Genomic DNA, 56,041 nt, shown 5'->3' with positions numbered 1-56,041 from the left:
CGCTGATGTTGACGAAAGTGTTTCGTGCTCTACTTCCCGCTGTGGTGTCGCCGGTGCTGGTCGTGTCGGCCGCCGCGCCGGCCGTTGCGGACGAGATATCGACCCCCGCCATCAAGGACTCGACCATTCTGCGCAGCACCGTCTCCGCGGCAGGGTGCCCGGATCTCAACGCCTACAAATGTACGCTTGGTCGCACGGATACCCTCCAGGCCAACACGGGCGGCCTTGCGTATGTGCGCGCTCTCATCGGGTTCCAGCTGGCCGTCCCGCCTTCGTCGGTCACCCGATGTACGGTGCAGTTGGCGGCATTCACCAAACCGCTTCACAACCCGGTCGAGGTGACCGTTGCGCGAGCGGCGTCAGCGCAGTGGGACGAGGACGCCGTCGATGGAGAAAACGCCCCGGAATCCGGAAAGCCGTTCACTGTGGCCACCGCTTGGCCGCATGCCAACCTGGGGCCGATCGACATCACTCCCGCGTGCAAACGGGCAGCCTCTGACGGGCAGTTCAGCATCTATGTCGGCGTCCAGACTGGCGAAATCGAAGTCTGGTCGAAAGACAGTGGCAACCCTGCGATTTTGCACGTCACCCAGGCTCAGCGCGCCGGTACCGCACCCGTAGCGGTCTAGCCACGAGAGATCCCGGCCGGGATCGGCTGCTCCGCGAGCCATGCTGCCCGCCCTGCCGCGGCCATCAACGCCCGACACAGACGAACAAGCCGCATAGCCCTGGAAGAACGGAAAAGCCGAACATTCAACCGAACCCGGCAAGCAGAATTGCGCCTACCACGACGTCTTCCACGACGACACCGCCTGCCCCCGTGTCCTCCCCGGCCGCGGAGCGGGCGATGTCGTCGGAGGGAAGGCCGCCCGGATCAGCCTCGTGGTCGCCGGCGATCGCGATTCGGGAGTCCGCCGGTTCGGCGCAGTGACCGCATCGACGAGCAGGGACAAGCCATGGATGAGCCGAGAGCCGATGCCCGGGGGAAACGCTTCTGCTGCCCGCTTCCCTCGCCACCCCCGGCGGACGGTGATCTGCTGGACGCCGGCGCGCTCGCCTGGATGGACCGGCTGGGCGTCTACGCCGATCGCCGACAACGCGACTACCTGGCCGCGATGAGCGTGGGGCATCTGGCCGCTCGGACACTCCCGGACGCCCCCATCGCCCAGCGGAAAGTCTACGCCGAATTCCTCCTGTGGATCTTCGCCGTTGACGACGCCGTGTTCGACGAGCCACTCGGGGAAGTACCTGTTGGGCGCCCTGCTCACCCGCCTGGGCCGGCAGCACCAGAACGAAGTGCCCAGCCTGGATGACTACACCGTCTCCCGGCTGGCCGAAGGGGGTCAAGCCTCCTCCGGAACGCTCCTCGCCTTCGGCGGATTCGCTCTCACCGACGCCGAGCAATACTCCCCGAACGTCCGTGCCCTCGAAGAGCTCGCCGACCTCCTCACCATGTGGGACAACGACATCTTCGGCCACACCAAAGAGGAGAAGCGCGCCGCGCGGTACGACCTGCCCCGGGAATTCAACCTGATCCGCCTCATCCGGCACGAGCATGCCTGCACCGTCCAGCAGGCGCTCGCCCGCGCGACCGCGATGCGGGACCGAGTCATGTGCCGGTTTCTCCGGCTGCACGAGCAGGAAATGCGGGACGCCGGCCCGGAATTGGCCCGCTATCTGACAACTGCACTTACGCCTCGGCTACCACACACCCACCGAGCACGAGAGCGTCTACTACCGCCTAACCTGCGACAGAACAACCAAGACACAACATCCGCGGAGTCTGAGAACAACCGACCGGCGAGACAATGAAGCCGGTCACGAGGCAACTGTTGGGGCGACAGTCAGCCTCGTCGAAGCACCGGCGGGCGTGCTCAACGGAGGCCGTTCGGCAGGGTACCTCCCACGCTGGTCTGGTCGATGGGCACGCTGAACTCATGGTCGAGATGAGTCCTTCCGCGGCACGCGAGTTCTGGAAAGCGTTGATGGACAACGCATCCGCCCTGATCGCTGACGCGTACGCCCTGTTAGCTGTTGACTCGTATGGGCGCGCCCGCTCGTTAAGCGTCCTGGCACAGGAAGAGCTCGGTAAAATCCTCTGGATCTACGAGGCATTCTCGACCAGCTGGAATCGGGGAGACGATACGCCTCGCGTTGTGGATGAGCTTGCTCAGCACGGACGAAGCCACATGAAGAAGTACCTCGAGGCAGCCATATTCGGCGACGAGCTCGCCGAATATGGGGGGACTACAGCCGTCTCCCCGATCTAGGTTCGGACCTCGAATCGTGGCAGCAGGCGCACAGGCAACGTCAACAAGAGGCCGAGCTTGCGGCTCGTGAGGCCAATGACGCCAAACAGCGGGGCTTCTACGTTGACCGAGCCGACGACGGAACTGTGCTCTCGCCAACGGCACTCCCCGCCGGGACAACGGCAGCCGATTTACGGACAGCGGCCCAGGTGATCGAGATGCAGCTCATCCGTGATCACACCCGAATGAAGCACGATGCCGCCACACCGTACGACAGCACCCATCCGCCCCGCTCCCCAGGCAACGGCCCGTGCCACCGCGTTGTGCACCCCACACGACTCCCGCGCGGGGCACCATCGTGCGACATCCCACGCAACCACGCAGGAAACCCAGACCCGCATCAGCCACTCGCTGCGAGATCCCAACAGGGTCCCGGGTCCTCCTGACTACTTACCCGTCGATGACAGTCCTACTACCAAGCCCTGGTCTGACGCACCGCACCGTCAGCCCACCAAGCGGCTGGGCCGCCCGCATCACCCGCGCGAGCGGCCCAGACAGCGGTCGTGGTCAGAGGATCGGCGTCACCGAGTAGACCATGCGCTTGCCTTCGTGCTCGGCCACGGTCCACATGGCACCGAGCGAGGGGCTCTGGGTGCCGTTCGGCCAGTGAGATAGGTCCTCCGGGCCGATGGTCAGCGTCTGGCTGTCCACCACGTTCAGCGTGCCGATCGGCGAGGTCACCTTCGCGGTGATGTGTAGCTTGCCAGCGTTGGTCTGGTTGCTCTGGCTCAGGTACCACCGGCCGTTGAAGCGGGTCGCGCCCTGGATCCGCCGCGGCGTGTCCGGGATCTTGTACGCCGCGTCCGCTTGCCAGCGGTAGGCGGTGTTCATGATCAGCTCGCCGTTGCTGTCGAAGGCACCCGCGATCGGCCAGGCGGCCACCCGGCCGTTGGTGGCCGTCGAAGCGTTGCAGTACTCGCCTGCGAGTAGGTGGTTGGCGCCGGCGCGGTCGAGCGAGGTGTATGAGAAGTTCGGCGACCCGTCGCTGGCGCTGCAGTCCGTGCCGTCGGCGGCGGTGCGGGTCCAGGAACCGACCTGCGGCATGATGTAGCGGTAGGCGTAGGCGTGGTACTTCTGGGTGTCTTCCTGGAAGCCGACCTTGACCGGGCCCTCCGTCGTGCCGTTCTTCGACGCGCCGAGGTCGTAGATGCGGCGCATGTCGAACATCCGGAAGCCGCGGTTGGTGTCGGCGACGAACAGGTAGTTGCCGTACCAGACGATCCCGCCGGCGTGCAGCGACGTCGAGTGGTCAGGGTGCGTGATGTCCTGCGACACCCGGACGGACTCGTAGTCAGGGCGGGCCCTGATGGTCTTGGGGTACACCAGGAGCACGTGGCGGTAGGCGCCGGTGTAGGGGTTCATGAAGCTGATGCGGACGCCCTTGATCGAGAGGGGATCGTTCTTGTCGTACCAGCTCACCAGCACCGGCTGGTTGCCGGAGCCCCACTCCTGGTCTGCCTGCATGTCGGCGACCGTGGTCACCCCTTGCGGGTACCACTGCGTGGTTTCGTTGTCGTCGTTCTGGAAGCAGAGGCTTCTGGTGATCAGCGGGGGGATGTCCGCGTCCGCCACTGCGGCGGGTTCGCAGGCCCCGTGGATCTGGACCGGATTGTCGTCCTTCCGGTTCAGGTCGTTCATGATGTCGCTGACGGTCGCCTTCACGAGCGGCAACGCGTCGGCCCGGTCGCGCAGGTCGGTGCCGTAGGCGTTCGGCCGCAGCTCGAAATTCGACAGCGACAGCGGGTCGGCGCCGGCCGTCGCGGGTGCGACGACGAGCGAGGACACCACCAACGACGGAACAGCCAGACAGGCCAACAACTTGTGGCGCACAGTCATCCGATCTCCCAATTCCTCAGTGGACAAACCCGTGACGTGGACCCGTCAGACGACCTCGAAGTCGGCCATCATGCCCATGTCCTCGTGCTCGGCGTTGTGGCAGTGGAAACATGTACCGGCCGCAGTCGGCAACGAAGTTGGCCCGCACCTTGATCAAGGAGGCTCTGGCCGCTGACCACCAGGTGTCCTGCCGAACGATCGGCCTCCCGCTCACCACGTGACAGGCAGGGATCGCACGCCGTAGACGACGTTGAACTCCCGGAAGTCCAGCAACTCGTAGGATTCGGCCAGGGCCAGAGCGGGGAAGCGGCGCAGCAGGGCCGGGAACGCGAGACGTAGCTCCATCCTCGCCAGCGGCGCGCCGAGGCAGTGGTGCACGCCGTGGCCCAGGGCGACGTGCTGGGTTGCCGACCGGGCGAGGTCGAGGCGGTCGGGGTCGTCGGCGGTGGCGTGGTCGCGGTTGGCCGCCACCAGTGAGGGCACCACCATGGAACCGGCCGGAATGGTGTGGCCTGCGAGTTCGACGTCGATCGTGGCCCGGCGTGGGGGCATCCAGTTCACCACCGACAGCCAGCGCAGCAACTCCTCCACCGCGGAGTCGATCAGGTCCGGGTCGTCGCGCAACGCGGCGAGCTGGTCGGGGTGGCGCAGCAGGGCCAGGGTGCCGAGGCCGAGCATGTTCGAGGTCGTCTCGTGGCCGGCGAGCAGCAGCAGCTCGGCGATGCCGATCAGTTCGTCGGTGTCAAGGTCGTGGCCGTGGTCGCGGACGAGCATGCCGAGCATGTCGTCACCGGGATCAGCCTGAGCGTCGGCGACCAGGTCGGCCATATAGGTCCGGCCTTCCCGCTGGACGGCCATCCTGACCTCCAGCGGCAGCGAGGTGTCCAGCATCCGCATGGCGCGTTCCTGGAACTCAGCGCGGTCGGCGTAGGGCACGCCGAGCAACTCGCAAATCACCAGCGACGGCACCGGCAACGCGAAGTGCGCCACCAGGTCCGCCGGTCGGCCGGCGGCTTCCAGGTCGTCGAGCGCCGCCTCGACGATCTCGGTGATCCTCGGCTCGAGCCGACGTATCCGGCGCACGGTGAACTCCGGGGTCAGCATCCGCCGCAGCCGCGTGTGCTCGGGTGGGTCGAAGCTGATCAGCTGCCCGGCGCGCAACTTTTCCGCCTCCTGCTTGTCGGCCATCTCGGCCCCCGGGATCTGGCTCGCCGCGGTGCCGAACCGGTCGAAGTCGGACAGCACCTCACGGACGTCCTGGCGACGACAGACCAAGTACGCGGGCTGACCGGCCGGGGTCGTGATCGGCACCACGCCCTCCTCGTCGCGTGCTCTGCGCAGTTCACCAGCCGGGTCGAGGCCATCGCGGCGCATCGGCAACGGCAGGTTCGGAGCTTGCGTCATCGGGTTTCCGTCCGTTTCTGTTTCGCCGGATGCCTACATTCGGTGTGCGTGACGATTTCTCACCACTACGACGAGACAGCACGACGATTTGTGATACCAGCCTGCGACCTCACGATCCGCGGCGGCAGGTTGTCGGTTTCGCCCACCACACTGCGGCACGACGACGGTCCCGTACGCGTGAATCGCTTAACGGATGAGCAACTCGTTGTCTCCTAGTGCCTGCTGGGTCGGTATTGCGGATGAACCGCATGAAAGCCACGGCTTTGACGAGGCGAAGGCGTGCACGTCAACAGCTGAGGCGCGTGGCCATCTTCGCTGCTTGCCGCCACTGTTCGACGACGTGTGACGACAAGCTTGACTGCCTGCCCAGTACAGAGCGTGGATGGACACCTATGGCATCCGCGCAGGTACGCCTGCGCTGAGAAGGAAGGACCAGGAATGAGACGCTCTCCGGCTGGTCGTACCCCGCGTGGCTCCCGCCCGCATCCGCGTCCGCGCGGACGAAGTGACCCGCTCACGGTGACTACACCCGAAGTGCCGCCGCAACTGAGTCCTCCGGCCGCGCGTGCACTGCTGCGGTTGCTACGCAACGCCCGTCGCAGCACGAGCACGCACTCTCAGGAGGTGTGATGCGCTACGCCTTCTACGGCCGGGTTTCGACCGAAGACCAGCAAGACCCCGAGGCGTCGCGCAATTGGCAGCTCGAACGGGCCCGGGCGGTGATCGGGCCGGGCGGACAGATCGTCACCGAGTTCTTCGACATCGGCCAGTCACGTTCGCTGCCGTGGAAGCGCCGTCCCCGGGCCTCGGCGCTTCTCGATCTGCTCAAGCAGCCAGCCCGGGGCTTCGAGGCGGTGGTCGTGGGCGAACCTCAGCGCGCCTTCTACGGCAACCAGTACGGCCTGACCTTCCCTGTGTTCGTCCACTACGGAGTCGAACTCTGGGTCCCGGAAGTCGGCGGCGCGATCGACCCCGAATCCGAAGCGCACGACCTGGTCATGTCGGTCTTCGGTGGCATGTCCAAGGGCGAACGCAACCGCATCAAGGTCCGCGTGCGCTCTGCCATGGCCGCCCAAGCCAAACTCGAAGGCCGCTACCTCGGCGGCCGCCCACCGTATGGCTACCGGCTCGCTGACGCCAGGCCCCACCCCAACCCGGGCAAAGCCGCCGAAGGTCGCCGTCTGCATCGCCTGGAACCCGACCCCGCCGCCGCACCCGTCGTGCGGCGCATCTTCACGTCCTACCTCGTCGGACAAGGCCTGTACTCCCTGGCAGAAGATCTGACCCGCGACGGTATCCCCTGCCCCTCGGCACACGACCCCGAACGCAACACACACCGCTGCGGCACCGCCTGGTCCAAAGGTGCCATCCGCACCATCCTGAAGAACCCGCGCTACACCGGCCACCAAGTCTGGAACCGGCAGCGCAAAGACGAACGCCTGCTCGACGTCGACAACGTCGCCCTCGGCCACGCCACGAAGCTGGTGTGGAACAACAAGGACGCCTGGATCTCCTCGACCGACCCCGTCCACGAACCCCTCGTCGACGCCGACACCTTCGCGCGAGCGCAAACCCTGTTGGCCGCCAACGGGAAGGGACGCAACACCCGCGACCGGCAGCGCGTCAAGCGCACCTACGGTCTGCGTGGGCTCCTGCTCTGCGGTCTCTGCCAACGCCGGATGCAAGGCCAATACACCCGCCACCAGCCCTACTACCGCTGCCGTTTCCCCACCGAATACGGACTCGCCAACAAAGTCATCCACCCCCGCAACGTCTACCTCGCCGAACGCGACATCCTCCCCACACTCGACAACTGGCTCGTCACACTGTTCGCACCGCACCGCCTGCGCGACACACTCACCGCACTCGCCGAGTCACAACCCGACCCCACCACCGACCCCGATCGCCTCGCGACCGAACACACCATCCGCGAATGCGACGCCAAACTGACCCACTACCGCAAAGCACTCGAAGCCGGAACCGACCCCACCCTGGTCACCCAGTGGATCACCGAGATCCAAGCCCACCGCGCCCAAGCCGTCGCCGCCACCAGGACCACACACCAGCCACAACGCCTGGCCACTAGCGACATCGACACACTGATCCATGAACTAGGTGATCTCAGAACCGTCATCGACCAGGCCAACCCCGACGACAAAGCCGACGTCTACCGCAAACTAGGCTTGGCCCTGACCTACCGACCCGGAAAACACGAAGTGCGCGCCGAGATAGCACTCGACGCGCACATGTGGGGTTATGGGTTGTGTCCGAGGGGGGACTTGAACCCCTAGAGTAGGGAAAATCCCTGCGACCGAAAAATCGCACGACCACCAACAGGCAAGCTCAGCACGAGCACGTCTCTTCCAAGGCAATCGATCAACTGATCAACTCGTCTATGAAGTTGTCTTGGGTCTGTAACAAGTTCGGTGTTTTCGGCGTTTGCGGTTAGTACTTCTGGGCGCTCGGCCAGCGATCACTGAATGTGTTCGCGAACGCGTTCAGGGCGGGTTTCCACCGCATCGTCCACCGTGTCTGCCCCTTGCCGGTCGGGTCCAGCGATCGGGTGACGAGGTAGAGACACTTTAACGCAGCTTGTTCCGTGGGGAAGTGACCTCGTGCCCGCACAGCCTTACGATACCGCGCATTGAGCGATTCAATGGCATTCGTCGAGCACAACACACGCCGAATTTCGGGATCGTAATCCAAGAAGGGAGTGAACTCCTCCCACGCATTGCGCCACAGACGGATCATCGCCGAATACTGGCCACCCCACTTCTCTTCCAACTCGTCCAACGCCACCTCCGCAGCCGTGACGGTCGCAGCCGCGTAGATCGGCTTAAGATCTTTCTTCAGCGCGTCCCAATCACGCTTCGACGCGATCCGGAAAGAATTGCGAATCAAATGAATCACACAGGTCTGCACCCGGGCCTGCGGCCACACATCAGCCACCACATCCGGCAACCCCTTCAACCCGTCGCAGACCACGAAGAACACGTCCTTCATGCCACGGTTCTTCAAATCCTGCAACACCTGCAACCAGAACTTCGCTCCCTCACCACCGGTCCCGGCCCACAGGCCGAGCACATCCTTACGACCCTCGAGTGTCACCCCGATCGCCGCGTAGAACGCGCGGTTGGCGACCTGCCCATCCCGCACTTTCACAACAATCGCGTCAATGAACACCGCCGCGTACACCTCATCAAGCGGACGCGACTGCCATTCCTGCATCTCCGACACCACAGCATCGGTAATCCGCGACACCGTCTCCTTCGACACCGACGCGCCATAAATCTCGGCGAAATGCGCGGAAATCTCGCCCGTTGTCAGCCCTTTCGCATACAACGACAACACGATCTCATCGACACTCCCGAGCCGACGCTGCCGCTTTTTCACGATCACCGGCTCGAAGCTGCCCTCACGGTCTCGCGGCACCCGAACCTGCACTTCGCCCACCGCATCGGAGACCACCGTCTTGGCCCGCGAGCCGTTCCGCACGTTCCTGCCCTCACGACCGGGCTCGTCGGCGTGCTTGGCATGCCCGAGGTGCTCGGTCATCTCCGCCTCCAGCGCGGTCTCCAGCACCGTCTTCGTCAGCTGCTTCAGCAGCCCGTCCGGCCCGGTCAGGGCCAGCCCCTGCTCCTGCGCCTGCCTGATCACCTCCGCGGCCAGCCGCTCCTGCGCGCTCGTCTCCGGCGCGCCGGCCTTCTCCTTCGATGCCCCTGTCGTCACAGCATCAACACTCATCACACTCCGTGCCCATCCCGCCGGACCTCAGCCCCGGCGTGTCGGGCCGAACCCACCGATCTTGAAACAGTCCCGTTGTCTTGACCATGGCACTTTACCGGACCGTTCGGGATGGCTCAGGCGCGACACGTCACCGGCGTGTACAGACGTCACGCGGGTGTTAGGCGTCAGAAGAAGTCCTCGCCCAGCTGCACCATGACCAAGTTCCTCCACCGGAGTGAGGTTGAGGTGTGTCAAGGATCTTGGTTGTTGATTAGGCAGCGGTTGCTGCGGTCTGGTGGTCGGCCAGTGCTCCGGCTGGGGTGCGGTAGCCGAGGCTGCTGTGGAGTCGTTGCCGGTTGTAGAACACCTCGATGTAGTCGGCGACGGCGAACCTGGCATGTGCCCCGGGTGCGGAACGGTTCGCGGTGATACATCTCGTTCTTCAGGGCGGCGAAGAATGATTCGGCAGCCGCGTTGTCCCAAAACGGGTCCGCCCGAGGCTGGTTCGGATCTGATTTTCCTTGCAGTAGAGGGAAAACTCGGCCGAGGTGTATTGGCATCCGCGGTCGCTGTGGAAGATCGCACCCGGCCGGGTGCGGCCGTGGGTGATCGCCATGGCCAGGGCGTCGGTCACCAGCGAGGTGCGCATGTGGACTGCCGGCTGCCAGCCGATGACCATTCGGGTCGCCAGATCGATCACCGTGGCCAGATACAGCCAGCCCTGCCCGGTCCTGAGATAGGTGATGTCAGCGACCAGCCGTGTGCCGGGCGTGTCACCGGTGAAGTCCCTGCCGATGAGGTCCGGGCTGGCCACCGGCTGCTCGCCGGGCACAGTGGTGGTCTTGTAGGCCCGGGGCTGGCAGGCTTTCAACCCGGCCTCGCGCATCAGCACGGCAACCAGGCCGACGCTGCAGGCATGTCCGCGCCGGTTGAGCTCCGCGGCGACCCTCCGGCAGCCGTAAGCACCCCTAGCTGCCGCCTCAGCGGCCGTGTCGACCGCTTCTCGCAGCCACTGTGAACGGGTGCCCGGTCTCGGTGTTTCCCAAGGCTGTTGATCTTCCCACGTCACCCTTCGTCGACTTGGTCCTGCTTGGTCGGGGCGGTGCGGTTCTGGTGGTCGGCCCTGCTGGCGCGGCTCCGGCTGAGGTGCGCCGACCACTCGTCACCTTTGTACAGCCGCGCAAGTTCGATCAGCGAATCCAATAGGTGTTCTCGCTGCGAAGGGTCGAGTTCGGACCAGAACCACCCGGCAAGGCGAGCCAACCATTGCTCAGGGGGATGTGACTGCGCTGGGGGCGGAAGCGCCGCGATGGCGCGCGAGAACCCCGCCAGGGCGGTGGCCGTCGCATCGGCGGGGAGATCCGTCAGAGGTACGCGCCGGAGCCACCATGCAGCCAAGGTTGCCGGGTCCGTCATGACGTCGCGCATGGCGTCCAGTCGCGCCTGGGAGCGGTGAAGGCGAGCGTGCTCGGTGGACATGTCGGTGTGTTCGCGGGCGGCGCGTACGCGATCCTGCTTGCTGCTCGTAAGGTGTGCTCGGGTGATCCGCCAGCAGGCTCCGGGTAGATGGTCAGTGTTCTGGGGATGGCTGAGAGTCGCGAGAACTGCGTCTTCAGCTCTAGCGGGATCGAGGAGGCAACAGCCCGGCGTCAGCTCGCTCGCGCGCTCACGCACAACCTGGCGGATAGCCGGCAAGAGCGAGCCCCGTTCGCCGGTCGTCTGTCCATTGGTGGAGTCGTCGGTGAGATGCCAGCCGATGGTGAGCGCGGCAGTGAACGCCAGGCCAGTATGTTCGCTGGGCAGCAGTGTACTGAACCGCAGGCGCCGCTCCTGCGTCCTGCGGATGCGCGTCAAGAACATCGGTTTGACTAGCCCTGTGTGGCTCCGGTTGTCTCAGATCGCACCGCTTCTGCTCGTCCGTTTTCGGTCGCACGTTGGTCGGTCGTCAGCATGAGGGCGCTGGTAGCTCGCTTAACGATTCGGTAATGAGCTGAGTCCCGCGCGGGCGCCGACCTGTCGCGCGAAGGCAAAAAGGGTTCGAGCGACTTTGTATGCAACAGATGCGTGGTGACAGCCTCGACGAGCAGGTCCTCGGCGTGGTCGTCGAGCCGCCCATCGTCGATGGCGGCTCCCCATTCGCATAGTGCCCTTGCCGCGTGATCCCGGCTCTGGGCCAGCGTCCAGGCCCCGACCCACCCATCGCGTAACCGATGCATGATCTCAGAGTCGGTGCGGGCTTGCCGCAGCAGCTCGGCGGCAAATGCGATGCCTTCGCCGGCAGCCAGCAACATGACGAAACCGCGCGCGGCAGCTGCGGGCCACCGGCTCGCCCAGGACTGCACCGCGCTCAGGACTAATGCTGCGGAGTCACGGTCGCGGGATGCCAGCACCCGAAGTGCCTCGCCGGCCTTGTCTGCGATGGCGCTGTTGGCGGGATTATCCAAGATCCATTTTAATCGAACAAGCGCGCGCTGCAGCGGCATGCCCTCGTTTTGGCAGAATTCGGCGACAATGCCTTGATGGACGGCGGACGTAGATTGGGCCCATTCGCGGAGTAATGTGAGGACATCGGACCTGAAGCCGTCGGATGCCAATCCCGCCACGAGTGTTGCAGAGACGAGTGCACGTTGACGCTCATTGCCTGTTAGCCATTTTGTAATGGAATTACGAACCGCATTATTGTCCGCTTCGGAGGCAAGGGCGACAATAATGGAGCCGAGGCGTTCGGTATTTCGCGCAGAAGGTCCAGGAATACTGACGATCGCGCCGAACCAATTGAGGAGGTTGGGTCGTTGAAAAGGATACTCGCGCCAGAAATAGCGCAGAACCGCAAGATCGGCTCCGGGGCGGGACGTTGTCAGGTGGACCTGATCCGCTTCAACGCTGGCATCGAGCAACGAGAGACGACGGGTAAATCCCGGGTCAGCGAGCGCTTTGAACGCATTGCGCGGCGCAGCAAACTCGGCCAGGAGTGCGTCATATGCGGAGTACACGAACCCTGTCGCGGACCCTTCCATCGCTGCTGTCGCCACTAGCAAGAGCTTGATGTCTGCAACTCTCGCGAGATCGTCAATACCTCTAGGAATCTGGTCGAAGTGCTTCCGCAGGAATGACGGCCATGCGGCAATCTGGGCTACCGCCTTATGTAACGCTTCTGGCTCCTCAACGGTGGCCACGACGCGAGCCAAAGCGGCCGCGTCCGCCGGCTTGGTGAGCGTAGCTATAGCCTCACGGACCTGGTCCTGCGTAATGCGATTGCGCATGGCCTCATCCGCAGTGCGCCATTCTACATGTCGGCGCAGGACTTCGTGTGCATCTGGTTGGCCCAGCTCTCGCATGATCGAGGACGCCGCACCGGAAGGATCGGACCATATGGTGTGGGTCGCCAGCACTACAAGACGCGCCTTTGCCTCGTTCAAATTGTCGTTGAGACCGACAAGTGCATCCACGAATTTAGGCGTGACTACATCATCTTCATCGCTGAGATCAAGCAGGTAGTCTCCACCTGAGGTCGCGCGGATGAGTCGGGTATCGGGGGTGGACCAGTCCACATCGAACTCACGTATCATTCGAGAATCGTTCGACGGGACGTTCCGGGGGCGGACTTCATTCAGTAGATGCACTGCTGCGGTGCGGCGTCCGGTATGCGGTGCCCCCACGATGACCAGCAGTGGACTGCTTTCGAGAGTCCGCCGCGCCTTATCGAGGTGATCGACGGGGACAAAAGCCTCCCGCGCCGCCTCGACGAAATCACGTGCGACAGGCCGCGAACTCAGCAACGGGCCTTCGTAGAAGTGTTGATCAACCCCTTGATAAAAAGATCCCGATCCAGAATTGAACCCGAGGTTCGTTGCGTCCTGTTGAGGATAAGTCATAACTTTACTTGTTGCCTCGGTTGATTGTCTGAAAGGTAGCCTGATAGAAATCGCCTTTGCCTAGGTTAAGGCCGACTTGAACAGGGTTCGGGGCGACCTGCGCGTCGCTGTGCTGCCGTAGCTGCTGCGTCAACGCGACAAGTTCGGGTACGCTGCTCGGATCATCGCGTAGGAGTCGACGTAGATGCTCCGCCCATTTTCGTGCGAGCGCCTCTGCAAGCGGGTCCCGTGCCGCTTCGTCAGCAGAACGCAACTGTTCACGATCTCGCTCGACGCCGTCTGAGATCTCGTCGACCTCTCTGCGATGCTTGCGACGCCACAGGTTCGCGAACCACCCCACCGCTTGTTTCCCGGTTTCCGTTGCCAAGGTCCGAACGAGTGCCTGAGCAGCGTCATCGACAATCAAGTCCACATTTGCTGGAAGATTCACCCGGCTCCTCCCCACCATCTGGGCGCTGACCCCGATCCCGAAGATAACCACAGAGTCGCGAATACCTGGACGTGTTCGGGTCAACTTTCGCCAAGATCACCGCAATAGCGCAATATGCTCGACAGATCGTGATCCGCCCCTGGCTGATGACACCGCATTGGAGCAGTGACAGCGCGGCTCGAAGCGGAGTACCACCACGAAGTCACGTCCATTGCCGGATGACGCGAGAACTGCGCTGCTGATGGCAACGGTGTTTATCGGTGCACGATGTCCGACCCAGGAGCACTGGCCGAAAACCCGAGGACCGTGAACGTCCGCGAAGACTTACTGCGGCGCGGGAGCGGCCAAGCAGCGCGTCGCCGACGCGGAGGCGCGCATTCACCGACATCAGGCCGCTATCGAGGCGGAGGGATGACGCGAGGGAGAGACCCGACCGCGCTGGTTCAGGTGATCAACGAGGCACAGGCCCAGCGGGCGGCGGCACGAGCGGCGTTGAAGACCCGGCCCGATACCCCTTCGGTCACGCGGGCCGACGTGCACACGATGATCGATTCACTCGGCGACATAGCGATCGCTGTCACGGCGAACAAGCCGACACCGCTGGCGCGGCCCTCTACTCGAAGTTTTCGGTATGAGCCATGCGAGCGGGCCGTCTGCGTGACCGCCACGCCCCGTGTGACTAACAGGATGGCCGTCGTCGGCGGCATGACCAACGGGCCGCCCAGCCCCACCAGGACCATCAGCAAGCCAGTGCCCACAGCGGCATTGTGGTGGGGACCAGAGCCAGGGCCACCAGGCCGCCCGCCATGGCCGCAAGGCCGGTCGCGATCAGCGGCGGCCTGCCGAAACGGGCCGCCAGCCGGGCGGTGAACGGGGTGAGCAGGAGGCCGATCACCATCATCGGCAGGAACACGGTCCCGATCCCCAGCGCCGTGAGGCCGCGCACGGACTGCAGGTAGAGACTGAAGACGATAGGCAGGCCGTAGAACCAGACCATGAACGCGAACCCGATCAGCGCTCACGACCACCGGGCGGGAGCGGAACAGGTCCATGCGCACCATCGGGCGGCGCACCCTCGACTCCACCACCACGAAGGCCACTGCAGCGAGGACGGCCACCGCCAGCGCGACGACGACCCGGGGACCGGTGAAGCCCAACGCGCCCGCCTCGATCGCCCCGTAGGTCAGACCGCCCATCGCCCAGATCGCCAACGCCCGCGCGGGGGGGGCGGCCTCCGGGAAGGCCTCGGAGAGCAGCGTCATCGACGAGGGCATCATCACCGCGGCGGCCCCCTGCAGCAGTCGGGCGCCGACGAGGGCGGGCATGGTCGGGGCGAGCCCGCACGCCAGCGACGCGACGACGAACAACAGCACTGCGGCACCGAAGGCGCGGCGCGCACCGATGCGGTCGGTGAGCGAGCCGCAGAGAGCAGCAGCGCGGCGAATACGAGGGTGCAGCCGACCATGACCCACTGCAGGGCGGTCACCGACCGCCGAGGTCGCTCTGGATGAACGGCAGGACCACATTGACGATCACCGCGTCCAGGGTGATGACGAAGAACCCGAGCAGGGCTGCGACGAGGGTGAGGACCGGGGCGCGACCGTCGCCGGCCTCGTTCCGCACACTCGTCGCCGTCGATGTGGACATGACACTGGACTCCTCAGTAGATGGTCGTGGACCTCGGGGGCCCGGTCGCGTCGCCGCTTCGGGCCTGACCACAGAGAACACCGCGGTACGCGACCGCGGGAGTGCCAACCCGTGGGGGTACCAGCTCAGCCCCTCACCCGGCCCGTCGGGAACGATGGTCCCGTCGTGGCCGACACTTCCGGGCACCGGGCCGCAGACCCCGCGTCCGACGACCGCGGGCCCTAGAGACGTCAGGAGGCCGCTACCGCGACACGGGCCGTGGCCACGACATCGGCTCCACCCGACAGGCGAGCCAGACGGTCCAGCGGCATCCGGACCTGCTCCAACGGGCCTGGCGGCTCCTACACGACCGGATCAGTGTTGGGTCGCGGACTCGACCTCCGTCTGGACACCGGCGGGGTTCTGCTGCGTCGCGCTGCTCACCGATGTCTACTCGCGTCCTCGAGCGCCCGTCTCCGCTCCCCCATACCTCCGCGCGCGCACGCTCGAGTTTCTTCGAGCTGCCAAGACGATCTCTGGGAGGATTCGGCGGGTCGAGCTGCGGGGCGGGAGGAGGCGGGCCTTCTCGCTGCCGGCGAGTAGCGAGACGCCCGGTCCCTCGAGCTGAGGCAGTGGCGGCGCGAAGGGACGGGTGAGGCGGGCCGCACCCGACCCCGTCCGTCAGCGGGCCGTCATCCGTAGCGCACCGTCCATCCGGATGGTCTCGCCGTTGAGGTAATCGTGCTCGGCGACCATCGCGACGAGCCGCGCGTACTCGCTCGGCTCGGCGAGCCGCTGCGGGAAGGTCACGGAGGCGGCGAGGCCTGCGCGGACGTCGTCGGAGAAGCCCGCCATCATCGGCGTGTCCACGATGCCCGGTGCCACGGTGACGACGCGGATGCCGTACTGGGCGAGGTCGCGGGCCGCCGTGATCGTCATGCCGGCGACCCCGGCCTTGGACGCCGCGTAGGCGATCTGGCCGACTTGCGCCTCGAACGCCGCGATCGACGTTGTGTTCACGATGACGCCGCGCTGACCGTGCTCGTCCGGCTCGGTCGCGGCGATCCGCTCCGCGACCACGCGCATCACGTTGAACGTGCCGAGCAGGTTGACCTCAAGCACGGCACGGAACAAGCCGAGGTCGTGTGGCCCCTTCCGGGACAGGATCCGCGCCGAGGGCGCGATACCGGCGCAGTTGACAGCCAGGCGCAGCGGCTCGGGGCCGCCCGCGGCGCGGGCCACGGCCTCGGACACCGACGTCTCGTCGGTGACGTCCGCGGCGACGAGGGTGACGCCGTCGGGTACGGCCTGGGCGGCGGCGACGGCCTTCTCGAGGTCGAGGCCGTACACGGTGGTGCCCTGTCGGGCGAGGTGCTCGGCTGTGGCGGCGCCGAGGCCGGAGGCGGCTCCGGTGACGACGGCGGCGATGCGGGTGAGCTGCATGGGTCTCCTCGGGTCGGTGGGGCGCGCCGGTGAAGCAGGCCGCGGCCGGCTGCGAGGCGCTGGAACTGGTCGGTGCCCTCGATGATCTGGGTCGATGGTGCGACCGGCTGTCAGCGGCCGACTGCGGCCGGCGGGCCCACGACTCCCCGGAGCCGGGCGAGCTCGTGTCGCCAGGCCGTGTCGGTGTTGAATCCCGCGCCGAGGTCGGGCAGTTCGGCCATGTCGGCCGCAGGGAGGTCGACCAACGTGCCCCCGACCGACACGATCCGCATGGACAAGCGGGCCAGGCCATCGACGCTGACAGCCTGCAGGACGGCCTGTTCCACGCCGGCAGCCGCGCTGGTCAGGCCGTGGGCGCGGAGCACGACGACGGGTCGGTCGCACATGGAGCGGACCATCTCCTCGGCGAGGGCGCGTGTGCGCACCAGAACGCCGCGGGGGTGCACCGGAACCCCGCCGGCGGCCAGCCGGGTGCCGGGGATGTCGAACGCACCGACGATCGGACGGATGGCGATACCGGCGAGATCGGCGGCGACGGTGTCGGGCGGATGGGCGTGCAGCACGGCGTCGACGTCGGGACGCAGGCGCAGGACCTCGGTGTGCAGCGGGAGCTCGTTGGGCGGCGCGTAGCCGTCGAGCTCGCCCGGGGCGCCCTCGGCTCCGTCGAGGTCGACGAGCCGGATGTCGTCCGGGACGGTGTAGCCGAGCCCGCGCTCTCGCGGTCCGCGGCACCGCACGAGCAGCCGGCGTTCGTCGATGCGCATGCTGACGTGACCGAGGATGCCGTCCGCCAGGCCGCGTCCCGCCATCACCCGGCATGCCTGGGCCAGCAGCTCACGCACCGGACCCAGCTCGGACGACCCCGGTGCAGCCGTGCTCATCGCGCCCCCGCCCCGGCCGACCGGGGGGCCGGGCGCGAGGCCTCGACCAGCGCTTGCACCTCGCCCAGGGAGCACGGCTGCGCACCGGCCCTGCTCAGCACCCGGCGGCCGGTGACCAGCGCCTTCGGCCAGTTCACCGTGAGCGCGCCGACGAACGCGCCGCCCTCGGCGTAGAGCACCGCGAACTTCTCGGGATCGGCGCCCTCGACGCGGACGTGGGTGTCCCCACCGGTGCGGCCGACGAGCTGAATCTTCCAGTCGTACTGGTCGCTCCACACGTACTCGACGGGTGCGTGGGTGCGGAGCTCGTCGGGATGGGTGATGTTGTGCGCCACGCAGACCGCCTGCTCGACGGCGTTGGTCCAGTGCTCGAGCCGCACGTATCGGTCGTGCACCGGATGCCACCAGCGCGCGACATCCCCGACCGCCCACACCTGGGGATCGGCCACGGACCTGTTGTGGCTGTCGCAGAGCACCCCGCCGTCGACGGGGATGCCGCTTCCCCGCAACCACGCGTCGTTCGGGACGGCCCCGATCCCCACCACGACCGTCGCCGCGGGCAGCACCGTCCCGTCCTCCAGCCGCACCGCGAGCCCCGAGGACGTCTCGTCGATCCCGGCGACGCCCACCCCGAAGCGGGTGCGCACGCCCCGTCCGGCGTGCAGCTCCCCGAACACCGCAGCCACCTCGGCGTCGAGCACCCGCGACAGGGGAACGGGCACCGGATCGACTAGGGTGACCTCCTCGACACCCATGCCCGACGCGGTCGCCGCCACCTCCGATCCGATGAAGCCCGCACCGATGACCACCAGCGGCCCGCCCGCCCGCAACGCGGCGCCGAGTGCGTGCGCATCGGCCAGGGAGCGCACCGCGTGCAGACCGTGCAGCGGTCCCCATGGCGACGGGCGCGCCGAGGCTCCCGTGGCGACGACGAGATCGTCATAGGGCAGGCTCGTGCCGTTCGCGAGCCGGATGCTTCCGCTCTCCCGGTTCAGACCGACGGCCGCCGAGCCCAGGACGAGGTCGATGCCCGCCTCGGCGGCGGCCCCCTCGGTCAGCAGGGCGATGCTCTCGAGCGTGGCGGTGCCGGCGAGGAAGGCCTTCGACAGCGGCGGCTTGTCGTAGGGCAGATGCGCTTCCTCACCGACCAGCATGATCTCGCCCTCGTGACCCGCCGCCCGCAGCGCCTGGGCCGTCCGGACTCCTCCGACGGACGCGCCGACGATGACCGTGCGCGCCATCAGTCGTCCTCGACGACCAGGGCCGAGACCGGGCAGCTGCGCGCTGCCTCCTCGACCCTGGTCCGGTCGCCGTCCGCGATCGTCGTCTTGAGCAGGACCACGATCCCGTCGTCGTCGATGTCGAACACGTCCTCCGCACCGACCACGCAGTTCGCGTAGCCCTGGCACGCCCCGAGATCGGCCTTCACGACCGCCATGTCGTCTCTCTCCTTCGGACTCTGATCAGACCGGCGGAATCAGGCCTTGGCCCCGATGCCGCCGTCGGGGTGCACGACCCCTCCGGTGATGCCGCGGGAGCGGTCCGACGCCAGGAACACGTAGCTCCACGCGTGGTCCTGGCCGGACAGCGCGACCTGCAACGGCACCCGCGCGGCCAGCTCCTGCGCGCGGTTGGGAGCGTCGTTGAGCCGACGCTCGTCCAGGCCCAGGCTGCCGATGCCGCGCAGGTCCGTGTTCAGCGTGCCGCCGGGCGCCACGCCGTTCACCCGGATCTCGGGCGCCAGCTCGTGCGCCATCGCGGTGACCAGCCCGCGCACCGCGAACTTGGTCGACACGTAGAGCACTCCGCCACGGCCCGGGTAGTACGCCGAGGTCGACTCCGTGAGCAGGATCGAGCCGCGGCTCTCCCGCAGCGCGGGCAGAGCGGCCTTGACCGAGTGCAGGTGGGACTTGACGTTCACTCGGAAGATCTCGTCGAACGCATCGTCGATCCGGTCCGCGTCCAGCTCACCGACCCCGCGGTAGAAGTCGAACACCCCCACGCAGTTGACCAGCACGTCCAGCCCGCCGAAGGCCTCCAGGGTCGTCGCGACCGCCTGTTCGTTGGCTTCCCGTGTGGTCGCGTCCCCCATGACGACAGGCAACCCCGGGATCTCCGTGGACAGCGTGCCGCACTTGGCCTCGTCCCGCTCCAGGACGGCGACCTGGGCACCCTCGGCCCGGAAGGCGTCCACCACTGCCCGGCCGATGCCAGAACCCGCCCCGACGACCAGCGCGCGCTTGCCCTCGAGCCAGCCGCTCACGCTTCCTCCCCTTCGAACAGCGGCCCGAAGGGGTGCCCGATCATCGCCGAGAAGGTGGCCGCGTTCTGCCAGGTCAACGACTCCACCTCCAACGGACACAACGCCACCCACTGCCCGGACTTGGGCGCCTCGACCAGCAGTCGGGCCCCGTTGCGGGTCTCCACCCGCGACACCCGGATCTCGGAGAACTCGTTGCCCACGCTGATCGCCTCACCGATCTGGTGTGCCTTCAGCTCCCGCAGCTCCTCGGCCGCCTGGCGCGCGGCGTCGGCGTCCTCGGTCTCGCCCTCCCACTGGAGCCTGGTCACAGGAACACCGCCAGGTTCTGTGTCCGCAACACCGAGTCGTCCACCAGGATCGTGCGCCGCGCGAGCTGCCAGCCCTCGCCCACACGGCGCAGCAGGTCCTCCCGGCCCGCGGAGATCACCGACGCCTCCCGCACGTCGCCACGGCTGCGGTAGAGCAGCAGAGCGGTGTCCACGACGATCTCGTCCTCCTTCGCGGTGGCGAAGGTCCGCACGTTCGTGACGTGATGGCGTAGCCGCGAGGGCGGATCCTCCGTCCACGCGTGCTCGGTGAGGAACCGCGCCACCCGCCGGGCGAGCGAGTATTTGTTCTCGTCGAAGTGCGCCATGTGCGGAGCAGAGTCGTACCCGGCCATCGATGCCGTGGTCACCCGCACGGGCATGATGTAGTGGACGTCCTCGGTGATCAGGTCCAGCCAGTCGGAGTAGTTCTGGGCGTCGAGGATGTAGGCCTCCTCCACCACCCAGCGGTGGGCCTGCAGGTGCCGCGGATCGTCGAAGGGCAGGCAGGCACCCACACGCTCGGTACGCGGGGCGTGCCCGCCCAACCGGGACTGCATCGAGTAGGGCCCCCCGTTGCCGGTCGGCTTCGAGTCCCCCCTCTCCTGCGCCGGCTGGGTCTCGACGCTCACGAGCGTCCCTCCTCGGCGTCGGCCGGGACCCCGGACACCTCGACCTGCAACACCTTCTCCGCCGGCCGTTCCAGATGATCCGCCCACCGGCTCAGCAGATGCCGCTGGTTGTACTCGCCATAACCGACGTGCGCCTGACCCGGACCCGCGTACTGCTCACGCGTCAACGGCGCCACGACCTCGGTGCCGTCCTCCAACAACCCCATTCGACTGTTGAGCAGGAGCCGCCGTGCCATGGCCCCCGCCGCGGTGTTGGTCAGCGAGACCCAGTTCTCCACGTCGTCCTGCTCGAACATCCCCGTCGAACCGAAACACATCAGATACGCCTTGTAGGACAACGCCTTGAACGCCTCCGGCGCCTCCGCGTCCACCGCGAACCAGGACAACACCTCGGTCTCGTCTGGCCCCACCGGCTGCCAGGTACGCAACGAGATGAACGGCAGCACCTCCTCGGAGTCCTCGACCCGAGGCCAGTTGTGAACGAAACTCATGTTCGGGAAGATCGAAGCGGCCGAGATCATGAACCCGTCCCGACCGATCACGTCGAGCTGGTCGGCAGACCACTGCTCCTTCATCTTCTCGATCATCACGTCGGGGTAGCCGACGTAGCGGAGCTTCTCCTCGAGCGTGCCCGGGGGCAGCTTGTAGGTGGTGCCACCGCCGTTGCCCGCCCAGTAGGTGTTCCCGTCCTTGCGCTTCTCCGCCTTGGGCTCACGGAATAACCCGATCTCCACCACGGAGGTGTGCGTCTGCGGGGTGTGGTACATGTCGCCGGCGAAGTTCTCGGCACCGATCTTCCAGTTCGCCTTCACTCGCCAGCGCTGCGGACCCCGCAGCTCGATCCCACTGCCCGACTGACGGGTGTAGTAGTCGAGGAAGAAGGTGAAGTCCCCCAGGTACTCCCGCAGCGGCACCGCGTCCGGATCCAGGCTGATGAAGATCAACCCGTTGTAGAGGTCCAACGACGGCGCGGGCAGCAACGTCTGCCCCTTGCGCCGGAACCCCGCCTCACCACCGTAGGCGTCCTTGTGGAACGGCAGACCCACGATCCGTCCGTCGTTGCGGTAGGACCAGCCGTGGTACGGGCACCGGAAGTGCGAGGCGTTGCCCATCTCGGCCCGGCAGACCTGCATGCCGCGATGAAGGCACATGTTGAACATCGCGCGGACCTCACCGTCCTCACCGCGGGCAAGGATGAACGAGTCCTCCAGTACCCGCCGGACCACGTAGTCACCCGCCTGCGGGATCTCCGACTCGTGCCCCACGAACAACCACGCCCGACTGAACAGCCGCTCCTTCTCCAGCCGGAAGATCTCCTCGTCGTTGTAGATGTGCGCCGGGATCATGCCCCGCCGCACCTCCCCGAGAACGAGGTCGAGGTCACTCATCGACGACTCCTTGCCTGTTTCTGTCCATCAGAGTCGATGTCCTATTAACAGAATCTGCGATGCCCGGGCCGTATGTCAAGGGGGCCGGACACGACGACGCCCCCGCCCGAGGGACCCGGACGGGGGCGTAGGCACCGAACCTCAGCCGTGCAGGACGGTCGCCGCCTCCTCGACCGTGGCCAGCAGTACGGCTGCGATGCGGGCCTGGTCCCGCTTGGACATCCGTGACATGGGCAGTGACACGTTGAAGGCCAGCCGAGCGGGAGCCCGGCTCGGCGCGAAGGCGACGGCGACGGAGGAGACCCCCTCCTCGCTCTCCTCCGAGCTCACTGCGTAGCCGCGCCTGCGGATCTGCACGAGTTCCAGGTCCAGCTCCGTCCGACTCGACAAGCTGTGCTCGGTGAGACCCTCCAGCTCTTCCACGGGGAACAGCGCGTGGACCTCGTCCTGGGACATGTGAGCAAGCATCGCCTTCCCCGTGGACGTCGACGGCGCGGGCATCGACATGCCGAGCCGGGACGCCACGCGCACCCCCTGGGGGCTCTCGATCGCGTCGATGAACCGGACCACCGGGCCATCGAGCAGGCCGAGGTGCACCGTCTCGCGCAGCTCCGCGTTGAGCCGCTCCAGGAACGGATGCAGCTCGGCCCGGAAATCGAAGCGTTGCAGGATCGAGTACGCCACCCCCGTCAGCGCGGTCCCGGGTCGGTAGACCTTCGTGCGCGCGTCCTGCCGGACGAAGCCCCGATAGAGCAACATCGCCAGCATCCGGTGCGCGGTCGACGAGGCGACCCCGAGGTACTCACTGACGTCGGTCAGCCGCACCTCCGACTGCTCGCCGAAGAGCAGCAGGATCTTCAGCGCGTTGTCGACCGACTCGATCGGGTACTGCGGCGGCCGCCGACCGGCGCCCGTTGCCGACTCCGGCACGGTTCTCTTCACAGCAGAGATTTTACCGTATCAGACCATGACGTTGACGGCTTTGAGCTCGGTGTAGGACAGAAGCTCCTCTATGCTCTCCTCGCGCCCGATCCCGGAGGACTTGGTGCCGCCGAAGGGCATGCCCCAGAAGTGCCGCGACGAGCCGTTGACCCACACGTAGCCCGCGTCGACCCGGTCGGCGAGGGTGACCGCGGTGGACACGTCCCGGGTCCAGATGCTGGCGGTGAGCCCGAACTCCACGCCGTTGGCGACGCGGACGGCGTCGTCGAGGTGGTCGAAGGTCAGGACGGACATCACCGGCCCGAACACCTCCTCCTGCTCGATCCGCATCCCCGGCTCCACGCCCGTGAGCACGGTCGGCTCGAGGAAGTACCCCTTGTCCAGGCCCTCCGGGCGGCCACCACCGTACGCGACCGTCGCGCCCTCACCGACCGCGATCTCGACGTAGCCCCGGGCCTTGTCGTACTGCGCGCGGGAGGCCAGTGGTCCCATCCGAGTCGCCGGGTCTGTGGGAGAACCGACCGGGATCGCCGCGACCTGGTCCAGGACCTTCCCCAGCACCTCGTCAGCGACCGAGGAGTGCAGGAGCACCCGCGAGGTCGAGCCGCAGGACTGTCCCTGGGACCAGGCGAAGTTCATCCCGTTGACGGTGCCGGTGGCGGCGGCGTCGAGATCGGCGTCGGGGCAGACGATCAGGGCGTTCTTCCCGCCCAGCTCCAGACTGATCTCCTTGACCCCCACCTCCGCGGCGTCCCGCTGGATGATCCGGCCCACCCGGTCACTGCCGATGAACCCGATCCGCCGCACCAGCGGGTGCGTGACGAGCGCGCTCGCCGCCGCGGGGCCGTTCCCGGTCACCACGGACAGCAGACCGGGCGGGAGCACCTCCGCAGCCAGCTCACCGAGGCGGAGCGCGGACAACGGCGTGATGTCCGACGGTTTGAGCACGACGCCGTTGCCCGCCATCAGCGGTGCGGCGATCTTCGAGGCGGCGAAGAAGATTGGATGGTTGAACGGCACGATCCGTGCGACGACACCGAACGGCGCTCGCTTGGTGTAGTGCAGGTTCTCCGGGCTCGCCGGGACGGTCGCGCCGCCGAGGTGAGAGGCGAAGTCAGCGAACAGGTCCAGGACCTCGGCGCCCCAGGCCACGTCGTTGTACATCGCGGTCACCGGGTTGCCGGAGTCGAGCGCGTCGAGCATCGCGAACTCGTCGGCATGCGCCCGCACGACCTCCGCCAGCGCACGCAACCGGCGCCCCCGCTCCCGGACGTCCACATGCCCCCACGCCACGGCAGCGTCCGCCGCGGCACGCACCGCCGCGTCGACATCCGACGAGGACGCATCCGGCGCCACGGCCAGCGTCAACTCCGTCGCCGGACACTCCACCTCATACCCACGCCCGCCCTCTGCCGAGCGCAGAACCCCACCGATCGGCAGCCTCCACTCCCGGTCCGCGACCGCGGTGCCCGCCAGCCCAGTAGTCGTCGACACGCATCTCTCCAGTTCGAGGAAGTGGAGCCGCCGGAACGGCGGCTCCGGGACGGTCACGCGAAGAAGAGCTCCACGTCCTTCGGGTCACCCTCGACGACGACGAGGCTGGGCCCCGTGGCGTCGACCGCCTCGCGCAGGCGCGCTCGCAGCTGCGCGGGCGTACCGACCCGGCTCGCCGGGAGCCCCAAAGAGCCTGCGAGCGCGACGAAGTCGATCGGTGGCGAGTCGAAGATCCAGCCGTACTCGGACTCGCGCAGGTGGGAGTCCCCGCCGATCTTCCGTGAGCTCGCGCCGATGTCCTGCCATCCGCCGTTGTCGAGTACGACGAACACGACCCGGGAGCCCAGCTTGGCCGCGGAGTAGATCGCCGTGGCCGAGAACATGAAGCCACCGTCCCCGACGAAGACGATCACGGGCCGGTCCGGCAGGGCCAGGCTCACCCCCACCGCGGCCGGAACGGCCCACCCCTGCGCACTGGCCCGCGCCGAGATGCCGAAGTAGAGCTCGGGCTCCTCGAAGTCCCAGAGTCGCTCGGCGAAGATCGCCGCGGTGCCCGCCTGGTTGACCACCGCGCAGCCTCCTCCGACCGCGGCGAGCTCGGAGACGATGCGGCCGGCCCGCAGCGGCGAGTCCTCGAAGCCGTCGTCGACGAGTCCCTGCCGCTCGGCTCGAGCGAGCCGGCGCCGCTCGACGTAGGTGGTGTTCTCCCGTCGGCCGGAAGCCGCGGCGCAGGCCCGGACGGCATCGGTGAGTGCCGCCATGACCTGAGCCGGTGCGCCGGTCAGGGCGACGTCCGGGGTGAAGAACCGCGTGACCGCGGCCGGGTCCACGGAGTGCACGATCCGGGCCGCACCGGTGCCGACCAGCAGGTTCGGCCCGGGCCCGCGTTGCTCGGTGAGCTCGCACCCCACGTAGAGCAGGACGTCCGCCTCCGCCACGACCTCCCGGTGGTCGGACACCTTGCCCACGTACTGCGCGTGTGCGGTCGGGAACGGCATCCGCGAAGGGTACTGCTCGATGAGCACGGTGGCTCCCCACGCCTCGGCCAGGCCCACCGCCTCGTCGACGGCGCCGTAGCGGGCCACCTCCGACCCCAGCACGAGCACCGGGTCCCGGCTCTCGACCATGGCCGCGGCCGCCCGTCGAACGGCGTCCGCGTCCGCCGGGCCGGGCTCGGGAACGGCCAGGGGCCGCACGCTGTCGAGCACCGACTCGTCGACCATCTCCCCGTAGAGATCCAGCGGGAAGGCGATGTGCACGGGTCCCATCGGGGGCGTCGCCGCGATCGCGAACGCCCGTGAGAGCACCTCGGGGATGCGCTCCGCGGAGGGCACCTCGAAGCTCCACTTGGTGAACTGTTCGGTCATGTCGGTGACGTACCGGGGGACCGCCGCGTACGGGTCGCGACCGCTGACGCTGCGCGCCTCCGTGGTCGACGCCAGCACCAGCGGCACGTTGTCCGCCCAGGCCGTCGTCACGCCCATCATCGCCAGCGCGGTACCCGACGTGTGGTACACGCTCAGGAACGCGGGCCTGCCGGCGGCGAGGCCGTACCCGTTCGCCATCAGCGCGAGGTTCGTCTCGTTGAGCGCGCTGACGTAGCGCAAGGCGTCACGGTGTCGGTCCACTGCCTCCACAAGCGGCTGGATGCCGAAGCCCGCGACGTTGAAGACGTGTCCGGCCCCGAGCTTCACCAGCGTCCGGGCGATCGCCTCGGCGCCCGAGATCTTCGCCTGGGTCACTTCCCGTCCACCTTCCGGGTGTCGTCTGCCGGGGGTCCGAACGACACCACCAGGTGGCCGGGCTCGGACAGGTCCCCGTGCTCGACCGGCTGGGGACGGCGGACACGCACGTCGTAGAGACCGGGCACGGGCACCGACCGGGGCTCGATCCGAGCCCGCAGCTCGCGCCGGGACACGAACTCCGTCGGCACCCGGAGACCGTTCAGCTCGACGACCGAGTGCGGGGCGAACCAGTCACCGGTCACTTCGAGGACCGCCGCGCTCCCCGCGGGCAGGGCCGGGGGCGTCAGCACGTCGATCCGGGGGCGAGAGCGTGCGAAGGTGAACTCCTGCGGTGGCTCGGGGATGGGATTCTGATACCACGCGTGGTACTCGACGTCGACCAGCCGACCGTGCTGGACGACGTGCGCGATGGACCGCGTGTGCCGGATGTCCCGCAACGGGTCACCGTCGAGCACGACGAGGTCGGCCCGCTGGCCCGGGACGACCGAGCCCACGTCGTCGCTCTGGCCCAGGAACTCGGCGGCGACCGAGGTGGCCCCGCGCAGGGCGTCCAGCGGCGACAGGCCGATGTCCACCATCAGCTGCAGCTCGCGGTGGATGCTCAGGCCCGGGATGACGTGGCCGAGACCGGAGGCCGCCAGCAGCTTGCCGCCGCGGCGGTGGAACTCCGCCAGGATGCCCCAGAGCCTCATCAGCCCGCGCTGCGCGGCGCCCAGCTCCTCCGGGCCGGCCTGCTCCCACTCCCCGATCCGCCGGTAGCCGAGGATCTCCGCACGCACGGCCTCGGGGATGTAGCCCACGGCGGGGTTCTGCAGGAAGGCGCTGTCCTCGACCTCGTACTCCAGCACCCGCGGGCCGCCACCGCGTCCGCCCGTGTGGATCATGTCCGGCTCCAGGAAGGTGCCGCACTCGATCAGCACGTCGAGAGCCTTGTCGACCAGATCGTCATCCGCCTGGTCGAACCAGGCGAAATACGGCGGTCGGGTCGTCTTGATGGTCTGCAGGGCGAGCTGGTCGGCGCGGTCCAAAATGCTCCGCGGCACAGTCGACTCGATCATGCCGGTCGCATGGGCGAGCCCGCGCAGCCCGCGGCGAGCCGCGTCCACCCCACTCACGCTGATGTGCCCCATGGAGGGGATGCCGGCCTCACGCGCGACGGTCGCCAGCTCCTCGATCGCGTCGAGGGTCAGGAAGTTGTACGCCTTCAGGCAGTCGACCCCCTCCTCCTCGACGAGCCGGGCCGCGGCCTTCGCGGCCTGGCCGGGACCGGTGATCAGCGGATGCCAGTCCGCGAACAGCCCCCGCCCCTGCTCCTCGGTGGCGGCTCCGTGGAACATCGCCCCCGCGATCAGGAGCCGCGGGCCGAGGATGCGCCCGTCCGCGAGCCCCTCCTTCTGCGCCTGCATCCAGTGCAGCGGGAACATCGAGCCGGGGTCGAGCGCCGTCGTCGTCCCGTTCACCAGGAGTATCTCGCCCATCCAGCCCTCCCAGTGGATGTGCGTGTCGATGAGCCCAGGAATGACGTACTTGCCCGTGCAGTCGACCACCCGGACGCCGCGCTCCACCTCCCCTGCGGCCACGACGGACTCGATGCGACCCGACGCGATGTGCACGACCCGGTCGTCCAGCCAACGCCCCTCGGCCAGGTCCAGCACCGAGGCGTGGGTCAACGCCAGTCGTTCCCCGGGTGGTGAGAGATAACCCATCGTGCAACTCCATTGGTCTGGCTCGAAGGGGAGCCGGTCATTCGGCGCGGGTCATTCAGCGCAGGTCATTCAGCGTTCACTCGTTGCGAGACGTCCCAGCGCAGGGCCGACGACTCGATCATGGTGAAGACGAGGCTCACCACGACGCCCAGCACAGCCGCCAGGACCACGAACGCCCACATCTGCGCCGTCGCGCCGCCCATCTGGCGGAGCAGGATCTCCTGGCCCAGGCCATCGGCGCCCGCGATGAGCTCCGCGCCGATGCTGAGCAGGAAACCCTTCACCGCCGCGAGACGCACGCCGGTCAGCACGTACGGCAGTGCCGCGGGCAGCAGGACCCACCTGATCCGCTGGGACCGGCTCATGCGCAGGCTGCGGGCGGACTCCAGGGTGATGGCGTCGATGGAGCGCAGACCGGCCGTCGTCTGCAGCAGGATCACCCAGATGCACGTGAACACGATCAGGCTGACCTTGAACACGTCTCCGGTGCCCAACAGCAGCACCGCCATCGGGATGAACGCGATGGCCGGGGTCGACCGCAGGAAGTCGAACAGGCCGCGGGTGCTGCGTGCCGCGAACCGGGAAAGCCCGACGAGCAGCCCCAGGGCGACACCGCCGATCACGGCGATGCCGAACCCCACGAGCCACGAGGTGAAGGTGGCGCCGATCGCGCCGTAGGTCGCCGGGTCAGTGAGAACCTCGCCCAGGGCGCCGGCGACCTCCGTCGTCGTCGGCAGGATGCCCGCCCCGCCGATGTCCCACGAACCCGCCAGCTGGAGCAGCACGAGCAGCACGAGCACGATCAGGAGCGAGCCGACGCGGGGCGAGATCCGGACGCCGCCCCGCTCGGCCCGTCCGGTCGACGCGGTGGTCCTCGCGTCGGCGACGGCCACGCCCGTCGCCGAGGCACCGGTGTCGGTCGAGGTGTCCAGCTCGTCGGCTCGGGGGTTACGAAGTCGGGACATAGACCCATTCCTCCGCAGTGGGAACACGGTCGATCTGCTGGTGTGCGTGCGCGAACTCGGCGTACGCGGTGAACTTGTCCGGGGACATGCTCTCGGTGAAGTTGCCGAAGTTCTTGACACCCGCGAGGAGCGTCGGGTCCGTCTGGGTGTGCTCACGGACGACGTCTCGCATCAGCTCCGGGTCGGTGTTGGCCATCTTGGCCGCCGCCTGCATGGCCCGGCTGAACGCCGCCACGTCGGCGGCCCGGCTCGACAGTACGTCCTTCTTGCCGAAGTAGACGACGCTCGGCAGGCCGTCGATGATCTGACTCGGCGAGAACAGCTCCTTGAGCCCCATCGAGCGGGCCACCGAGAGGTAGGGCTCGAACCCCTGCCCGACGTCGAGCTGTCCGCTGTCCACCGCGCTCGGGATGTTCTGAACGGGGATCTGCACGAAGTTGATGGTGGCCGGGTCCCCGCCGTCCTGCTCGACGGTCGCCCGGATGTAGAGCTCGAGCGAGCCGCCGATGCTGTTCAGGCCGACCGTGCGGCCCGCCAGGTCGCGCGGACGGGTGATGGCGGGGTCCTTGTAGATCATCGCCTGCGTGGACTTGGCGAGGTCGCCGGTCGCAGTCGCTCCCACTCCCGCGATCGCCGAGACGGGGATCCCTCGCGTGACACTCGGGAGGAGGTCGCCGGAGCTGCCGGTCCCGATGTCGTAGTCGCCGCTGACGACCTTCGGCAGCTGCACCTGGGTGCCGCCGGTGAACGGCTCGAGCTCCACGTTGACCCCTTCGCGCTGGAAGAGACCCTGCTTCTCCGCCAGATAGGGCAGGAGGAAGTCCGAGACCTGCAGCGTGACGACCTTCAGTGGCTCACCGGGTTCGCCCGTCCCGGACCCGGAGGACCCACCGCCACACGCCGCCAGTAGCACGAGCGCCACTCCGAGACCGAGGGCTCTGCCGAGAGCGGACAAGCCTGACTTGCGATTCATAGTCCTGGTTCCTGTTCTCTACGTTGAGTGGTGTAACGGGGTCAGGGCTTACCGGTGAACGCTCGCCGCCCGCTCGTCGCGGGCCGCCGCTCCCACCGCCGACGGGGCGGCCGCGGCCCTGATCTCCTCGAAGACGGTGCTGCGCAGCTGCGCGAACAGCGGGTCCGCCCGAGTCGCCAGCTGATCGCGGTCGTCGCCGAGCCCGACGGGGATGCTCCGCGAGATCGACGCGGGCCTGCCGGACAGGATCAGCACCCGGTCCGACAGGTAGACGGACTCGTCGATATCGTGGGTGATGAGCAGGACCGAGACGCCTTCGGTCCGCTGGATCCGGCGGCTCAGGTCCTCCAGCTCGAACCTGGTCTGCGCGTCGACCGAGGCAAACGGCTCGTCCATGAGCAACAGCCGCGGGCGGCTGACGATCGCGCGCGCGATGGCCACCCGCTGCTGCATCCCGCCCGAGAGCTGCCACGGGTAGAGGTCGGCCGAGCCCGCGAGGCCAACCTCCTCGAGTGCCCGTTGCGCCTGCTCGGCCCGGCCCCTGCGCCCTTGGCCCGCGACCCGCAGCGGGAGCGCGACGTTGTCCCGGACCCGCAGCCAGGGGAACAGCGACCGCGAGTAGTCCTGGAAGACGATCGACACCCCCTCCGGCGGCCCGGAGGTCGGCAGGCCCCCGACGTGGACCGCGCCCCGGGTGGGGCGCTGCAGTCCGCCCAGGCAGCGCAGCAGGGTGGTCTTCCCGGTCCCCGACGGCCCGACGATGCAGACGAACTCCTGCTCGCCGACCTCGAGGTCGACGCCGCCGAGAACCTCGCGACGAGCGTCTCCCGACCCGAAGCTCATGCCGAGTGCCGAGGCCGCGAGCAGCGGGCCACCCGCAGCCTCGTGACGAAGGTCAGACGTCATCGGCTCGTTCTCCTCGCTCGTGGTGCCATTTCATGAACACGTTCCGCTCCAGGGCGCTGAACAGCTTGGCGGCGCCGAAGCCCACGCACCCGGCGGCCAACGCCCCCGCGTAGGCCGCGGTCATGTCGAAGCCGATCTTGCTCAGCGCCAGGTAGCGCCCCAGGCCGTGCGACGCCGTGAACAGCTCGATCGCCACCATCGCGGTCACGCTGATCGAGACCGCGAGGTTGATGCCGGCGAACACGTGCGGCGCGGCGGCGGGCAGCCTGACCATGACGAGCTTCTGTCGCCAGCTCATCCGCAGCGCGGTCGCCGTGTCGCGGAAGCCGGTGTCGACCGCCGCGACGCCCGCCACCGTGCCGAGCAGGATCGGCCAGAACGCCGCCCAGGCGATCAGCAAGATCTCGCTGAACGACCCGATGCCGAACAGGGCGATGAAGACCGGGATCAGCGCGACCACCGGGGTCGACCGGAAGATGTCGAGCACCGGCAGCAGCATCGTGCGGGCGGTCCTGGTCAGCCCCACCACGTAACCGACGGCGACTCCCAGCAGCACCGCCAGCCCGAGGCCCAGCAGAAGCCTGCCTAGGCTGGGCAGCAGGTTGGTCAGCACCGCGGAGGTGAGGAAGTCCTCGCGCAGGGAGCCGAGGATGTCCGTGAGCGGGGGGAGGAAGACGTCCGTGCTGCCCCGCGAGAGCAGGAACCAGACCAGCAGCAGGGCCACGGGCAGCCACAGCTCCACGCCGCGCCGGCCGCACCAGCGGCCGAACGCCGAGAGCCCCGTCTGCAGCGAGGAGCGCCGTTCGGGCGCTCGCCGGGGAGCGTCGATCGTCATGAGGTCATGCTCCGCTTGAAGAAGGGCACGAGCTCCTCCACGTTGTCGCACACCGCCCCGTGCGCGGGAGCGATCATGGTGGGCTTGAGCCGCGTGAGCAGCTCGTCGATGTCCGGGAATGTCCCCTCGACGTCACCGAAGCGCGTCCAGAACAGCGCCGCGTTGTTGAAGAACTGCGCCGTCTCGAGGTCTGGGGTCTCCTGTTCGGACGCCAGCCGGTCGCACTCGCCGTCCTCGTGCGGGTGCAGGAAGGCGAAGGCGTCGGAGACGAACAGGATCCCTGTCGCGCTGTCGTGCATCCACATGCTGCTGGGCAGGTCGCGCCAGACGGCGGGGACGAACGTCAGCACGCGGTCCCCCAGGTCCAGTGCCTCCCCCGCCGCGAAGTGACGGAAACTGCCGCTCGCCATCTGCTCGGGGTAGTAGAGGTGGAAGTCCCGGGTGTCACCGATGACGACTGCGTTCGGGTACTTCTCCAGCCACCGTCCCAGGAGCCCCGCGTGCGGGATCTCGGGGTGCGTCGGGAAGATGTAGTCCACTGGGGTGTCCCCCAAGAACTCGTCCAGCTGCCGTTCCATCTCCTCGGCCATCACCGGGTAGCCCGTGTCCACCAGGTACGCGCCGCCGTCGAACTTCACGACGTAGACCCCGAAGTGACCGTGGAGGAGCTTGCTCTTGTACGGCACCGGGAGGCAGCCACCTCCCCACAACACGTCGTCGCTGAGCCTGCGCGGCAGGGCGCCGCTCGCCGTCGCGACCTCGGTGACGTCGATGCTCATGCGCTCTCCTTCAGGCCCTCACGGTCGACGACGCGGGTGGGGTACGCCGGCGTCCCGACCACCAGCAGGGGAACGGGGGTCCGACTGAATTCCCGCAGCACGTCGTCGGTGTGTCTGCGCACCGTCTCGACGTTCTCGACGCCGTCGATGACCGCTCCGTGGCTGGGGCAAAGGCGTTCGATCGGGTACGCGTCGAACAACTCGTCGAGCTGGCGACGGATGGGGTCGGTGTCGGCACCGAGGAGCCAGTCGAACCTGTTCCGCAGGCCCGCCTCGACGGTCGCCCGGTCCAGCCGGTCGGACTGTCCGGGACGGACGATCGGCGTCTCGTCCGGGTCGGACAGGCTGACACAGCCCCAGGAGTCGCTGCAGAACAGGCTCCGGGTGTCAAAGTCGTAGACCCAGTTCGTCTGAAGGAGCCTCAGCGGGGCCCCGACACACCGCATCCGGCGACCGCCGGCCTCGAAGTCCTGGTTCTGCGCCATGGCCATCGGCTCGAAATCGGAGATCGACCTGACGTGCGCGTCGACGTGGGCGTCCTCGAAGGCGTCCATGAAGCTCATCACCGTGTCGCTGCCCAGCACGAAGTTCGACAGCAGCGACGTGAACAGCTGGTTGAGCGTGAACCTCCTGGACAGCCACGGGAAGTTGACCAGGGTGTCGAAGTTGTACCTGGTCATGACGACGTCGATGAGGGAGCTCGCCCCCAGGACGTGGTCGAGGCCCTCCGCCAGGGAGTCCCGCAGTGCGGTCACCGAGGTGTCGATGACCACCGACGCCCCGTCACGCCGGAGCACGTGGGTCTGCATCGGCAGCCAGCGGCCCGGCGCCACGGGCGCCCAGCACTGGCGCCCGTCTGCGGGCACGACCCCGCCGACCATGAACAGTTCCTCGACGACCTCGTGAACCGACCTCGGCAATGCGACGTTGCCTTGCACTTTCTCCCACCTCGTGTGCTCGAGCGCCGACCTCACGGTCGTCGCTGGGCGGTGTCTCCAACGTACTGTTGTCGATCCGACTTCTTGTGTCAAGCATGACTTTCTGTAGAACAGAGGCTATTCGCCGTCCTCGGCCCGGCCCGCCGACGAGGCCCCGCCGACGGCGGCCATCACGAGGTCAGCGCGTCAGCGCGACGTACTTGGCCTCGAGATACTCGTACAGCGCACCCGGTCCGCCTTCACGGCCGAGACCGGAGGACTTCACCCCGCCGAAGGGTGCCGCCGAGTCGTTGATGAGACTGCGGTTGACACCGACCATCCCGCACTCGAGCCGGTCGGCGACCTCGAGGGCCTCCCGGACGTCCTCGCTGAAGACGTAGCCGGCCAGACCGCGCGCGGAATCGTTGGCCAGCGCGACCGCCGCGTCGGTGGAGTCGACCCGGTAGATCGCCGCGACGGGAGCGAAGATCTCCTCCTCCGCGAGGGCCGTGCCGGGACGGATGTCGGTGATGATCGTCGGCTGGAGGAAGTGCCCCTCCCCCGCCACGACGTCGCCGCCGGTGAGCACCGTGGCGCCGCTCTCGCGGGCCTCGCGGATCATGCCCAGCGACCGCTCCCGCTGTCGTGCCGAGATCATCGGTCCGACGTCGGTGCCGGGCGCGAAGCCATCCCCGACGACGAGCTGCTCGGTGAGCGCGACGAAGCGGTCAAAGAAGCGGTCGGCGACCGCCTCGTGGACGAGGATCCGGTTCGCCGTGGTGCAGACCTGGCCCGCGTTGCGGAACTTGCACAGGACCGCCTGGCGGGCGGCGTGCTCGACGTCGGCGCGTTCGAGCACGAGGAACGGTCCGTCCCCGCCGAGCTCCATGGACGCGCTGATCACGTGCGGGGCGGCCTGTGTGAGCAGCTGGGCGCCCACCGCCGTCGACCCGGTGAAGCTGATCTTGCGCAGCCGCGGGTCCGCCATCACCGAGGCCGAGATCGCCTGGTCGTGGGTGGTGGGCAGGACGTTGAGCACGCCGGGGGGCAGACCGGCGTCGGCGAACGCCTCGACGAGCAGCAACGCCGTCAGCGGGGTCTCCGCGGCGGGCTTGAGCACCACCGTGCAACCCGCCGCCAGCGCGGCGGCGAGCTTGCGGGCCGGCATCAGCAGCGGGAAGTTCCACGGCGTGATCAGCAGGCTCGGACCGATCGGCTCGTAGCGGGTGACGATGTCGTAGCCGCCGTGCGAGCCGGGCCCCACGTGCCCGTGCAGGTCGGAAATGCGTTCGATCGCGAAGTCGACGCTCTCGATCGAGCCCGCGACCTCCGCCCGTGACTCGGACAGCGGTTTCCCGCTCTCCAGCGTCATCACCGTCGCCACGTCCTCGGCACGCTCCTCGAGCAGGTCGCGACCGCGGCGGAGCAGGGCCGCGCGCGCCCGGGGCACCACCGCCCGCCACGCGGCCTGCGCCTTGGCCGCCGCCACCAGCGCGGTCGTGGCGTCGGGGACGGTGGCGTCGGCGACCCGGGCGAGCACTGTGCCGGTCGCCGGGTTCTCCACCTCGAACGAGCGGGAGTCGGCCGCGTCCACCCAGGCCCCGTCGACGTGGAGCCGCGACGGCGTCGGGCGAGGGACGCGGTCCAGGGTTCGGGAGTCGTTCGCGATTCCCAGGGTCGTCATTGTCTTCGTCCTCTCAGAGCGGCCGGCTGATGGAGTCGATCTCCGCGGGGGGACGCCGAGGCCGGTCGCCGCCCTCACCCGGGTCCGCGGCGGACGACACCGACGCCATCTGCCTCACCGCACCCGAGGCGAGCAGTCCGTCGACCTCGGGGGCGCCGAACCCGTTCTCCTCGAGCACCTCCCGGGTGTGCTCACCGAGCCGCGGGGCCGGCCGCGGTGGCACGTGGGGCCAGCCGAGGTCGATGGGCGAGCGGGCGAGGCGCACCGGACCAAGCCCGGGCTGCTCGAGGACGTGGAAGAACTGCGTCTCGCTCAGGTGCGGGTCGGCGAACAGGTCGTCGATGGAGTTGACCGGTCCGTGCGGGATGTCCGCCGCGAGGAGGAGCCGCTCGCAGTCCTCGGTGCTCCGGATGCGCAGCTCGTCCTCGACGAGCCGGTAGAGCTCGTCGATCGCCTTCGTCCGGCCCTCGATAGTCGAGAACCTCGGGTCGTCGGCGAGGTGGTCCTTGCCGATCGCGGCGAAGAACCTGCGCCAGTGCCGGTCGGTGTAGATCAACACGGCGAGGTAGCCGTCCGACGTGCGGTGCGGGCGCCGGTACCGGGAGTCGGTGCGGGCGTACCCCGTGGGCCCGTTCGGCGGGTAGGCCACCCACCCACCCTGGCGGTCGAGCAGCATGAACGACGCCATGGTCTCGAACATCGGCACCTCGATCGCGCTGCCGACACCCGAGACGGCGCGCGCGTGCAGCGCGGCGGAGATCGCCGCCGCGCCGTACAGCCCGACGATCTTGTCCGCCGCTGCCGACCGCCAATACCCCGGCGGGGAGCCGTCGGACGCCTGAGCGGCGGCCACCCCGGTGGCGGCCTGGATGACGTCGTCGTAGGCGGGCAGCTCCGCGTACGGGCCTCCGTCGCCATAACCCCGGAAGGCACAGTGGACCAGCTCGGGGTTGATCGCCCGCAGCGACCGGGCGTCGATCCCCAGGCGCTGCGCGGCCGCGGGCCGCACGTTGTGCATCAGGACGTCCGACCGTCGCACCAGCCGGTACAGGGCCTCGAGCCCGGTGTCGGTCTTCAGATCGAGCACGATGGACCGCTTCCCGCGGTTGGCCGTGACGAAGATGGGCCCGAGCCCGTTCCCCTCGACCTGGTTGATCGCGCGGACGGTGTCGCCCTCGGGCGGCTCCACCTTCACGACGTCGGCGCCCCAGTCGGACAGCACCTGGGCGCTGTAGGGGGCCATGAAGACCGAGCTGAGCTCCAGTACCCGCACGCCCCTCAGTGGCAACCGGACGTCGTGCCCCGTACCGTCCCGCGTTCTCAACAACAGTCCCACCTCCTGTGCAGCTCTGCGATATCCTCCTCATGTTAGAATACCCCTCTGCTAGATGGAAGCCAGTGAGGATGAGGGCAGTGGGCCGCGCGGCGGAATCCGGAGCCCGTCATGAGGAGGTGCACCGCGGCATGAGCCTTGCGGAGCTGCAGGTCACACGGACCGACGACATCGAAACCTGGGTCGTTCACGACCCGCCTACCCGCAACGCGATCACCTCCCCGTCGATGATCGACAGCATCGTGCGGGAGGTCGGGCGGATCAACGGCGACCAGACCGTCCGCTGCGTGATCGTGACCGGCGCGGGCGGAGCGTTCTCCTCCGGTGGCAACGTGCACGACATGGTCGCCCGGCGGGGCATGTTCAGCGGCGGGCCGTACGAGCAGTTCCAGGGCTATGCGAACGGCATCCACCGCGTCGCGCGCGCGGTCTCCACGTGCGAGGTCCCGCTCGTCGCCGCGGTCAACGGGCCCGCCGTCGGGGCCGGATGCGACCTCGCCCTCCTGTGCGACCTGAGGATCGCCTCGACGAACGCCTTCTTCGCCGAGAACTTCGTCCAGCTGGGTCTCATCTCCGGAGACGGCGGCGCCTGGTTGCTGACCCGCCTCGTCGGACCCGCGCGCGCGGCCGAGATGACGCTGACCGGTGACCGCGTCGACGCGGCGACGGCGCTCGAGTGGGGCCTGGTCAACGCGGTCTCCGAACCCGCGGACCTGCTGCGCGAGGCGAACGCGCTGGCGCGCCGGGTGGCCAAGAACCCAAGCTCCTCGGCCCGCTTGGCGAAGGCGCTGCTGCGCAGGTCGGCCGACCTTTCGTTCGACTCAGTCCTGGAGCTCAGCGGAACCATGCAGGCCCTGGCCCACCACACCGAGGCGCACCGGAACGCGACGAGGGCGTTCGCGGATCGCAGCGTGAACAAAGCAAGCGACGTGTCGTGAGGCCCGGCCACCTCGACGAGCCCCACCCGAGGATCGGACGACGACGCGATGGCGAAGTCTCACCTGGTCCTCGGCCTGGGCGCCGTGGTCAGCAACGGCTACGGCCTCTCGAACCGCGCAGGCGCACGGGAGCCGGTCGAGGTCGCCCTGCAGTCCGGCGTCACGCTGATCGACACGGCGGCGGTCTACGCGGGCGGTGAGTCCGAACGCGCCTGCGGTACGCCTAGGCATGCGCAAGGTCATTTGGACGTGCAGCAGCGTCTTCGGTCCGCGCTCCGCGCGCCGGTCCGGGATCGTCGACAACTCGTCGGTTCCTGATCCGCAGGGCGTCGACGGCGGGGCCAAGTTGACGGGCGACAAGCTCGCCCTCGGCCACGCGGACATCGGGCTGAACAAAACCGGCATCCGTCCGCCCCGTGTCTACGGCTTCGGCGAGCACGTCATGCTGACGCGAGGAGGTGGCAGCTCCTGACTGAACAACCTCCCTGTACCGGCCCACCATCGGCGAAGGCCCCACGGTGCTCCCGTTCGGCCGCCTTTCCCTCGAATTCCTCTAGGACGTCAGGCGTCTGCTTCCCGACGCCGCCATCACGCGGGACCTGGACGACCTGGATCCGCCACAAGGGGCGAGGGTCGTCGACGTGGCGCCCGGCTCGCCGCCGTTGAAGAAGCGCAGCGAGACACCTCCCCGGGGCCGGAGAATTCCGCTGGACGCGGTCACATCGGGAGGTCGATCAGGTGAGCCAGGTTCGCCCGGTGTATGCCGCCAGTGCCGAAGGCGATCTGGTCGGCCTTCGCACGCTTGAGGTACAGGTGTGCCGGGTGTTCCCAGGTCATGCCGATCCCGGCGTGCAGCTGCACCGCTTCCTCGGCTGCGGTCACCGTGAGGTCGCCGCAATAGGCCTGCGCGACCGTGGCCGCGATCTCGATGTCCGGATCGCCGGCGGCCAGCGCGGCGGCCGCGTTGCGGGCGGCGGCGTCGGCGGAGTCGACGTCGATGGCGAGGTCCGCGAGGCGGTGTTTGAGCGCCTGGAACCCGCCGACCACGCGGCAATACCAACCGCGGCGATCGGCGATGTCTCTAGAGCCTAGGACTGAAGGGACCTGTCGTCATCCGTGTTGCGCTCGGGACTTTCGTGCGTCGCATTGCTTGCGTCTGCGAGTGCCAGCCCCCGAGTCTCGGGTGCGAGCACGAGGCATGACACGAATCCTGCCAGGCTGAATGCCGCTGCGATCAGCATGACCGGACCGGTACCGATGGAATTCAACGCGATTGGTGTCAGCAGGAGCATAATGACAGCGACCGCCCTGCTGGCCGAAACGGTGATTCCGAGTGCGGTTCCCCGCAGTTCAGTCGCGAACAGCTCCGACGGGTAGAGGGCCTGCAGAAAGCTTGGACCGCCGGTAAACAAGGCGTACGCGCAGAACGCGACGATGACGAGCGCGATCGAGCCATGGGGCATTACCCCTAGGATTACGAGCGGGACAGTCATGAGCCCGAATGACCCAACGATCAGCGGGCGCCGCCCAATCTTCTCCACGAACAGCAGCGCTGGAATAATGCCGATTCCGCTCACAAGAGAGATGACCAACGCGCCCAGAATGGCCACACCCCCGCCGGACATATTGAACGCCTCCAAGATGAGAGGCGAATAGACATAGATTATATTCAAGGGGACGATTGAAAATGTCCAGAAAAGGACGCAGAAAATAAGACGGCGGCGGTACCGAGGTGTCCAGAGTGTCGCAAGGTTGCGGCCAGTGTTAGCCTTACCCTCATTAAGGGCTCGCAACATCTCGTCGGTGACATTCACGCGGTACACTCGAGCCAATACGCCGCGCGCTTTCTCGAGTTGCCCCTTGTTAACCAGCCATCGTGGCGACTCCGGCAGCCCGATCCTGCCTAGCGCAAAGAGGAAAGCGAAGACCGCAGTACTCCCCAACATTAAGCGCCAAGCGTCGGCACCTTGCGTGGTCACCAACGCGTAGCCAATCGCATAGGCCGCACTTGCGCCAACGAACCACATGAAGCCGAGAAGCGTCAGGATACGGCCTCGTGACTTTCGGGGCAACCATTCCACCAACAGGGCAGGCGACAAAGAGTAGTCTGCTCCGATCGTGATCCCGGAGACGATGAGGAGTACAGCAAGTAGAGTGGTACTCGTTGAGAATGCAGCCCCAATGGATGCGACAATAATCACCAAGAAATGCAGCATGAAGAGAAGTTGTCGACCGATGCGGTCGCTCAGGCGCCCGACGATCACTGCACCAAAAAGTAGCCCTGTCGCAATAGTGCTCCCGAGCACGCCAAGAGTCGACGGTGAGACGTCGAACGACTCTTCAACCCCCGGGAGAGCTATAGCAAGCGCGCTCATTATATAGCCATCGAGGAATATGCCGCCAAATGTTGCCAAAGTTAGCCGTAGGTGAAACCTCGAAAACTTCGCATTGTCAATCAGTGTACTGGTCACGAAAGCCTCCTGCCCTCATGAATGCTGCTCTTGTTGCAGTTCTCCAACAGCAAAGACGCGCTTTACGCGATCTGCGCCTCTAGCCGACCACGGATGACTTCCTCAGCACCGTCGACCATGCGCCGTACGAGCTCATCGACAGTGGGGACGTCGTTGATCAAGCCTTGGGCCAGTCCGACGGTCCACACACCGGCCTCAGGATCACCGTTTTCGAATACTGTGCGGCCGCGGGCCCCGCTGACCAGGTCTCGCACATCCTCGAACGTGCCGCCAGAGGTCAAGATCTCGATGGCTTCACGACTGACCTCGTTGGCAGCGACGCGGGCAGTGTTTCGCAGCGGGCGGAAGAGCAGGGCGGTGTCGTGTTCAGTAGATGCGACGATGTGTTTCTTGATCTCGGAGTGGATCGGTGACTCCTGAGTGCACATGAAGCGGGTGCCCATGTTCACCCCGTCGGCGCCCAGCGCCAGCGCCGCGACCAGGCCGGCGGCATCGGCGATCCCTCCCGATGCGAGCACCGGGATGTTCAGCTGCCGCGTCGCCGCCGGGATCAAGACGAGACCGGGGATGTCGTCCTCGCCGGGGTGTCCCGCACACTCGAAGCCGTCGATGCTGACGGCGTCCGCGCCGACGCTCTGCGCCTTGAGCGCGTGGCGCACGCTGGTGCACTTGTGGATCACCTTCACGCCGTGGCTTTTGAAGTGAGGCATATGGTCCGCCGGATTTGCCCCAGCGGTCTCGACGATGGTGACGCCGGACTCGATGATCGCCTCGCGATACTCGTCGTAGGGCACCGGCTTGATCGTTGGCAGGATGGTGAGGTTGACACCGAACGGCCGGTCGGTCAGGTCGCGACAGCGCGTGATCTCTCGCGACAGTTCCTCCGGCGTCGGCTGGGTCAGACCGGTCAGTATCCCGAGTGCGCCCGCATTGGAAACGGCGGAGACGAGTGCGGCGGTGCCGACCCACTGCATGCCGCCCTGGACGATGGGGTGCTCGACGCCGAACATCTCGGTGAATCTGGTCTTCAGCATGTGCTGGTCTCCTCATCGGTGCGAAGGGCGGCGGTCGGCGGGCAGGCGTGAGAGTTGGGACCCGCTGCGACGGTGAAGCCGCAGCCCGCGATGCTGATCGGAGAATCCAGCCCCTGCACCACGATTTCGCGCAGGCCGGGGTGGCCGTTCGTGGCGCGGATTTCGAGCCGTCCGCCGGGCCATCGGATCTGGAGCCGGTCGTCCTGAGCGCTCGCCACTTCGTCGCCACGCAATACTTCGACGAACAGCCTCCTCGACGCCGCCAGGTCGGTGGAATAGAGCACGAACGAATCGATGGTGACGCGCCGCCGAGGCTTTACGGCCATGATGCCGGCCCACCAGTCCCGGTCCCGACCGTCGCGCACATGTGGCAGTTGCGCTGCTTCGACAGCTGGGGCGATCTCGCCGCGGTGGCGAGCTGCCGGCGAGGCGAGGGAGCTTTGTCCGAACTGGACAACAATGCCGTGCCGGCGGTCTGGCATCAGGAACGCCTCGCGCCAGGGTGGGTAGTCGTGGCTCTCCTTGACCACCGTGTAGCCGAGCTTCCGGGCATGGTCGATGCTCGCTCGCAGGTCCGGGACCATGAACGTGATGTGGTGAGGCCCCTCTCCGCGCGTGTCGAGAAATCTGGACACGAACCCGATTGCTTCATCGTCCGCGGGTTCGATGACCTCGAGACAGGAACCACCATGATCTTCGCCGATGTAGGAGGTGGCGTAGCGGCATTCCGTGATCCGCTCACCAGCGAAGACGCGCGCACCGAGTTCCCGTCGAAGGTGGCCCAGCGTGCCGGCCGCGTCGTTCGTGGCGAGGGCCACGTGATCGAGGTCGAACCCGTCACCGGCCATGGATCGCCGGCCCCGTCAGCCACGCGCGGTCCTCGATCAGATCCCTGCAGGTCTCGGCCGACTTCCACTGCGGGGAAGACAGCAGGGCCCGGTGAAAGGAGATGAGCGTGTCGACGCCTTCGATGGTGAACTCGTCGAGCGCCTGAATCATCCGGGTGGTGGCATCAGCACGGTCCTGCCCGATGACCAGCACTTTCGCCAACAACGGGTCGTAGTAGGTGGGCACGGCGGATCCTTGGTCGATTCCGGAGTCGACCCTGATGTGGGATCCGTGCGGCTCTTCGTAGGCGGTGATCGTCCCCGGCGAGGGCATGAAGCGGCGTGCGGGGTTCTCGGCGTTGACCCGGCACTCGATGGCATGGCCGGTCGAATGGATGTCGCTCTGGGCCAGGGTGAGCGGTTGACCCGCGGCAATGCGGATCTGCTCGGCGACTATGTCCACGCCGGTGACCATCTCGGTGACACCGTGCTCGACCTGGACCCGGGTGTTCATCTCGAGGAAGTAGAAGTCCTCCCCATCGAGCAGCCCTTCCACCGTGCCCGCCGATCGATAGCCGATCGCCCTGGCCGCGTCGACGGCCACCGCCCAGATCCGCTCGCGCAGGGCGGGGTCCACGTGCGGTGCGGGTGTCTCTTCTACCAGCTTCTGGTGGCGCCGCTGCACGGAGCAGTCACGCTCGAACAGGTGGATGACCGAGCCGGAGGCGTCTCCGAGGACCTGGACCTCGATGTGCCGCGGATCGTGCAGGTACCGCTCGAGGTATACCTCTGGATTGCCGAAAAAACGCTGGCCCTCCGAGGATGCGGCATCAATGGCGCGCTCCAGGTCTTGTGGTGACTTGGCGACGCGAAAGCCCTTGCCTCCGCCCGCCCCCGAGGCCTTCACCGCGACCGGGTAGCCGATCGCGTCAGCCGTCCGGGCAGCCTCCGACGCGGTGGTCACGGGCTCGGTCGAGCCCGGCACGATCGGGACGCCGGCGGCTCTCATGACATGGCGTGCTGAGACCTTGGACCCCATCAGTGACATTGCTTCGGCGGTGGGACCGATGAATACGATGCCCGCCTCCTCGCATGCCCGCACCAGCTCTGGGTTCTCCGACAGCAGCCCGTATCCGGGATGGATGGCCTCGGCGCCCGTGGTGAGCGCGGCCTCGATGATGCGGTCGATCCGTAGGTAGCTCTCCGCCACCGGGCCCTCACCGATGAGTACCGCCTCGCTGGCGCGCCGCACGTGCACGGCATCGGCGTCGGCACTCGAATACACGGCGACCGAGGCGATTCCGAGGTTGTCGAGGGTCCGGATGATTCTGACCGCGATCTCGCCGCGGTTGGCGACGAGCACCTTGGAGAAATAGGTCATGGCTGACCGATCGTGACCAGCGGCTGGCCGTCGTTGACGCTGTCGCCGGCGGCGACGTGGATCGCGGTCACGGTGCCGGAGACCTCGGCCTCGATCGGGATCTCCATCTTCATGGCTTCCAAGATGACGAGATCATCGCCCTCTGCCACGTGGTCGCCGACGCTGACCTCGATCTTCCAGACCGCGGCGGTGACGTCGGATACGACGGTGATGCTCATGCTGATTTCTTCTTTCCTCAGGGACGGATCCGCCACTGGCGGGACTGGGGCCCAAGCGTCGTGGCCAAGGCATGAAGCGACGCGTTGAGGTGGGCGGCGACGACCGAGCGCGTGTCGCGCGGGTCGATCATCTGCTCGACACCGAACGCCTCGGCCGTCTTCCACGGGTCGACCGTGGCCCGCATGCGCTCCTCGACCAGCCGGCGAAATGCCTCGGGGTCATCGGCTGCTTCGATCTCGCGACGGAACCCGGCTTCGACGCCGCCTTCGACGGGAAGGTCGCCCCATTCACCGCTGGGCCAGGCGAGACGTAGCCCCAGCCGATCCGGGTTGGAGGTTGCCGAGACGGCCATGCCGAACGCTTTACGAACATGCACGGTGATGACCGGGACCTCGGCCTCGATCATCGACTGGATCGCTCGCATACCCCAGCGGACGACGTTGGCCCGCTCGGCGTCGGGGCCGACCATGAAACCGGGAACGTCGACGAAATAGACGATCGGGAGATGGAAGGTCGAGCACATGTCAACGAAGCGCACCTGCTTCTCCGCGGCGGCGCCGTCGAGCGCGCCGCCGAGGAACCGCGGGTTGTTCGCCACGACGCCGATGGGGATGCCATCGATCCTGGCCAGCCCGGTCGACAGGCTTCGTCCCCAGTCCGCCCCGATCGCGAAGTAGCTGTCCCGGTCTACGATCGTCTCGATCATCTTCTGCACCGGGTAGGGGCGGCGACGGTTCTCCGGAATGATGTCGAGCAGTTCCTCGCCACGACGATCAGTCGGGTCCGAGCGGTCACCGCGGGGCGGGAGCTCCCATACGTTCTGTGGCATGTAGCTGAGGAACCGGCGCATCTGCGCGATCGCGTCCTCGTCGTTCTCGGCGATGTTGTCGATGGCGCCGGTGAGGCCCGTGTGCACCTGCGCGCCGCCGAGCTCGTGCTTGTCGACGTCGATGCCGAGCGCGCGCTTGACCAGCGGCGGACCTCCGGCGAACATCACGGAGTCCTGTGTCATGACGCTGAAGTGGCTCAACACCGAGCGGCCGGCGGTGCCGCCGACCGCGGCACCGCTGATCATCGTCGTGACCGGCACCTCGCCGAGCAGTTGGTAGCTGCGTTGCCAGCTCATGGAGCTCACCAGGTAGGCGTGCCCCTTGGTCACCTGCGCGGCGACATCGCCGCCGATGCCCTCCATGAAGAGCATCAGCGGAATCCGGTATTCGTGGGCAAGGTCCTCGACGAATCCGCCCATGCCACCTTTGAACCGCTCGAGGTAGTTCTGCGGAGCTCCACCCCGAACTGTGAAGTCCTCACCGCCGACCGCCACGTGCCGCCCGTCCACGGTGGCCAGCCCGGCGACATAACTCGAGGGGAGCGTCCCAATCGACTCACCCGCACCGTTGCGCTCGTGGAACACCGCGAACTCGCCGATCTCGTGGAACTCCGAGGTCGCGTGTTCAATCCGCTCTCGGATGGTGAGTCGGCCTTGGTCGTGGGCTCGCTGGACTCGGCGCTCGCCACCCAGGGACTGGGCCGCCGCGCGGCGCCGGTCCAGTTCGGCCAGCGCCTGCCTCCAGGTGAAGGTCACCGTGTGCTCCTGTCCTGGGGGGAACGGTCTCCCCGGGTTTGATGTGCATGAATGCTTGGGCCTTCGACAGCCCGAGACAGCAGATGCTTTTGGATGGCGGCGGTGCCGGCTCCCCGCACGAACTCCGATTCGGTGACCACCTCGACCAGGTCGGGGACCGCGAAGCGCGGAAGTGCCCGGTGGCATGCCTCGAAGAAACGTCTGGGGTCGAAGGCGCCGGGGTCCTGGGTTGCGACGAAGATCTTGATGCGGTCTTCACCGCCCAGCGGGTCAGGGATCCCGATCGCTGCACACGCGTCGACACCGGGCAAGGTCCGCACGATCGTCTCGAGTTCCCAGGACGAGATGTTTTCGCCCCGGCGGCGCAGGCTGTCGGTGAGCCGGCCTTTGTAGAACAAGAAGCCGTCGGCGTCCAAGAGGCCGAGGTCGCCGGTGTGGAACCACAGGCCCCGCCACGCCTCACGGGTGGCGTCGTCCCGCTTCCAATAGCCCGCCGAAATGATGTTGGCGGACAATGGCCGGTAGACGATCTCACCCACCGCACCCGGCGGCATCGGCTGGCCGTGCTCGTCTTGGATTTCGACGTCGTAAGTAGACAGTGCCTTGCCAGCGCTTCCGCGACGGCGGTTGCCCGGGGTCTCGAACGTCACGCCATTTGCCTCTGTTTGCCCGTACATGGCGAGCAGCGGTACTCCGAGCTGGTCCTCAAAGTACCGATACGCCTCCTCCGGTACGGGGGCGCAGATGATGCAGCGCAGCGAAACGTCGTCGGGTGCAGGAGGGGTTGTTGTGGTGAGCGCCGAAAGCATGGCGCCCACGGCGATGCCGATGGTCGCGTCGAATCGTGAGACGTCTGCCCAGAAGCAGCTGACACTGAACCGGCGTCGATACGCCATGACAGCACCTGTCTGCATGCACATAGGCAGGAGAAGATGGGCATCGACGTGGAAGAACGGCTGAGAGAAGTAGACAACGTCGCCTTGGCCGACGTCGACGATGGACGCCCACACCGCGCCGAGATTGGAAAAGTACCCCCGGGGAAGCACGACCCCCTTGGAGGGGCCGGTCGTGCCCGACGTGTACAGGATCGTGGCATGAGTCTCCGGCGGAATGTCGACCTGCAGTTCGACTAGGCGGCCGTGATCTTCCTCCGTGAACATCGGAAGATCACGTGTGCTCATGCCGATCGTCACAACATCCATGGTCGGCAGATCGATCGCTTCGCCACTGATCACAAGCTCCGGCTCCGAGTCTGAAAGGACGTGGTCGAGCATGGCCCCCTTGAGCTCGTTGTTGACTGAGATCTCGATAGCCCCGAGCCACCACACGGCGTATTGCCAGATGAGGCGCTCGAGCGTGTTCCCCTCGATCAGGGCAACGCGCTGGCCGCGCCGCACCCCTCGTTGTTCCAGGAGCAGTGCGGCCCTTCGGGTCAAGTCTGCGAACTCACCGACGCTGACTCGCACCCCCTCGCTGCGCAGCAGGAGTGCATTATGGCGCCCACGCTCGGCCTCAATCAGATCGACTGTCGGACTCATCCTGTCGACCCCCAATCGTTGGCCCCATTGACCCTTCACGTTGCACCCCTTTCTCATCTCGATCTGGACACATGGCGTCTGCGGTCACAGCCTGACAACCTGTCGGACGCCGCGAATCCTCGTCAGCCTGACCAGCAGGACGGCCGCCTTCCAAGGGGTGACGAAACCAGGAGCGATGGCCATCGATCGGTGGTCCGAAACGTAAAGGATCATTCCCATTCATTCCGATGGCACCGCTTGAGCAGTTTGCGAGAGCCATGATGCTTCGGTGCATGGCCCTTTTTTACGTCGATCAGTCGGAATAGAGTGGTGTGAGGATGCTCGCCTCACATGTGCGATGTCAAGTACTACGAGGGAAAAGAGTCTGTTACGTGCACTGTTGAGCCGATTTGACCCGCTCAATTTGCCAACGGGATATCGATCCTGGAATATATATCCCAGGATCGAAAAAGAGAGGTGACTTGTGCCTAAGATCGTTGATCATGTAAAGCGTCGCGAAGAATTGTCCGACGCCACTCTTCGGTTGCTCGCGAGGTCAGGACTGCGGGCGATCACGACACGCTCGGTCGCCGAGGAAGCGGGTTGGTCGACCGGGGTGGTGAATCACTACTTCAGCTCTCATCACGACTTGTTGATCCAGGCACTGCGGCGGGCCGTCCAACGCCAGACGGACTACGTGCGGACGGTTACCCGTCGCGCCGGCGACGACCCTCTCGAACGGCTGCGGCTTATGATGCAGGCCTCGCTGCCCTTGGATGAGCGCAGCGTCTCGCTCCTACGGATCTTCCTGATCTTCTACGCCGAGGCTGGAGACAACACTGAGGCAAGCGAGGAGGTGCGTGAGTACCTGAGCTCGTGGCGGCGCTCAGTGACCCGCCTGATCAAGGCCGCGCAGTCGGCCGGCCAGATCTCTGCCGACCTCGAGGCCGTCGACCTCGCCAGCGACCTGATCGCCCTGGCGGACGGGCTTGCCATCCACGCGATCCTCGACCCCGATGTCCTGACACGCTACGAGCAACGTGGTACCGCTCTGCTCGCGCTCCTTGAGGGGCGTTGGAGCCTCCGGGTTGAACGCACCGAGCGCGTCAACACAGAGCGCCGCCCGCGCCGACCATCCTGAGAGCCAGGTTCGCGTACAAATCTGCCACCTCATCCCGGGACAGCGTGCCCGCCGGGTCGTACCAGGTGTGGACGTGTTCGCACAGGGTGATGATAGCCAAGGACGTGACGGTTTCGTGGTCAACGGCGAAGGCACCGGCCTCGACGCCGGCGGCGAGAATGCTCCTCAGCTTGTCGATCACAGGCGTGACCATGTCGTCGACACGACGGGCCTGATCGACCGCCAGTTCGTTGGCGAGCTGACTCCAGCCGAACGTCTTCGACAACTCGCCGTCACGCAGCTGGTAGTCCACATACCGGTGTACGAACGTCGTCAAGGCCGCAACCGGATCCTTCTCGGACTTCGTCAGCTCGAGATGGTCGTAGAACCGCTGGTACTCGCGTTCGATCACCACGAAGCAAAGGTCTTGCTTCGACTTGACATACCAGTACAGCGCGCCGGCCGTCACTCCCGCGTTCCTGGCCACCGCGCCGAGGGTCGCGCCCGCGTAGCCTCGGCGGACGAAGAGCTGGAGGGCAGCGTCCAAGATCCGGTCCCGGGTCCCGGGCTCGGTTGCCGTCTCCAGTCCCACGGCGTGGGCTTCGCATTGCGACATCGCCTCGAACTCCTCCAGCTGGATCCGGTACCGCGAAACTATGTTCGCACCCGGACGGGACGCGGGCGGGACGACCATCGCCACCCAACGCGCGCGATTCAACCCACGTCGCTCCGCCCGGGTGGCACCAGCGCTGCGAAGGTGTCCATGGGATGCGGGCCGAGTGCTGAGATCGACAGGCTCGACACACCCGCCTCCCAATACTCCTGATACCGATCCCGAACCTGCGACACCGTGCCCCAGGCGCCGATCGCATCGAGCATGGCCGGAGAGATGATGCCGGGCACCGCGCTCAAGCCCTTGCTGGCATACACCGATCGGAGGGCCTCGACCTCGGCCGCGAATCCGTACCAGGTCAACGCCTTCTGGTACGACGGCGCGGTCAGGTAGAAGGCCAGAGCGGAAGCAAGCTCGGCGCGAGCCGCGTCGCAATCTTCCGTGACCCAGGTCGGCACCGCCAGGACGACCTCGGGCATCGGTCGCTTCACGGCCTGTGCGCCCCGGCGCACCTGGTCGAGAACGGTCGCCACGGCGTCCACAGGGACGAAGTTGAGATGGACCGCGTCGGCGACTTCGCCAGCGAGCCTGAGCATCTGGGGATTCAGCGCCGCCAGCGCGATCTCCGGCATCGAGTCTGGGACGTGCTTGAGCTGGAAACCAACGGACCGGACGTGGTCGCCGTGGTGATCTGACCGCCAGCCCACCAGCATGTCACGCAGGGCGCTGACTGACTCCCGTGCGCGTGCGATCGGCGCACCGAAATCGCCACCGTGCCACGCCTCGACGATCACGCGGCTGGACACACCGAGCCCGAGGCACAGCCTACCCGGGGCCAACGCGGCGATCGTGGCCGCGCCCGACGCCACGGTGGGCAGGCTACGCGGTCCGAGTGGCACGATCGCCGTGCCCAGTCTGATGCGCGAGGTTCGCTGGGTCGCTGCTCCCATCATGGCGAAGATCTCCGGATCGGTGATCTCGGCCATCCAGGCGTCAGCAAAACCGTTGTCGTCGGCCCACGCACACAAGTCGAGCTGCTCAGTTGCGGGCAGGTCATTGCGAACGTCGAGACCCAACCGCCTCCTCATGCCTCGCCCTGATCGGCGCCGATGAGGTCAGCCAAACCAGCAAGCGTCGAGGACTGCCGGGACAGCGAGGGAAGCTCGACCTCGATCCCGCCGTAGGACGTCGGATCGAGCCGTGCGATCTCACTGAACCATCGCGCGGTGTCGAGCACCTCAGGCCCATGGACGCCATGGGGGAGGTCACCTGAGGCGAGCTGCCCGAGCGCGGCCACCAGCGGGATCGCGGTGGTGTCGTTCATGGGGTCTTGGTTCGCCATCGAAATGAGCGCGCTTGCTTCTGTGGCTCCGATCCTGCCGCGGACCTCGACCCCGATTCCGAGCTGGCTGGGCTGAGGATTGCGGGCAACCGCCGCGTTGTGACGATCGGTCAGGAACTGGGCGACAAACGTGCGTGCGTCGATCTTTTGGCCGTGGACGGTGACCTCGGTGTCGGACAGCAGGCCCACACCCCTGAGCATTTGGAAGATCGCAGTGGACCCCGCGGGGACCAATGACCCCTTGTTCCGCACAGTTCCGACATTCAGCACGCGCGGCAGCGTGACGGTTTCTGGATGTCCAACGTCGAGCACCGGGTACGGGCCCAGAGGCTCTTGGAAGGGAAAGATCCGCTGACTGGACGACTGGAACGGCCGAATCGTCTCGCGCTGGCCGTCTGTCCACACCGGAATGTCCCGATCGATACCGTAAAAGAAGTGCTCCAGCGGGGCCCGGCCACCGGGACGGCGATCGCCCTGGACCCAACAGATGTCGATGCCCTCGATGACGCTGAACCTCTGGGCGAGCAGCGTCGCGAAGCCGTTCGCCACACCGGGGCTGCACCCCGCGCCGGTGATGGCCGTGACGCCATTCGCCTTCGCCTGGTAGTCGAGGGCGATCATGGCTTCGGCCGCCTCGGCGTCGTCACATACGTCGATGTAGGGCAAGCTGGCGGCGAACGCGGCCCGCGCGACCCGAGCGCCGAACAGGTAGTAGGGCCCAGCGAAGTTCACGACCACGTCGTGCCCCGTCAGCGCGGCCGCGAGCGAACTCTCGTCTGTCACGTCGACGCGCAGGTTGCGCGCACCCGAGACCTTCGAGTCCTGAAGGTCGGCCACCGTGACGGTGTGCCCCTCCGCGACCAAGGCCTGTACCGCCCGCGATCCCATCACGCCAGCACCGCCGACCACTACTACAGATAGCGTCATGACATCTCCTCATTGAACGACCAATCAGGAGGCTAGGCAACTTCCCGCGAGCCCGTCAACCTCTGGCTCGAGCGCCTTGAATGAGCATTTGCTTAGTTCGGGTATGGGTGCCATGATGCGCTGGCAACGCCGGAGGAAGGACTGTCGCGATGACTGCCATGACAAGCCACGAGGACGTATACGGCTCCATCTCGGATGGAGTAGGCACGATCACCCTGAATCGGCCTGCGCGGCGCAACGCCATCTCGTCCTCGATGCTCGTCGGCCTCGGAGATCTGCTTGAGCAGATGGAGGCCTCGCCCGACGTCGGATGCGTGGTCATCACAGGCGCTGGTACTGCCTTCTGCTCCGGTGGTGACGTGCTCGACTTTGAGGCGCGCGGCGGCGAAGGCAGCGGATCCGATCACGTGGACCCGGCCCGCGTCGAGGAGCAGTTGGGACATCAGCGACGTACCGTCGGCATGATCTACTCGATGAGCACCCCCGTCGTCGCCTCCCTGCCAGGCGCCGCCGCCGGAGCAGGTCTAGGGTTCGCGCTCGCCGCCGACCTGAGAGTCGGCTCGTCCCAGACGCTGATGGTTACTGCCTTCGGGAATGTCGGCTTGTCCGGCGACTACGGGGTTGCCTGGCTGCTCCATCAACTGGCGGGACCAGCCAGGGCACGTGAATTGTTGTACCTCAGCACCCGCCTTGATGCGCAGGAGTGCCTCAAGCTGGGCCTGCTCAACTACGTGACCGAACCGGATGACCTTGCCGAGCACACCCGGCACGTCGCGACCGCGCTCGCCCGCGGGCCACGAACCGCCCTAGCGCACATGAAGCGCAACCTCACCGAGGCTCCTAGCTCGACACTCTTCGAGTCGATGACGGCCGAGGTCCCGCGGCATAAGGAATGCGGCATTACGACCGACCACCTGGAAGCCATCGCGGCGTTTACGAAGAAGGAAACACCGGTCTTCGGCCACTAACGTCCCCAGCGTTGATCCCACTGGTCAACCTTGATTCTGCCGTATCGCCTCTGGTTCGCGCCTCGACCGCGGCCTCCGTGGTCTACTTGCCGGCGCAGCGAGATCGGTAGAGCAATGAAGTCGCCGAACCGCTGGGTCAAGGCAACCGTTCGGACCGTCGGCCCGGTAGGAAAACCGCCGCGGTATCGGTGGGCTGCCGAATCACACCGTACCCCGCAGCCCGGGAACCACCTGGGTGGCAAACGACTGCAGGAAGCCGACCTGATCGTGTCCGGACGGGTGGAAGACCAGGTGGTTGAAGCCTGCCTCCTTGTAGGGACGGACGTCGTTGATGACCTCCTCGAGCACCTGCTCGATCGGCAGGGCGCCGGCCGCGGCGGCCATGGCTACCGAGAGTCTTCGAGTCCGTACTTTGTTCGGGAGTTAGTGACAGCGGCGCCCAGAAGCGGGTGTTCTCCAGTGCCTCGTCGCGGGTGGGGGCGTAGGAGAGCTTGATATCGATCATCTTCTCCAGCGTGCCTGCCGGCCTTCCCTCATGGTGAGCTGCAACGTCCAGCCGGTGATCGGGTCAAGACCAATGCGAAGGATGCGGTGCACCTGGCGCCGCTGCTGCGGCTGGGTGAGATCACCCCGGTCGTGGTGCCCACCGTGGCTCAAGAGGCGGCGCGGGAGCTGGTGCGGGCTCGGGAGGACTGCCGTGGTGATCTGATGCGTGCACGGCACCGGTTGTCCAAACTGCTGCTGCGGCAAGGGATCGTCTACCCGGGCGGGCAGGCCTGGACCGGCGCGCACGACCGGTGGCCGCGCCAGCAGCACTTCGGCACCCCGGCCACGACGGTAGCGTTCGAGTCCGACCACAAGGCTGCGATCGCGATCACTGCCCGCCGTGACCGGCTCGACAAGGCGATCGTCGAACTGGCCGCCGACAGCGAGTTCACCCCGGTGGTGCGGCGGCTTGGTTGCCTGCGCGGGATATCCACCCTGACTGGGTTCGCCCTTGCCGTCGAGATCGTGACTAGCACCGGTTCACCGGCGCCACGGTCGGAGCGTTTGTCGGTCTGGTGCCCAGCGAGCACTCCTCCGCGACCTCGCGGGTGCAAGGCTCGATCACCAAGACCGGCAACACCCACCTCCGCCGGTTACTCGTCGAAGCCGCCTGGCACCAGCGCGCCCGCTACGTCGCCGGCAAGACGATCCGCGACCGGTGGGACTCGCGCCGGCAGCCGCCCGGCAAACGCGGGCAACCTCGACCCTAGACACGCGGTACAGCTCCTGCCGAACAGCCCGTCCTGCGGTAACCAGCCGCGGGAGGTCAGATCGTAGACCGACTAATCAACTCACACAGATTTGATCATGACGCTCTTGGTCTCAAGAAACGCTTCCATCCCCTCGGGGCCGCGCTCGCGACCGATCCCGCTCTGCTTGTAGCCGCCCATGGGCATCTGTTTGAGTACAGAATCGTCGCGGAATCCGTTGATCCAGACGATTCCTGCACGTACTCCCCGCGCGAACCGCATCGCTGTGGAGAGATCGGCCGACCAGCAGCCCGCAGCGAGTCCGTATGCGGTGCGGTTTGAGAGCGCGATCGCCTCGTCGACGTCACGGAACGACAGTACCGCGAGCACCGGACCGAAGATCTCCTCCTGCGCGATCTGCGCATCCGCAGGAACCTCGTCGAAGACGGTCGGCTGGAAGAAGAAGCCCGACGCGAGATCGTCTTCGTCGGGCCGCTCGCCACCGACGAGCAGCCTACTCGTGCGCTTTCCTGATTCCGCGTGCGCGGAGACCCGCTCGAGCTGCTCGGCGCTGACCAGAGGACCACAAGTGGTCTTTGAGTCGAACGGATCACCAATCCGGGTCTGGGCCACGTGTTCGAGCAGGCGCTCCAGAAACTCCGCCTTGATGTCCTCGTGCAGCAGCAGCCGCGAACCGGCCTGACACGACTGCCCGGCCAGTCGGACGAAGCCTTTCGCCGCCGCGGCAGCCGCCCGGTCGATCGACGGCACATCTGCGAAGACGACGTGCGGCGACTTGCCGCCAAGCTCAAGGCTGACCTTACTGAGGTTGTCGCTCGCGGCGCGCATCACCGCCCGCCCGGTCGCAGACGAGCCGGTGAAGGTCACCATGTCGACCCGAGGGCTTCCTGCCAGCGCCCGACCGGCGACGGCACCGTTGTCGGCGGCACCGGTCACTACGTTGAACACCCCGTCGGGCAGGCCCGCGTCATGCAGCGCGCGCGCCAGTTCCAGCGTGCCCCCGGAGGCCTGGTGCCCCGGCTTCACGACCACGGAGCAGCCGACGGCGACCCCCGGGCAGCTCTTGTACGCCGGGGACAACGGGACGTTCCACGACGTCAACGCCCCGACGACGCCGACGGGCTCCTTCGCCACGAGACCGATCGCGTCCGCGTGCTGGCCGGTCACGGCCTCGTCCCGACGGCTGACGGCCAGGCCGGCGAAGTACTCGAGATGGTCGGCCGCCTCGGCTACTGCTCCGAGCTGGCCGGGCTGACCGACCTCTCGGGTCATCATCGACGCGATCGACGTGGCCCGTTCCCGGAGTAGCTTCGCCGCCCGCCCTAGCACGGCAGCCCGCTCGCTCGCCGACATCCGCGGCCACGGGCCGGAGTCGAACGCGGCCCGGGCCGCGACCGTCGCACGCTCGACATCGACCTCCGAGGAGTCGGCGTACGTGCCGGCCAGGGTCTGGTCGAACGGATCCCGGCGCTCAAAGGTCCGGCCGTCGGCCGCCTCGGCCCACCGGCCGTCGATGAAGTTCGCCCACGACTCCGGAGCAGCCAGCTGCTGCCTCGACATCTCCTGCGTCATCGCAGCCCCTCGTGCACCGTGTGGCCGTCTGGACTGACTGGTCTCACGCGTCATGGGGGCATACTGTCCAACGAGAATTCTGAATGTCAAGCAGTTCGCAATCAATACATAATTGACACCCTTGATAACTGCCTGGCATAGTCTCGCGTATTCGTCGGCCGAACGTCACACTTCTGCAGGGCGGGATGGGTGGGTGTCGCCTCGTCGCGGGCTGGAAGCCGTGCCGGCGTGTGGCCGCGCCACCAGGTCACTCACTACTCGACGACGAGGAACGAGGACGCGCCAGCATGAACGCCAACACCCGTGCGAACACGATCGGATTCGTCGGCCTCGGGGCGATGGGGAGCGGAATGGCCGCCAATCTCGTCGCAGCAGGGCGGGCGGTGGTCGGGTACGACATCAACGACGCCCGCAACCGGGAATTGGCCGATCTCGGTGCCAGCATCGGCTTGGATCCCGCCAACGTCGCCTCCCGCGCGGCAACGGTCGTCACCATGGTCGACACCACTGCCCAGACGCGGGAGGTCCTGCTCGGTGAGCGGGGTGCCGCCGCCGGTGCGCGCTCCGGCGATCTGGTCATCTGCACCAGCACGGTGGAGCCGACGGCGATCATCGACATCCACGACCGGCTGCGCGAGAGCGAGATCAGCATGATCGACGCGGGCGTGACCGGAATGATCAAGGGAGCGCGGGAGGGTACTCTGCGCGCCCTGGTCGGTGGCGATGCCGCGGATCTCGAGCGCGCGCGCTTCGCCCTTGAGCCCATGACGTCCGACATCGTCCACGTCGGACCGGTAGGTCGCGGCGTGATGATGAAGCTGATCAACAACATGCTGTACAAGGTCAACTCGATCGCCGCGATCGAGGCGATGGTTCTGGGCGCCAAGGCCGGCATCGACCCGGTACTCATGCGGGACGTCATCACGGCGTCGACCGGCAACAGCGTCGCGTTCGGCTACCGCGCCCAGCGCATCATCGACCGCGACTTCGACGGCGTGCGTCTGGACATCTCCTGCAAGGACCTCGAGCTCGAGGGCGGGCTCGGTCGCGCGTTCCGGGTGCCGCTGTTCATGCAGGCGGTTTGCTCGCAGGTGTACGAGATGGGCCGCGCGGCCGGTCTTGGTGACCGGGACGCCACCGCCCTGGTGACGATCTACGAGCAGCTCACCGGCACGAAGGTGACGCCCAGGCAGGGCTAGCAGAAGTGAGCTGATCGCGAACGCAGCGTCGCTGCCCGCCCCGGCGTGGGCGACGACGGTCTGCTGCCCGACTATCACGACCTGCTGCCCCAGCCCCATCACCAGGGCGGCGACGAACAGCGTGGCCGTGGCGGCCCCCAGCGGGGCCAGCACCGTCCGACCCGCGTTGACGATCAACCCGACGGCGGCCGCCCCGGCCCGGCCGAGCCGGTCCGTGATCCGGCATCATCGGTCTTATCGGCGTCTCGCTAAAGGCGTCCGGCCCGCTCGCAGGTACGGCGATCGACGCCCGACGGCTCCGAGGCGGCGGCGATGAACCAGGACACCCCTCTGGATCGCCTTCCTCCGCGGACCGAGACAGATGTCCGAAGCTGATAATCCCGGCAGCCGCCTAGACATCACCGTTCATGCCGAGCGCCAGACCGACGCTTGACTCATAGCGCGCACGACCGCCGGGGAGGGCAGGCGTTAACAGGCCTTGGCCGGTCTGGTCGATGGGATCAGCAATTAAGGCTTCCGATGAAGACCAGATCGAGCGCGTCGCCGAGCACCTCGCACACGAGAACAGCACCGCACTGGACAACAGGAATCCATAAGGCACGAGCTGCCGGCGCAACGGCCGTTTCGACTGCACAGCAGGAGTGGACGTTGCCGGCGGCGGGTGCGCCGTCGAAC

General features: G+C 67.1%; 58 protein-coding genes and 3 pseudogenes. 15 read left to right on the top strand and 46 right to left on the bottom strand.

The window, feature by feature from the left end; genetic code table 11:
* Window positions 1-5: 5 nt before the first annotated feature.
* From ABZ863_RS27140 to ABZ863_RS27120, 5 genes are all read left to right on the top strand, one after another.
* Window positions 6-629, top strand: a complete 624-nt coding sequence (locus ABZ863_RS27140) for a hypothetical protein (RefSeq protein WP_358541060.1) — start codon at window positions 6-8, stop codon at window positions 627-629.
* Window positions 630-956: 327 nt separating this feature from the next.
* Entirely contained in the window at window positions 957-1,313 is a 357-nt protein-coding gene (locus ABZ863_RS27135; RefSeq protein WP_358541058.1) for a hypothetical protein, read from the top strand.
* Window positions 1,252-1,812, top strand: a complete 561-nt coding sequence (locus ABZ863_RS27130; RefSeq protein ID WP_358541055.1) for a terpene synthase family protein — start codon at window positions 1,252-1,254, stop codon at window positions 1,810-1,812. The genes ABZ863_RS27135 and ABZ863_RS27130 overlap by 62 nt, the downstream gene beginning before the upstream one ends.
* Before the next feature lie 125 nt (window positions 1,813-1,937).
* Entirely contained in the window at window positions 1,938-2,270 is a 333-nt protein-coding gene (locus ABZ863_RS27125) for an AbiV family abortive infection protein (protein ID WP_358541052.1), read from the top strand.
* The gene (locus tag ABZ863_RS27120) at window positions 2,216-2,695 is read left to right on the top strand and encodes an AbiV family abortive infection protein (RefSeq protein ID WP_358541096.1); all 480 of its coding nucleotides are present in this window, start codon (window positions 2,216-2,218) and stop codon (window positions 2,693-2,695) included. The genes ABZ863_RS27125 and ABZ863_RS27120 overlap by 55 nt, the downstream gene beginning before the upstream one ends.
* A 121-nt stretch (window positions 2,696-2,816) precedes the next feature.
* Here ABZ863_RS27120 and ABZ863_RS27115 read toward each other — a convergent pair whose 3' ends face one another.
* The 3 genes from ABZ863_RS27115 to ABZ863_RS27105 all read right to left on the bottom strand — a co-directional run bounded on the left by ABZ863_RS27115 (window position 2,817) and on the right by ABZ863_RS27105 (window position 5,549).
* Window positions 2,817-4,145 carry a hypothetical protein gene (locus tag ABZ863_RS27115; RefSeq protein ID WP_358541049.1) on the bottom strand — a complete coding sequence of 443 codons (1,329 nt, stop codon included), beginning with the start codon at window positions 4,143-4,145 and terminating at the stop codon, window positions 2,817-2,819.
* 45 nt (window positions 4,146-4,190) lie between these two features.
* Complete coding sequence (locus tag ABZ863_RS27110; protein ID WP_358541093.1) at window positions 4,191-4,277, bottom strand: multicopper oxidase domain-containing protein; 87 nt, start codon at window positions 4,275-4,277, stop codon at window positions 4,191-4,193.
* 78 nt (window positions 4,278-4,355) lie between these two features.
* Window positions 4,356-5,549, bottom strand: coding sequence for a cytochrome P450 (locus ABZ863_RS27105; RefSeq protein WP_358541046.1), 1,194 nt, complete (start codon window positions 5,547-5,549; stop codon window positions 4,356-4,358).
* A 629-nt stretch (window positions 5,550-6,178) separates the two neighbouring features.
* Here ABZ863_RS27105 and ABZ863_RS27100 point away from each other — a divergent pair.
* Window positions 6,179-7,840 (top strand): recombinase family protein, encoded by a 1,662-nt coding sequence (locus ABZ863_RS27100; RefSeq protein ID WP_358541043.1) that lies wholly within the window; start codon window positions 6,179-6,181, stop codon window positions 7,838-7,840.
* Between the two features lie 154 nt (window positions 7,841-7,994).
* Here the strand turns inward: ABZ863_RS27100 and ABZ863_RS27095 are convergent, their stop codons facing one another.
* The 8 genes from ABZ863_RS27095 to ABZ863_RS27060 form a co-directional block, all read right to left on the bottom strand.
* Complete coding sequence (locus ABZ863_RS27095; protein WP_358541040.1) at window positions 7,995-9,293, bottom strand: IS256 family transposase; 1,299 nt, start codon at window positions 9,291-9,293, stop codon at window positions 7,995-7,997.
* 253 nt (window positions 9,294-9,546) lie between these two features.
* On the bottom strand, window positions 9,547-9,705 hold the full coding sequence (locus tag ABZ863_RS27090) for a hypothetical protein (RefSeq protein ID WP_358541090.1): 159 nt from the start codon (window positions 9,703-9,705) through the stop codon (window positions 9,547-9,549).
* Window positions 9,706-9,717: 12 nt separating this feature from the next.
* On the bottom strand, window positions 9,718-10,344 hold the full coding sequence (locus tag ABZ863_RS27085; RefSeq protein ID WP_358541038.1) for an IS3 family transposase: 627 nt from the start codon (window positions 10,342-10,344) through the stop codon (window positions 9,718-9,720).
* Window positions 10,341-11,135 (bottom strand): hypothetical protein, encoded by a 795-nt coding sequence (locus ABZ863_RS27080; RefSeq protein WP_358541036.1) that lies wholly within the window; start codon window positions 11,133-11,135, stop codon window positions 10,341-10,343. Before ABZ863_RS27080 ends, ABZ863_RS27085 begins: the two co-directional genes overlap by 4 nt.
* Before the next feature lie 8 nt (window positions 11,136-11,143).
* Window positions 11,144-13,150, bottom strand: a complete 2,007-nt coding sequence (locus ABZ863_RS27075) for a hypothetical protein (RefSeq protein WP_358541033.1) — start codon at window positions 13,148-13,150, stop codon at window positions 11,144-11,146.
* Window positions 13,151-13,154: 4 nt separating this feature from the next.
* Window positions 13,155-13,580 carry a hypothetical protein gene (locus ABZ863_RS27070; protein ID WP_358541030.1) on the bottom strand — a complete coding sequence of 142 codons (426 nt, stop codon included), beginning with the start codon at window positions 13,578-13,580 and terminating at the stop codon, window positions 13,155-13,157.
* A 443-nt stretch (window positions 13,581-14,023) separates the two neighbouring features.
* Window positions 14,024-14,338: a hypothetical protein gene (locus ABZ863_RS27065; RefSeq protein WP_358541104.1), complete on the bottom strand. Its 315-nt coding sequence runs from the start codon at window positions 14,336-14,338 to the stop codon at window positions 14,024-14,026.
* Window positions 14,320-14,577 carry a hypothetical protein gene (locus ABZ863_RS27060; protein ID WP_358541101.1) on the bottom strand — a complete coding sequence of 86 codons (258 nt, stop codon included), beginning with the start codon at window positions 14,575-14,577 and terminating at the stop codon, window positions 14,320-14,322. Before ABZ863_RS27060 ends, ABZ863_RS27065 begins: the two co-directional genes overlap by 19 nt.
* Before the next feature lie 53 nt (window positions 14,578-14,630).
* Between ABZ863_RS27060 and ABZ863_RS27055 the strand changes: the two genes are divergently transcribed.
* On the top strand, window positions 14,631-14,762 hold the full coding sequence (locus ABZ863_RS27055) for a hypothetical protein (protein ID WP_358541098.1): 132 nt from the start codon (window positions 14,631-14,633) through the stop codon (window positions 14,760-14,762).
* Here ABZ863_RS27055 and ABZ863_RS27050 read toward each other — a convergent pair.
* Both ABZ863_RS27050 and ABZ863_RS27045 read right to left on the bottom strand, forming a co-directional pair.
* A pseudogene (locus ABZ863_RS27050) lies at window positions 14,723-15,106 on the bottom strand (MFS transporter); the annotation flags it as partial. The gene ABZ863_RS27055 and the pseudogene ABZ863_RS27050 sit on opposite strands and share 40 nt — an antisense overlap.
* Window positions 15,063-15,227: a hypothetical protein gene (locus ABZ863_RS27045; protein ID WP_358541027.1), complete on the bottom strand. Its 165-nt coding sequence runs from the start codon at window positions 15,225-15,227 to the stop codon at window positions 15,063-15,065. The pseudogene ABZ863_RS27050 and the gene ABZ863_RS27045, both read right to left, overlap by 44 nt.
* 305 nt (window positions 15,228-15,532) lie before the next feature.
* On the opposite strand from ABZ863_RS27045, the pseudogene ABZ863_RS27040 reads away from it, so the two are divergent.
* Window positions 15,533-15,666 (top strand): annotated as a pseudogene (locus ABZ863_RS27040) (IS3 family transposase); the annotation flags it as partial.
* 221 nt (window positions 15,667-15,887) lie between these two features.
* On the opposite strand, the gene ABZ863_RS27035 reads toward ABZ863_RS27040, so the two are convergent.
* The 20 genes from ABZ863_RS27035 to ABZ863_RS26940 all read right to left on the bottom strand — a co-directional run bounded on the left by ABZ863_RS27035 (window position 15,888) and on the right by ABZ863_RS26940 (window position 36,391).
* Window positions 15,888-16,649, bottom strand: coding sequence for an SDR family NAD(P)-dependent oxidoreductase (locus ABZ863_RS27035; protein ID WP_358541024.1), 762 nt, complete (start codon window positions 16,647-16,649; stop codon window positions 15,888-15,890).
* A 110-nt stretch (window positions 16,650-16,759) separates the two neighbouring features.
* A complete protein-coding gene (locus ABZ863_RS27030; protein ID WP_358541022.1) occupies window positions 16,760-17,530 on the bottom strand; it encodes a class II aldolase/adducin family protein in 771 nt (256 codons plus the stop codon).
* Window positions 17,527-18,771 carry an FAD/NAD(P)-binding oxidoreductase gene (locus tag ABZ863_RS27025; RefSeq protein ID WP_358541019.1) on the bottom strand — a complete coding sequence of 415 codons (1,245 nt, stop codon included), beginning with the start codon at window positions 18,769-18,771 and terminating at the stop codon, window positions 17,527-17,529. The genes ABZ863_RS27030 and ABZ863_RS27025 overlap by 4 nt, the downstream gene beginning before the upstream one ends.
* The gene (locus ABZ863_RS27020; protein ID WP_358541016.1) at window positions 18,771-18,968 is read right to left on the bottom strand and encodes a ferredoxin; all 198 of its coding nucleotides are present in this window, start codon (window positions 18,966-18,968) and stop codon (window positions 18,771-18,773) included. Before ABZ863_RS27020 ends, ABZ863_RS27025 begins: the two co-directional genes overlap by 1 nt.
* 39 nt (window positions 18,969-19,007) lie before the next feature.
* Entirely contained in the window at window positions 19,008-19,793 is a 786-nt protein-coding gene (hcaB, locus tag ABZ863_RS27015; RefSeq protein ID WP_358541013.1) for a 3-(cis-5,6-dihydroxycyclohexa-1,3-dien-1-yl)propanoate dehydrogenase, read from the bottom strand.
* Window positions 19,790-20,101 carry a hypothetical protein gene (locus ABZ863_RS27010; RefSeq protein ID WP_358541011.1) on the bottom strand — a complete coding sequence of 104 codons (312 nt, stop codon included), beginning with the start codon at window positions 20,099-20,101 and terminating at the stop codon, window positions 19,790-19,792. The genes hcaB and ABZ863_RS27010 overlap by 4 nt, the downstream gene beginning before the upstream one ends.
* A complete protein-coding gene (locus ABZ863_RS27005) occupies window positions 20,098-20,730 on the bottom strand; it encodes a 3-phenylpropionate/cinnamic acid dioxygenase subunit beta (RefSeq protein WP_358541008.1) in 633 nt (210 codons plus the stop codon). Before ABZ863_RS27005 ends, ABZ863_RS27010 begins: the two co-directional genes overlap by 4 nt.
* Entirely contained in the window at window positions 20,727-22,118 is a 1,392-nt protein-coding gene (locus tag ABZ863_RS27000) for a Rieske 2Fe-2S domain-containing protein (RefSeq protein ID WP_358541006.1), read from the bottom strand. Before ABZ863_RS27000 ends, ABZ863_RS27005 begins: the two co-directional genes overlap by 4 nt.
* A 141-nt stretch (window positions 22,119-22,259) precedes the next feature.
* Window positions 22,260-23,060 (bottom strand): IclR family transcriptional regulator, encoded by an 801-nt coding sequence (locus tag ABZ863_RS26995; protein WP_358541003.1) that lies wholly within the window; start codon window positions 23,058-23,060, stop codon window positions 22,260-22,262.
* An 18-nt stretch (window positions 23,061-23,078) separates the two neighbouring features.
* On the bottom strand, window positions 23,079-24,611 hold the full coding sequence (locus ABZ863_RS26990; protein WP_358541000.1) for an aldehyde dehydrogenase family protein: 1,533 nt from the start codon (window positions 24,609-24,611) through the stop codon (window positions 23,079-23,081).
* Window positions 24,608-26,296 carry a thiamine pyrophosphate-binding protein gene (locus ABZ863_RS26985; protein WP_358540997.1) on the bottom strand — a complete coding sequence of 563 codons (1,689 nt, stop codon included), beginning with the start codon at window positions 26,294-26,296 and terminating at the stop codon, window positions 24,608-24,610. The genes ABZ863_RS26990 and ABZ863_RS26985 overlap by 4 nt, the downstream gene beginning before the upstream one ends.
* The gene (locus tag ABZ863_RS26980; RefSeq protein WP_358540994.1) at window positions 26,293-28,005 is read right to left on the bottom strand and encodes an amidohydrolase family protein; all 1,713 of its coding nucleotides are present in this window, start codon (window positions 28,003-28,005) and stop codon (window positions 26,293-26,295) included. Before ABZ863_RS26980 ends, ABZ863_RS26985 begins: the two co-directional genes overlap by 4 nt.
* A gap of 65 nt (window positions 28,006-28,070) precedes the next feature.
* Window positions 28,071-28,970, bottom strand: coding sequence for an ABC transporter permease subunit (locus ABZ863_RS26975; RefSeq protein ID WP_358540992.1), 900 nt, complete (start codon window positions 28,968-28,970; stop codon window positions 28,071-28,073).
* Complete coding sequence (locus tag ABZ863_RS26970; protein ID WP_358540989.1) at window positions 28,954-29,943, bottom strand: ABC transporter substrate-binding protein; 990 nt, start codon at window positions 29,941-29,943, stop codon at window positions 28,954-28,956. The genes ABZ863_RS26975 and ABZ863_RS26970 overlap by 17 nt, the downstream gene beginning before the upstream one ends.
* 48 nt (window positions 29,944-29,991) lie before the next feature.
* Window positions 29,992-30,849, bottom strand: a complete 858-nt coding sequence (locus ABZ863_RS26965; RefSeq protein WP_358540987.1) for an ABC transporter ATP-binding protein — start codon at window positions 30,847-30,849, stop codon at window positions 29,992-29,994.
* Window positions 30,839-31,684, bottom strand: a complete 846-nt coding sequence (locus ABZ863_RS26960) for an ABC transporter permease subunit (protein ID WP_358540985.1) — start codon at window positions 31,682-31,684, stop codon at window positions 30,839-30,841. Before ABZ863_RS26960 ends, ABZ863_RS26965 begins: the two co-directional genes overlap by 11 nt.
* Window positions 31,681-32,463: an MBL fold metallo-hydrolase gene (locus ABZ863_RS26955; protein WP_358540982.1), complete on the bottom strand. Its 783-nt coding sequence runs from the start codon at window positions 32,461-32,463 to the stop codon at window positions 31,681-31,683. The genes ABZ863_RS26960 and ABZ863_RS26955 overlap by 4 nt, the downstream gene beginning before the upstream one ends.
* Entirely contained in the window at window positions 32,460-33,401 is a 942-nt protein-coding gene (locus tag ABZ863_RS26950) for a hypothetical protein (protein ID WP_358540979.1), read from the bottom strand. Before ABZ863_RS26950 ends, ABZ863_RS26955 begins: the two co-directional genes overlap by 4 nt.
* Window positions 33,402-33,579: 178 nt before the next feature.
* Window positions 33,580-35,064 carry an NAD-dependent succinate-semialdehyde dehydrogenase gene (locus ABZ863_RS26945; protein WP_358540976.1) on the bottom strand — a complete coding sequence of 495 codons (1,485 nt, stop codon included), beginning with the start codon at window positions 35,062-35,064 and terminating at the stop codon, window positions 33,580-33,582.
* 13 nt (window positions 35,065-35,077) lie between these two features.
* Entirely contained in the window at window positions 35,078-36,391 is a 1,314-nt protein-coding gene (locus tag ABZ863_RS26940; RefSeq protein WP_358540974.1) for a CoA transferase, read from the bottom strand.
* Between the two features lie 137 nt (window positions 36,392-36,528).
* Between ABZ863_RS26940 and ABZ863_RS26935 the strand changes: the two genes are divergently transcribed.
* Genes ABZ863_RS26935 through ABZ863_RS26925 form a run of 3 tightly spaced genes read left to right on the top strand, consistent with a single transcriptional unit; the run spans window position 36,529 to window position 37,807 of the window.
* A complete protein-coding gene (locus ABZ863_RS26935; protein ID WP_358540971.1) occupies window positions 36,529-37,335 on the top strand; it encodes an enoyl-CoA hydratase-related protein in 807 nt (268 codons plus the stop codon).
* A 48-nt stretch (window positions 37,336-37,383) separates the two neighbouring features.
* A complete protein-coding gene (locus ABZ863_RS26930; protein WP_358540969.1) occupies window positions 37,384-37,653 on the top strand; it encodes an aldo/keto reductase in 270 nt (89 codons plus the stop codon).
* A 28-nt stretch (window positions 37,654-37,681) separates the two neighbouring features.
* Complete coding sequence (locus tag ABZ863_RS26925; protein ID WP_358540966.1) at window positions 37,682-37,807, top strand: hypothetical protein; 126 nt, start codon at window positions 37,682-37,684, stop codon at window positions 37,805-37,807.
* 245 nt (window positions 37,808-38,052) lie between these two features.
* On the opposite strand, the pseudogene ABZ863_RS26920 reads toward ABZ863_RS26925, so the two are convergent.
* The 8 genes and pseudogenes from ABZ863_RS26920 to ABZ863_RS26885 form a co-directional block, all read right to left on the bottom strand.
* Window positions 38,053-38,403 (bottom strand): annotated as a pseudogene (locus ABZ863_RS26920) (acyl-CoA dehydrogenase family protein); the annotation flags it as partial.
* A gap of 20 nt (window positions 38,404-38,423) precedes the next feature.
* Window positions 38,424-39,806: an MFS transporter gene (locus tag ABZ863_RS26915; RefSeq protein ID WP_358540963.1), complete on the bottom strand. Its 1,383-nt coding sequence runs from the start codon at window positions 39,804-39,806 to the stop codon at window positions 38,424-38,426.
* 62 nt (window positions 39,807-39,868) lie between these two features.
* A complete protein-coding gene (locus tag ABZ863_RS26910) occupies window positions 39,869-40,840 on the bottom strand; it encodes a nitronate monooxygenase family protein (RefSeq protein WP_358540960.1) in 972 nt (323 codons plus the stop codon).
* A complete protein-coding gene (locus tag ABZ863_RS26905) occupies window positions 40,834-41,688 on the bottom strand; it encodes a VOC family protein (protein ID WP_358540958.1) in 855 nt (284 codons plus the stop codon). Before ABZ863_RS26905 ends, ABZ863_RS26910 begins: the two co-directional genes overlap by 7 nt.
* Window positions 41,678-43,048 (bottom strand): acetyl-CoA carboxylase biotin carboxylase subunit, encoded by a 1,371-nt coding sequence (locus ABZ863_RS26900; protein WP_358540955.1) that lies wholly within the window; start codon window positions 43,046-43,048, stop codon window positions 41,678-41,680. Before ABZ863_RS26900 ends, ABZ863_RS26905 begins: the two co-directional genes overlap by 11 nt.
* Window positions 43,045-43,266 carry a biotin/lipoyl-binding carrier protein gene (locus ABZ863_RS26895; protein ID WP_358540952.1) on the bottom strand — a complete coding sequence of 74 codons (222 nt, stop codon included), beginning with the start codon at window positions 43,264-43,266 and terminating at the stop codon, window positions 43,045-43,047. Before ABZ863_RS26895 ends, ABZ863_RS26900 begins: the two co-directional genes overlap by 4 nt.
* A gap of 17 nt (window positions 43,267-43,283) precedes the next feature.
* The gene (locus ABZ863_RS26890; protein ID WP_358540950.1) at window positions 43,284-44,852 is read right to left on the bottom strand and encodes a carboxyl transferase domain-containing protein; all 1,569 of its coding nucleotides are present in this window, start codon (window positions 44,850-44,852) and stop codon (window positions 43,284-43,286) included.
* Complete coding sequence (locus ABZ863_RS26885; protein WP_358540948.1) at window positions 44,849-46,390, bottom strand: AMP-binding protein; 1,542 nt, start codon at window positions 46,388-46,390, stop codon at window positions 44,849-44,851. The genes ABZ863_RS26890 and ABZ863_RS26885 overlap by 4 nt, the downstream gene beginning before the upstream one ends.
* Window positions 46,391-46,853: 463 nt before the next feature.
* Between ABZ863_RS26885 and ABZ863_RS26880 the strand changes: the two genes are divergently transcribed.
* Window positions 46,854-47,510, top strand: a complete 657-nt coding sequence (locus ABZ863_RS26880; RefSeq protein WP_358540946.1) for a TetR family transcriptional regulator C-terminal domain-containing protein — start codon at window positions 46,854-46,856, stop codon at window positions 47,508-47,510.
* Here the strand turns inward: ABZ863_RS26880 and ABZ863_RS26875 are convergent.
* The 3 genes from ABZ863_RS26875 to ABZ863_RS26865 all read right to left on the bottom strand — a co-directional run bounded on the left by ABZ863_RS26875 (window position 47,476) and on the right by ABZ863_RS26865 (window position 50,371).
* Complete coding sequence (locus ABZ863_RS26875) at window positions 47,476-48,105, bottom strand: TetR/AcrR family transcriptional regulator (protein ID WP_358540943.1); 630 nt, start codon at window positions 48,103-48,105, stop codon at window positions 47,476-47,478. The genes ABZ863_RS26880 and ABZ863_RS26875 overlap by 35 nt on opposite strands.
* A gap of 98 nt (window positions 48,106-48,203) precedes the next feature.
* Window positions 48,204-49,178 (bottom strand): LLM class F420-dependent oxidoreductase, encoded by a 975-nt coding sequence (locus ABZ863_RS26870; RefSeq protein WP_358540942.1) that lies wholly within the window; start codon window positions 49,176-49,178, stop codon window positions 48,204-48,206.
* Window positions 49,179-49,186: 8 nt separating this feature from the next.
* On the bottom strand, window positions 49,187-50,371 hold the full coding sequence (locus ABZ863_RS26865) for a saccharopine dehydrogenase NADP-binding domain-containing protein (protein ID WP_358540940.1): 1,185 nt from the start codon (window positions 50,369-50,371) through the stop codon (window positions 49,187-49,189).
* 149 nt (window positions 50,372-50,520) lie between these two features.
* On the opposite strand from ABZ863_RS26865, the gene ABZ863_RS26860 reads away from it, so the two are divergent.
* Complete coding sequence (locus tag ABZ863_RS26860) at window positions 50,521-51,339, top strand: enoyl-CoA hydratase-related protein (RefSeq protein ID WP_358540939.1); 819 nt, start codon at window positions 50,521-50,523, stop codon at window positions 51,337-51,339.
* A 201-nt stretch (window positions 51,340-51,540) separates the two neighbouring features.
* On the opposite strand, the gene ABZ863_RS26855 is transcribed toward ABZ863_RS26860, so the two are convergent.
* On the bottom strand, window positions 51,541-51,723 hold the full coding sequence (locus ABZ863_RS26855) for a hypothetical protein (protein WP_358540936.1): 183 nt from the start codon (window positions 51,721-51,723) through the stop codon (window positions 51,541-51,543).
* A gap of 677 nt (window positions 51,724-52,400) precedes the next feature.
* On the opposite strand from ABZ863_RS26855, the gene ABZ863_RS26850 reads away from it, so the two are divergent.
* Window positions 52,401-52,595: a transposase gene (locus tag ABZ863_RS26850; RefSeq protein ID WP_358540933.1), complete on the top strand. Its 195-nt coding sequence runs from the start codon at window positions 52,401-52,403 to the stop codon at window positions 52,593-52,595.
* An 81-nt stretch (window positions 52,596-52,676) separates the two neighbouring features.
* On the opposite strand, the gene ABZ863_RS26845 is transcribed toward ABZ863_RS26850, so the two are convergent.
* On the bottom strand, window positions 52,677-54,167 hold the full coding sequence (locus tag ABZ863_RS26845) for an aldehyde dehydrogenase family protein (protein ID WP_358540930.1): 1,491 nt from the start codon (window positions 54,165-54,167) through the stop codon (window positions 52,677-52,679).
* Window positions 54,168-54,454: 287 nt separating this feature from the next.
* Here ABZ863_RS26845 and ABZ863_RS26840 point away from each other — a divergent pair, with 287 nt between their 5' ends.
* Complete coding sequence (locus ABZ863_RS26840; protein ID WP_358540928.1) at window positions 54,455-55,366, top strand: NAD(P)-dependent oxidoreductase; 912 nt, start codon at window positions 54,455-54,457, stop codon at window positions 55,364-55,366.
* Window positions 55,367-56,041: the final 675 nt, after the last annotated feature.

This window comes from Saccharomonospora sp. NPDC046836 (genome assembly GCF_040645195.1).
Lineage (GTDB): Bacteria > Actinomycetota > Actinomycetes > Mycobacteriales > Pseudonocardiaceae > Prauserella_A.
Note: the sequence above shows the minus strand (reverse complement) of the source record. Positions and strands in the feature narration are given on the sequence as shown.

Coding starts and splice junctions, on each gene's coding strand:
- ABZ863_RS27140 (WP_358541060.1), top strand. CDS start 6: ATGTTGACGAAAGTGTTTCGTGCTCTACTTCCCGCTGTGGTGTCGCCG.
- ABZ863_RS27135 (WP_358541058.1), top strand. CDS start 957: ATGGATGAGCCGAGAGCCGATGCCCGGGGGAAACGCTTCTGCTGCCCG.
- ABZ863_RS27125 (WP_358541052.1), top strand. CDS start 1,938: ATGGTCGAGATGAGTCCTTCCGCGGCACGCGAGTTCTGGAAAGCGTTG.
- ABZ863_RS27115 (WP_358541049.1), bottom strand. CDS start 4,145: ATGACTGTGCGCCACAAGTTGTTGGCCTGTCTGGCTGTTCCGTCGTTG.
- ABZ863_RS27105 (WP_358541046.1), bottom strand. CDS start 5,549: ATGACGCAAGCTCCGAACCTGCCGTTGCCGATGCGCCGCGATGGCCTC.
- ABZ863_RS27100 (WP_358541043.1), top strand. CDS start 6,179: ATGCGCTACGCCTTCTACGGCCGGGTTTCGACCGAAGACCAGCAAGAC.
- ABZ863_RS27095 (WP_358541040.1), bottom strand. CDS start 9,293: ATGAGTGTTGATGCTGTGACGACAGGGGCATCGAAGGAGAAGGCCGGC.
- ABZ863_RS27080 (WP_358541036.1), bottom strand. CDS start 11,135: ATGTTCTTGACGCGCATCCGCAGGACGCAGGAGCGGCGCCTGCGGTTC.
- ABZ863_RS27075 (WP_358541033.1), bottom strand. CDS start 13,150: ATGACTTATCCTCAACAGGACGCAACGAACCTCGGGTTCAATTCTGGA.
- ABZ863_RS27060 (WP_358541101.1), bottom strand. CDS start 14,577: ATGGTCTGGTTCTACGGCCTGCCTATCGTCTTCAGTCTCTACCTGCAG.
- ABZ863_RS27055 (WP_358541098.1), top strand. CDS start 14,631: ATGCGCACCATCGGGCGGCGCACCCTCGACTCCACCACCACGAAGGCC.
- ABZ863_RS27045 (WP_358541027.1), bottom strand. CDS start 15,227: ATGTCCACATCGACGGCGACGAGTGTGCGGAACGAGGCCGGCGACGGT.
- ABZ863_RS27035 (WP_358541024.1), bottom strand. CDS start 16,649: ATGCAGCTCACCCGCATCGCCGCCGTCGTCACCGGAGCCGCCTCCGGC.
- ABZ863_RS27030 (WP_358541022.1), bottom strand. CDS start 17,530: ATGAGCACGGCTGCACCGGGGTCGTCCGAGCTGGGTCCGGTGCGTGAG.
- ABZ863_RS27025 (WP_358541019.1), bottom strand. CDS start 18,771: ATGGCGCGCACGGTCATCGTCGGCGCGTCCGTCGGAGGAGTCCGGACG.
- ABZ863_RS27020 (WP_358541016.1), bottom strand. CDS start 18,968: ATGGCGGTCGTGAAGGCCGATCTCGGGGCGTGCCAGGGCTACGCGAAC.
- ABZ863_RS27000 (WP_358541006.1), bottom strand. CDS start 22,118: ATGAGTGACCTCGACCTCGTTCTCGGGGAGGTGCGGCGGGGCATGATC.
- ABZ863_RS26980 (WP_358540994.1), bottom strand. CDS start 28,005: ATGGGTTATCTCTCACCACCCGGGGAACGACTGGCGTTGACCCACGCC.
- ABZ863_RS26975 (WP_358540992.1), bottom strand. CDS start 28,970: ATGTCCCGACTTCGTAACCCCCGAGCCGACGAGCTGGACACCTCGACC.
- ABZ863_RS26970 (WP_358540989.1), bottom strand. CDS start 29,943: ATGAATCGCAAGTCAGGCTTGTCCGCTCTCGGCAGAGCCCTCGGTCTC.
- ABZ863_RS26965 (WP_358540987.1), bottom strand. CDS start 30,849: ATGACGTCTGACCTTCGTCACGAGGCTGCGGGTGGCCCGCTGCTCGCG.
- ABZ863_RS26960 (WP_358540985.1), bottom strand. CDS start 31,684: ATGACGATCGACGCTCCCCGGCGAGCGCCCGAACGGCGCTCCTCGCTG.
- ABZ863_RS26955 (WP_358540982.1), bottom strand. CDS start 32,463: ATGAGCATCGACGTCACCGAGGTCGCGACGGCGAGCGGCGCCCTGCCG.
- ABZ863_RS26945 (WP_358540976.1), bottom strand. CDS start 35,064: ATGACGACCCTGGGAATCGCGAACGACTCCCGAACCCTGGACCGCGTC.
- ABZ863_RS26935 (WP_358540971.1), top strand. CDS start 36,529: ATGAGCCTTGCGGAGCTGCAGGTCACACGGACCGACGACATCGAAACC.
- ABZ863_RS26930 (WP_358540969.1), top strand. CDS start 37,384: ATGGCGAAGTCTCACCTGGTCCTCGGCCTGGGCGCCGTGGTCAGCAAC.
- ABZ863_RS26910 (WP_358540960.1), bottom strand. CDS start 40,840: ATGCTGAAGACCAGATTCACCGAGATGTTCGGCGTCGAGCACCCCATC.
- ABZ863_RS26905 (WP_358540958.1), bottom strand. CDS start 41,688: ATGGCCGGTGACGGGTTCGACCTCGATCACGTGGCCCTCGCCACGAAC.
- ABZ863_RS26900 (WP_358540955.1), bottom strand. CDS start 43,048: ATGACCTATTTCTCCAAGGTGCTCGTCGCCAACCGCGGCGAGATCGCG.
- ABZ863_RS26895 (WP_358540952.1), bottom strand. CDS start 43,266: ATGAGCATCACCGTCGTATCCGACGTCACCGCCGCGGTCTGGAAGATC.
- ABZ863_RS26885 (WP_358540948.1), bottom strand. CDS start 46,390: ATGAGTCCGACAGTCGATCTGATTGAGGCCGAGCGTGGGCGCCATAAT.
- ABZ863_RS26875 (WP_358540943.1), bottom strand. CDS start 48,105: ATGTCGCAATGCGAAGCCCACGCCGTGGGACTGGAGACGGCAACCGAG.
- ABZ863_RS26865 (WP_358540940.1), bottom strand. CDS start 50,371: ATGACGCTATCTGTAGTAGTGGTCGGCGGTGCTGGCGTGATGGGATCG.
- ABZ863_RS26860 (WP_358540939.1), top strand. CDS start 50,521: ATGACTGCCATGACAAGCCACGAGGACGTATACGGCTCCATCTCGGAT.
- ABZ863_RS26855 (WP_358540936.1), bottom strand. CDS start 51,723: ATGGCCGCCGCGGCCGGCGCCCTGCCGATCGAGCAGGTGCTCGAGGAG.
- ABZ863_RS26845 (WP_358540930.1), bottom strand. CDS start 54,167: ATGACGCAGGAGATGTCGAGGCAGCAGCTGGCTGCTCCGGAGTCGTGG.
- ABZ863_RS26840 (WP_358540928.1), top strand. CDS start 54,455: ATGAACGCCAACACCCGTGCGAACACGATCGGATTCGTCGGCCTCGGG.